This is a genomic window from Bacillus sp. DE0042 (assembly GCF_007680225.1).
Lineage (GTDB): Bacteria > Bacillota > Bacilli > Bacillales > Bacillaceae_G > Bacillus_A > Bacillus_A wiedmannii.
Genome location: NZ_VEJP01000001.1, coordinates 1,693,214 through 1,750,162, shown reverse-complemented (window position 1 = coordinate 1,750,162; position 56,949 = coordinate 1,693,214). Strand labels below are relative to the sequence as shown.

62 protein-coding genes, 7 pseudogenes and 1 riboswitch are annotated in these 56,949 nt (G+C 35.6%); of the genes and pseudogenes, 51 read left to right on the top strand and 18 right to left on the bottom strand.

Annotation, left to right across the window (positions count from 1 at the left end; genetic code table 11):
* Nucleotides 1–169: 169 nt before the first annotated feature.
* Nucleotides 170–421 (bottom strand): hypothetical protein, encoded by a 252-nt coding sequence (locus FS802_RS08825; protein ID WP_098653160.1) that lies wholly within the window; start codon nt 419–421, stop codon nt 170–172.
* A 221-nt stretch (nt 422–642) separates the two neighbouring features.
* Between FS802_RS08825 and FS802_RS31010 the strand changes: the two genes are divergently transcribed.
* From FS802_RS31010 to FS802_RS08815, 3 genes are all read left to right on the top strand, one after another.
* Entirely contained in the window at nt 643–783 is a 141-nt protein-coding gene (locus FS802_RS31010) for a hypothetical protein (RefSeq protein ID WP_001004564.1), read from the top strand.
* A gap of 36 nt (nt 784–819) precedes the next feature.
* Nucleotides 820–1,350, top strand: coding sequence for a general stress protein (locus tag FS802_RS08820; RefSeq protein ID WP_001100080.1), 531 nt, complete (start codon nt 820–822; stop codon nt 1,348–1,350).
* Between the two features lie 165 nt (nt 1,351–1,515).
* The gene (locus tag FS802_RS08815; protein WP_002186515.1) at nt 1,516–1,716 is read left to right on the top strand and encodes a DUF4028 family protein; all 201 of its coding nucleotides are present in this window, start codon (nt 1,516–1,518) and stop codon (nt 1,714–1,716) included.
* Between the two features lie 26 nt (nt 1,717–1,742).
* On the opposite strand, the pseudogene FS802_RS08810 reads toward FS802_RS08815, so the two are convergent.
* A pseudogene (locus FS802_RS08810) lies at nt 1,743–1,982 on the bottom strand (helix-turn-helix domain-containing protein); the annotation flags it as partial.
* A gap of 3 nt (nt 1,983–1,985) precedes the next feature.
* A pseudogene (tnpA, locus tag FS802_RS08805) lies at nt 1,986–2,360 on the bottom strand (IS200/IS605 family transposase); the annotation flags it as partial.
* 223 nt (nt 2,361–2,583) lie between these two features.
* On the opposite strand from tnpA, the gene FS802_RS08800 reads away from it, so the two are divergent.
* On the top strand, nt 2,584–2,895 hold the full coding sequence (locus FS802_RS08800; protein ID WP_000637510.1) for a YbjQ family protein: 312 nt from the start codon (nt 2,584–2,586) through the stop codon (nt 2,893–2,895).
* Between the two features lie 791 nt (nt 2,896–3,686).
* Here FS802_RS08800 and FS802_RS08795 read toward each other — a convergent pair.
* The 4 genes and pseudogenes from FS802_RS08795 to FS802_RS31855 form a co-directional block, all read right to left on the bottom strand.
* Nucleotides 3,687–3,992 (bottom strand): hypothetical protein, encoded by a 306-nt coding sequence (locus FS802_RS08795; protein WP_098653161.1) that lies wholly within the window; start codon nt 3,990–3,992, stop codon nt 3,687–3,689.
* 56 nt (nt 3,993–4,048) lie between these two features.
* Nucleotides 4,049–5,239, bottom strand: a complete 1,191-nt coding sequence (locus FS802_RS08790) for an MFS transporter (RefSeq protein ID WP_098653162.1) — start codon at nt 5,237–5,239, stop codon at nt 4,049–4,051.
* Between the two features lie 70 nt (nt 5,240–5,309).
* The gene (locus FS802_RS08785; protein WP_088121492.1) at nt 5,310–5,990 is read right to left on the bottom strand and encodes a FadR/GntR family transcriptional regulator; all 681 of its coding nucleotides are present in this window, start codon (nt 5,988–5,990) and stop codon (nt 5,310–5,312) included.
* A gap of 334 nt (nt 5,991–6,324) precedes the next feature.
* A pseudogene (locus FS802_RS31855) lies at nt 6,325–6,507 on the bottom strand (hypothetical protein).
* Nucleotides 6,508–6,643: 136 nt separating this feature from the next.
* On the opposite strand from FS802_RS31855, the gene FS802_RS08780 reads away from it, so the two are divergent.
* The 4 genes from FS802_RS08780 (at nt 6,644) to FS802_RS08765 (ending at nt 9,592) form a co-directional block, all read left to right on the top strand.
* The gene (locus tag FS802_RS08780; protein ID WP_098116119.1) at nt 6,644–7,861 is read left to right on the top strand and encodes a sensor histidine kinase; all 1,218 of its coding nucleotides are present in this window, start codon (nt 6,644–6,646) and stop codon (nt 7,859–7,861) included.
* Nucleotides 7,851–8,495 (top strand): response regulator, encoded by a 645-nt coding sequence (locus FS802_RS08775; RefSeq protein ID WP_000876837.1) that lies wholly within the window; start codon nt 7,851–7,853, stop codon nt 8,493–8,495. Before FS802_RS08780 ends, FS802_RS08775 begins: the two co-directional genes overlap by 11 nt.
* 159 nt (nt 8,496–8,654) lie before the next feature.
* On the top strand, nt 8,655–9,089 hold the full coding sequence (locus FS802_RS08770) for a hypothetical protein (RefSeq protein ID WP_078182894.1): 435 nt from the start codon (nt 8,655–8,657) through the stop codon (nt 9,087–9,089).
* A gap of 104 nt (nt 9,090–9,193) precedes the next feature.
* The gene (locus FS802_RS08765; protein ID WP_000479663.1) at nt 9,194–9,592 is read left to right on the top strand and encodes a hypothetical protein; all 399 of its coding nucleotides are present in this window, start codon (nt 9,194–9,196) and stop codon (nt 9,590–9,592) included.
* 52 nt (nt 9,593–9,644) lie between these two features.
* On the opposite strand, the gene FS802_RS08760 is transcribed toward FS802_RS08765, so the two are convergent.
* Nucleotides 9,645–9,785 carry a YflJ family protein gene (locus FS802_RS08760; RefSeq protein WP_000273536.1) on the bottom strand — a complete coding sequence of 47 codons (141 nt, stop codon included), beginning with the start codon at nt 9,783–9,785 and terminating at the stop codon, nt 9,645–9,647.
* A 154-nt stretch (nt 9,786–9,939) separates the two neighbouring features.
* Here FS802_RS08760 and FS802_RS08755 point away from each other — a divergent pair, with 154 nt between their 5' ends.
* Nucleotides 9,940–10,302, top strand: a complete 363-nt coding sequence (locus tag FS802_RS08755) for a hypothetical protein (RefSeq protein WP_000582796.1) — start codon at nt 9,940–9,942, stop codon at nt 10,300–10,302.
* Between the two features lie 25 nt (nt 10,303–10,327).
* On the opposite strand, the gene FS802_RS08750 is transcribed toward FS802_RS08755, so the two are convergent.
* Nucleotides 10,328–10,513 (bottom strand): YhzD family protein, encoded by a 186-nt coding sequence (locus tag FS802_RS08750; protein ID WP_000539550.1) that lies wholly within the window; start codon nt 10,511–10,513, stop codon nt 10,328–10,330.
* Between the two features lie 208 nt (nt 10,514–10,721).
* Between FS802_RS08750 and FS802_RS08745 the strand changes: the two genes are divergently transcribed.
* The 6 genes and pseudogenes from FS802_RS08745 (at nt 10,722) to FS802_RS08710 (ending at nt 17,492) form a co-directional block, all read left to right on the top strand.
* Nucleotides 10,722–11,963, top strand: coding sequence for a metallophosphoesterase family protein (locus FS802_RS08745; RefSeq protein ID WP_098653163.1), 1,242 nt, complete (start codon nt 10,722–10,724; stop codon nt 11,961–11,963).
* Complete coding sequence (locus tag FS802_RS08740) at nt 11,960–14,884, top strand: ATP-binding protein (protein WP_098653164.1); 2,925 nt, start codon at nt 11,960–11,962, stop codon at nt 14,882–14,884. Before FS802_RS08745 ends, FS802_RS08740 begins: the two co-directional genes overlap by 4 nt.
* A gap of 41 nt (nt 14,885–14,925) precedes the next feature.
* Complete coding sequence (yhaM, locus tag FS802_RS08735; RefSeq protein WP_000726648.1) at nt 14,926–15,870, top strand: 3'-5' exoribonuclease YhaM; 945 nt, start codon at nt 14,926–14,928, stop codon at nt 15,868–15,870.
* A 199-nt stretch (nt 15,871–16,069) separates the two neighbouring features.
* Entirely contained in the window at nt 16,070–16,402 is a 333-nt protein-coding gene (locus FS802_RS08725) for a DUF2185 domain-containing protein (protein ID WP_001072112.1), read from the top strand.
* A 410-nt stretch (nt 16,403–16,812) separates the two neighbouring features.
* On the top strand, nt 16,813–17,196 hold the full coding sequence (locus FS802_RS08715) for a hypothetical protein (RefSeq protein WP_000876519.1): 384 nt from the start codon (nt 16,813–16,815) through the stop codon (nt 17,194–17,196).
* Between the two features lie 55 nt (nt 17,197–17,251).
* Nucleotides 17,252–17,492: pseudogene (locus FS802_RS08710) on the top strand (hypothetical protein).
* Between the two features lie 44 nt (nt 17,493–17,536).
* Here FS802_RS08710 and FS802_RS08705 read toward each other — a convergent pair.
* Nucleotides 17,537–17,653: pseudogene (locus FS802_RS08705) on the bottom strand (N-acetylmuramoyl-L-alanine amidase C-terminal domain-containing protein); the annotation flags it as partial.
* A 580-nt stretch (nt 17,654–18,233) separates the two neighbouring features.
* Here FS802_RS08705 and FS802_RS08700 point away from each other — a divergent pair.
* From FS802_RS08700 to FS802_RS08620, 17 genes are all read left to right on the top strand, one after another.
* Nucleotides 18,234–19,178, top strand: a complete 945-nt coding sequence (locus FS802_RS08700; protein ID WP_098720257.1) for a ring-cleaving dioxygenase — start codon at nt 18,234–18,236, stop codon at nt 19,176–19,178.
* 44 nt (nt 19,179–19,222) lie between these two features.
* Nucleotides 19,223–20,200, top strand: coding sequence for a ring-cleaving dioxygenase (locus FS802_RS08695; RefSeq protein WP_001072539.1), 978 nt, complete (start codon nt 19,223–19,225; stop codon nt 20,198–20,200).
* Nucleotides 20,201–20,455: 255 nt separating this feature from the next.
* The gene (locus tag FS802_RS08690) at nt 20,456–21,550 is read left to right on the top strand and encodes a response regulator aspartate phosphatase (RefSeq protein WP_098653167.1); all 1,095 of its coding nucleotides are present in this window, start codon (nt 20,456–20,458) and stop codon (nt 21,548–21,550) included.
* On the top strand, nt 21,550–21,783 hold the full coding sequence (locus FS802_RS08685) for a Phr family secreted Rap phosphatase inhibitor (RefSeq protein WP_098653168.1): 234 nt from the start codon (nt 21,550–21,552) through the stop codon (nt 21,781–21,783). Before FS802_RS08690 ends, FS802_RS08685 begins: the two co-directional genes overlap by 1 nt.
* Nucleotides 21,784–22,020: 237 nt before the next feature.
* Nucleotides 22,021–22,893 carry an alpha/beta fold hydrolase gene (locus FS802_RS08680; protein WP_033657829.1) on the top strand — a complete coding sequence of 291 codons (873 nt, stop codon included), beginning with the start codon at nt 22,021–22,023 and terminating at the stop codon, nt 22,891–22,893.
* Between the two features lie 78 nt (nt 22,894–22,971).
* Nucleotides 22,972–23,172, top strand: a complete 201-nt coding sequence (locus FS802_RS08675; RefSeq protein WP_000449229.1) for a sporulation YhaL family protein — start codon at nt 22,972–22,974, stop codon at nt 23,170–23,172.
* Nucleotides 23,173–23,345: 173 nt separating this feature from the next.
* Nucleotides 23,346–24,197 (top strand): DUF2935 domain-containing protein, encoded by an 852-nt coding sequence (locus tag FS802_RS08670; RefSeq protein WP_000554485.1) that lies wholly within the window; start codon nt 23,346–23,348, stop codon nt 24,195–24,197.
* A gap of 291 nt (nt 24,198–24,488) precedes the next feature.
* Nucleotides 24,489–25,154 (top strand): DUF7018 domain-containing (lipo)protein, encoded by a 666-nt coding sequence (locus FS802_RS08665; RefSeq protein WP_000644839.1) that lies wholly within the window; start codon nt 24,489–24,491, stop codon nt 25,152–25,154.
* Between the two features lie 28 nt (nt 25,155–25,182).
* Nucleotides 25,183–26,256 (top strand): DUF3994 domain-containing protein, encoded by a 1,074-nt coding sequence (locus tag FS802_RS08660; RefSeq protein WP_098653169.1) that lies wholly within the window; start codon nt 25,183–25,185, stop codon nt 26,254–26,256.
* Between the two features lie 444 nt (nt 26,257–26,700).
* On the top strand, nt 26,701–27,150 hold the full coding sequence (locus FS802_RS08655; protein WP_098653170.1) for a helix-turn-helix domain-containing protein: 450 nt from the start codon (nt 26,701–26,703) through the stop codon (nt 27,148–27,150).
* 88 nt (nt 27,151–27,238) lie between these two features.
* The gene (glpP, locus tag FS802_RS08650) at nt 27,239–27,799 is read left to right on the top strand and encodes a glycerol uptake operon antiterminator GlpP (RefSeq protein WP_000394296.1); all 561 of its coding nucleotides are present in this window, start codon (nt 27,239–27,241) and stop codon (nt 27,797–27,799) included.
* Between the two features lie 223 nt (nt 27,800–28,022).
* A complete protein-coding gene (gene glpF / locus FS802_RS08645; protein ID WP_048545386.1) occupies nt 28,023–28,844 on the top strand; it encodes a glycerol uptake facilitator protein GlpF in 822 nt (273 codons plus the stop codon).
* 12 nt (nt 28,845–28,856) lie between these two features.
* Nucleotides 28,857–30,347 carry a glycerol kinase GlpK gene (glpK, locus tag FS802_RS08640; RefSeq protein WP_000759997.1) on the top strand — a complete coding sequence of 497 codons (1,491 nt, stop codon included), beginning with the start codon at nt 28,857–28,859 and terminating at the stop codon, nt 30,345–30,347.
* Between the two features lie 133 nt (nt 30,348–30,480).
* The gene (gene glpD, locus FS802_RS08635; RefSeq protein ID WP_000672824.1) at nt 30,481–32,163 is read left to right on the top strand and encodes an aerobic glycerol-3-phosphate dehydrogenase; all 1,683 of its coding nucleotides are present in this window, start codon (nt 30,481–30,483) and stop codon (nt 32,161–32,163) included.
* Between the two features lie 221 nt (nt 32,164–32,384).
* Nucleotides 32,385–32,918, top strand: coding sequence for a sigma-70 family RNA polymerase sigma factor (locus FS802_RS08630; RefSeq protein ID WP_064056316.1), 534 nt, complete (start codon nt 32,385–32,387; stop codon nt 32,916–32,918).
* Between the two features lie 4 nt (nt 32,919–32,922).
* Nucleotides 32,923–33,330: a PadR family transcriptional regulator gene (locus tag FS802_RS08625; RefSeq protein ID WP_073517651.1), complete on the top strand. Its 408-nt coding sequence runs from the start codon at nt 32,923–32,925 to the stop codon at nt 33,328–33,330.
* A gap of 7 nt (nt 33,331–33,337) precedes the next feature.
* Nucleotides 33,338–34,609 carry an FtsW/RodA/SpoVE family cell cycle protein gene (locus tag FS802_RS08620; RefSeq protein ID WP_064056315.1) on the top strand — a complete coding sequence of 424 codons (1,272 nt, stop codon included), beginning with the start codon at nt 33,338–33,340 and terminating at the stop codon, nt 34,607–34,609.
* Between the two features lie 6 nt (nt 34,610–34,615).
* On the opposite strand, the gene helD is transcribed toward FS802_RS08620, so the two are convergent.
* Nucleotides 34,616–36,952 carry an RNA polymerase recycling motor HelD gene (gene helD / locus FS802_RS08615; RefSeq protein WP_098653172.1) on the bottom strand — a complete coding sequence of 779 codons (2,337 nt, stop codon included), beginning with the start codon at nt 36,950–36,952 and terminating at the stop codon, nt 34,616–34,618.
* Nucleotides 36,953–37,229: 277 nt separating this feature from the next.
* Between helD and FS802_RS08610 the strand changes: the two genes are divergently transcribed.
* On the top strand, nt 37,230–37,475 hold the full coding sequence (locus tag FS802_RS08610) for a cytoplasmic protein (RefSeq protein ID WP_098653173.1): 246 nt from the start codon (nt 37,230–37,232) through the stop codon (nt 37,473–37,475).
* Between the two features lie 218 nt (nt 37,476–37,693).
* Here FS802_RS08610 and prsA read toward each other — a convergent pair whose 3' ends face one another.
* The gene (gene prsA, locus FS802_RS08605; protein ID WP_098653174.1) at nt 37,694–38,560 is read right to left on the bottom strand and encodes a peptidylprolyl isomerase PrsA; all 867 of its coding nucleotides are present in this window, start codon (nt 38,558–38,560) and stop codon (nt 37,694–37,696) included.
* A 279-nt stretch (nt 38,561–38,839) separates the two neighbouring features.
* Here prsA and FS802_RS31850 point away from each other — a divergent pair, with 279 nt between their 5' ends.
* Entirely contained in the window at nt 38,840–38,953 is a 114-nt protein-coding gene (locus FS802_RS31850; RefSeq protein WP_002007073.1) for a hypothetical protein, read from the top strand.
* 30 nt (nt 38,954–38,983) lie between these two features.
* On the opposite strand, the gene FS802_RS08600 is transcribed toward FS802_RS31850, so the two are convergent.
* A complete protein-coding gene (locus FS802_RS08600; RefSeq protein WP_000172690.1) occupies nt 38,984–39,178 on the bottom strand; it encodes a hypothetical protein in 195 nt (64 codons plus the stop codon).
* A 118-nt stretch (nt 39,179–39,296) separates the two neighbouring features.
* On the opposite strand from FS802_RS08600, the gene FS802_RS08595 reads away from it, so the two are divergent.
* The gene (locus FS802_RS08595) at nt 39,297–39,632 is read left to right on the top strand and encodes a DUF1878 family protein (protein WP_048561777.1); all 336 of its coding nucleotides are present in this window, start codon (nt 39,297–39,299) and stop codon (nt 39,630–39,632) included.
* A 5-nt stretch (nt 39,633–39,637) separates the two neighbouring features.
* Here the strand turns inward: FS802_RS08595 and FS802_RS08590 are convergent, their stop codons facing one another.
* The 3 genes from FS802_RS08590 to FS802_RS08580 all read right to left on the bottom strand — a co-directional run bounded on the left by FS802_RS08590 (nt 39,638) and on the right by FS802_RS08580 (nt 41,476).
* Complete coding sequence (locus FS802_RS08590; protein ID WP_000834920.1) at nt 39,638–40,195, bottom strand: HTH-type transcriptional regulator Hpr; 558 nt, start codon at nt 40,193–40,195, stop codon at nt 39,638–39,640.
* A gap of 298 nt (nt 40,196–40,493) precedes the next feature.
* On the bottom strand, nt 40,494–40,856 hold the full coding sequence (locus FS802_RS08585; protein WP_000030297.1) for a YtxH domain-containing protein: 363 nt from the start codon (nt 40,854–40,856) through the stop codon (nt 40,494–40,496).
* Nucleotides 40,857–41,041: 185 nt separating this feature from the next.
* Nucleotides 41,042–41,476, bottom strand: a complete 435-nt coding sequence (locus FS802_RS08580; protein WP_001016840.1) for an HIT family protein — start codon at nt 41,474–41,476, stop codon at nt 41,042–41,044.
* Between the two features lie 559 nt (nt 41,477–42,035).
* On the opposite strand from FS802_RS08580, the gene ecsA reads away from it, so the two are divergent.
* The 6 genes from ecsA to FS802_RS08550 all read left to right on the top strand — a co-directional run bounded on the left by ecsA (nt 42,036) and on the right by FS802_RS08550 (nt 47,686).
* On the top strand, nt 42,036–42,779 hold the full coding sequence (gene ecsA, locus FS802_RS08575) for an ABC transporter ATP-binding protein EcsA (protein WP_071711167.1): 744 nt from the start codon (nt 42,036–42,038) through the stop codon (nt 42,777–42,779).
* Complete coding sequence (ecsB, locus tag FS802_RS08570; RefSeq protein WP_098653175.1) at nt 42,772–43,983, top strand: ABC transporter permease EcsB; 1,212 nt, start codon at nt 42,772–42,774, stop codon at nt 43,981–43,983. Before ecsA ends, ecsB begins: the two co-directional genes overlap by 8 nt.
* Before the next feature lie 13 nt (nt 43,984–43,996).
* Complete coding sequence (gene ecsC / locus FS802_RS08565; protein ID WP_098200925.1) at nt 43,997–44,704, top strand: ecs operon protein EcsC; 708 nt, start codon at nt 43,997–43,999, stop codon at nt 44,702–44,704.
* Between the two features lie 128 nt (nt 44,705–44,832).
* A complete protein-coding gene (locus tag FS802_RS08560; RefSeq protein WP_144524968.1) occupies nt 44,833–45,558 on the top strand; it encodes a (Fe-S)-binding protein in 726 nt (241 codons plus the stop codon).
* Nucleotides 45,559–45,573: 15 nt separating this feature from the next.
* The gene (locus FS802_RS08555) at nt 45,574–47,004 is read left to right on the top strand and encodes a LutB/LldF family L-lactate oxidation iron-sulfur protein (RefSeq protein WP_098653176.1); all 1,431 of its coding nucleotides are present in this window, start codon (nt 45,574–45,576) and stop codon (nt 47,002–47,004) included.
* Nucleotides 46,985–47,686 (top strand): LutC/YkgG family protein, encoded by a 702-nt coding sequence (locus FS802_RS08550; RefSeq protein ID WP_098653177.1) that lies wholly within the window; start codon nt 46,985–46,987, stop codon nt 47,684–47,686. Before FS802_RS08555 ends, FS802_RS08550 begins: the two co-directional genes overlap by 20 nt.
* 84 nt (nt 47,687–47,770) lie before the next feature.
* On the opposite strand, the gene FS802_RS08545 is transcribed toward FS802_RS08550, so the two are convergent.
* On the bottom strand, nt 47,771–47,923 hold the full coding sequence (locus FS802_RS08545; RefSeq protein ID WP_141545991.1) for a sporulation protein YjcZ: 153 nt from the start codon (nt 47,921–47,923) through the stop codon (nt 47,771–47,773).
* A gap of 156 nt (nt 47,924–48,079) precedes the next feature.
* Here FS802_RS08545 and FS802_RS08540 point away from each other — a divergent pair, with 156 nt between their 5' ends.
* The 7 genes from FS802_RS08540 (at nt 48,080) to FS802_RS08515 (ending at nt 52,549) form a co-directional block, all read left to right on the top strand.
* Nucleotides 48,080–48,661, top strand: a complete 582-nt coding sequence (locus FS802_RS08540) for a TetR/AcrR family transcriptional regulator (protein ID WP_098653179.1) — start codon at nt 48,080–48,082, stop codon at nt 48,659–48,661.
* Nucleotides 48,662–48,663: 2 nt separating this feature from the next.
* Nucleotides 48,664–48,831: a hypothetical protein gene (locus FS802_RS31005; protein WP_176545818.1), complete on the top strand. Its 168-nt coding sequence runs from the start codon at nt 48,664–48,666 to the stop codon at nt 48,829–48,831.
* A 79-nt stretch (nt 48,832–48,910) separates the two neighbouring features.
* A complete protein-coding gene (locus FS802_RS08535) occupies nt 48,911–49,387 on the top strand; it encodes a PH domain-containing protein (protein WP_098653181.1) in 477 nt (158 codons plus the stop codon).
* A complete protein-coding gene (locus tag FS802_RS08530) occupies nt 49,380–50,819 on the top strand; it encodes a PH domain-containing protein (protein WP_144524966.1) in 1,440 nt (479 codons plus the stop codon). Before FS802_RS08535 ends, FS802_RS08530 begins: the two co-directional genes overlap by 8 nt.
* 190 nt (nt 50,820–51,009) lie before the next feature.
* A complete protein-coding gene (locus FS802_RS08525) occupies nt 51,010–51,663 on the top strand; it encodes a DUF975 family protein (RefSeq protein WP_098653183.1) in 654 nt (217 codons plus the stop codon).
* Between the two features lie 188 nt (nt 51,664–51,851).
* On the top strand, nt 51,852–52,289 hold the full coding sequence (locus tag FS802_RS08520) for a hypothetical protein (protein WP_117616440.1): 438 nt from the start codon (nt 51,852–51,854) through the stop codon (nt 52,287–52,289).
* Nucleotides 52,286–52,549, top strand: a complete 264-nt coding sequence (locus FS802_RS08515) for a CPCC family cysteine-rich protein (RefSeq protein WP_098653184.1) — start codon at nt 52,286–52,288, stop codon at nt 52,547–52,549. The genes FS802_RS08520 and FS802_RS08515 overlap by 4 nt, the downstream gene beginning before the upstream one ends.
* A gap of 65 nt (nt 52,550–52,614) precedes the next feature.
* On the opposite strand, the pseudogene FS802_RS08510 reads toward FS802_RS08515, so the two are convergent.
* Nucleotides 52,615–52,997, bottom strand: a pseudogene (locus tag FS802_RS08510) (hypothetical protein).
* A gap of 331 nt (nt 52,998–53,328) precedes the next feature.
* On the opposite strand from FS802_RS08510, the gene FS802_RS08505 reads away from it, so the two are divergent.
* From FS802_RS08505 to FS802_RS32035, 3 genes and pseudogenes are all read left to right on the top strand, one after another.
* The gene (locus FS802_RS08505; protein WP_098653185.1) at nt 53,329–53,865 is read left to right on the top strand and encodes a TetR/AcrR family transcriptional regulator; all 537 of its coding nucleotides are present in this window, start codon (nt 53,329–53,331) and stop codon (nt 53,863–53,865) included.
* Nucleotides 53,866–54,036: 171 nt separating this feature from the next.
* A riboswitch (cyclic di-GMP riboswitch) is annotated at nt 54,037–54,129 on the top strand.
* Between the two features lie 61 nt (nt 54,130–54,190).
* Nucleotides 54,191–56,722, top strand: a pseudogene (locus FS802_RS08500) (SpaA isopeptide-forming pilin-related protein); the annotation flags it as partial.
* Between the two features lie 46 nt (nt 56,723–56,768).
* On the top strand, nt 56,769–56,949 hold a 181-nt coding region (locus FS802_RS32035; RefSeq protein WP_483296237.1), incomplete at its 3' end, for a hypothetical protein.

The following is a 56,949-nucleotide window of genomic DNA, read 5'->3' as shown; positions in this document are numbered from 1 at the left end:
AATTGTAAAGAATGAAAAACGTAATATATATTATATCAGTTTTCATAAGGCCAAACTAGAAATCCCCCTATTGTATTAGGGGGTTCTTTTTTAATAGAGGAAATCATTTTGAAATATAAAAACATATATGAAAAGTAACGATCGAGGGAATAGGGGGATAATAAAACTTTTAAGAAGGAAAGAGTGTGTTTAAAGCTTTTTTTGCATCTATTCCTTCAAAGATAAATAATACAAGCTCTCTCTTTTTTACAGTAAGGAAAAAGGATATTAATGTGCTTAAGCTTTTAATAGAAGTAAGTGTTCCATGTTTACTTATAAATAAATTAGTTTGAAATGTTGTCATTAAAGCATAAAAATGATGAATCTGCGTTATTGTAGGTGTTTCATTATAAAGAATAGTAGTAGATTGGATTGCATTCATCGAAATATTCCTTTCCTATAGTAAGTATAACAATATAAACATACCCGTTTTAAAAAATGTTAAACATATAAATAAGAAAAAATATAATTATAGTATTTTAGGTTTAGAAAGGGTTACGAAGGGTATACATATACTACAAAGAGATTGACTGAAGATGAATTATAAGATTTCTAGTCTATAAAAATATACTTTTACTTTAAATAAAAAGGAGTCTGGTATACATGAATGAAATGATGATTGATATTACATTTGATTTAATTTACTTGTTAAGTAGTTCGCTTGTAATCCTTTTATTATTCGCTTTTTTCGTAAATGGTTATGTTAATAAGAAGATTAGTGTATACAGAAATGAAGAAAGATAAAGATACACTATATAAAATTTTAGGAGGTTAATAGTTATGAATGTAGATAGAAAAATAGTAGGTGTTTTTAGAACAATTGATGATGCGGCATGTGTTATTAATGAATTAAATGATAAAGGATACTCGGCGGATAATATTTCAGCTATTGCGAAGGATCAAAAGGAAATTGAACATCTGGAAGAAAAATCGGGTGAAAAAGTGAATCATGAAACTGCACATAAAGCGGATATCTTTTCAGCGACAGGGCTTGTGGCAGGAGGAGTAGCAGGCGGACTCGGTGGTTTATTAACAGGTCTTGGTATACTTGCCGTTTCTGGAATGGGTCCAATCGTAGCAGCGGGACCTATCGCAGCAGCTATTGGAGGAGCCGGTATTGGCGGAGGAGCTGGAAGTTTAATAGGAGCATTTATCGGATTAGGAATTCCCGAAGAACATGCTAAGAAATATGAAGAATACATTTACGATGGAAATATATTAATTTTAGTAGATGCAAAATTAGATGATAAGTTAGAAATCTATAAAATATTTGATAAGCATAATGCTTATAACTCCGATTTCTTTAAATAATATTTACTTCACATATCAATGATGAAAAATGTAAACATAGTGAATATCGTTTTTGATCTTACAACTTTGGCGCGGCCGAGGAGTCGTATGACTATAAGAGAGGAAGGGCTTATAGTAAAAGATCAAGTTCTATTATGATATTAAAAAGGGAAGAGGTGTCTTTTCGTGATTGTAAAAATATTAAAGGATAGTAGTAATAGTTTCCTTTGTACAGTTCAAAATCAAAATGGGGAGAAGTATGTAAAGAAATGGTTTCATAAACAGAAAAACAAGGAAGAGTTAGGGCGACCAACTTTTAAAGAAGTAGAAAAGGATTGGAAAGAAAATAGAGAATCATTTATGTATCCTAATGTTAAAGCGCTTTAGTGAACTACTCACAACTTAACGTCCTTCATTTGAGCATTCGCCAACGCAAGACTATCGACTTCCTTTAGGAATGGAAATTCAGCCTTATATTGTGCAGGCGTAGGATATTTAACAGATTTATCAAGTTTATCCTGTGATTCTTGATAAGATTTGATTCTATCTGCAAGCATCTTGTTGTATACAAATCGAACACATCCAAATGTTTTTGAGAAAAACATTTGTTGTTCTTTATTTGGATAGATACGATATTTGTATGATTTTAACATTTCCTACACCTCACTTTTTCCTTGATTTTCAATATATTTCTTTACTACATCTATCGGTGAACCACCCGTAGTAATCAAGCAAAAGCTTTTTGACCAAAACATTTCTTTCCAAAGTTTCTTTCTCACATGTGGAAAGTCTCTCTTGATTAGTCGAGAACTTGCACTTTTATAAGCATTAATGAACTTTGTCATTTCTGTATTCGGATGTGCCTTGAATAAGATATGTACATGGTCTACATCATGATTCCATTCAACTAATGTGATGTTATAGTTTTCAGATAGTCGGACAAAAATGTCTTTTGCATAGTCCGACATATCATCATCAAATACATTTCTTCTGTATTTCACGACCAATACAAGGTGACAATAAAAGGCAAAGCCTTTTGGCTACGCCAAACCGAAATTCATCTCCCACCTATCGTTGGGCTACGCCCTTCACACACTTGAGGAAGGAGAATTCGTTAAATAGAATAGGCGCTTTATTATTACAAAATTGTCACACTCCTGTAAGGTAATTCAATAGATTAGTTGCTTGTTCCATGTCATAATAAAGACATAAGAAAGCTAATCAAAAATTATAAGTTATAGGAGAGTGTCAGTCATGATTGTAACAACAACGTCTGGAATTCAAGGTAAAGAAATTATTGAGTATATTGATATTGTAAATGGTGAAGCTATTATGGGTGCAAATATTGTCCGCGACTTATTCGCTTCCGTTCGTGATGTTGTCGGTGGTCGTGCTGGTTCTTACGAAAGCAAGCTAAAAGAAGCTCGTGATATCGCAATGGATGAAATGAAAGAACTTGCAAAACAAAAAGGTGCGAACGCTATCGTTGGTATTGATGTAGATTACGAGGTTGTTCGTGATGGAATGTTAATGGTTGCTGTAAGTGGTACAGCTGTACGTATATAAGTAAATAAAAAACAGGCTCCCCCTTGAAGTTCATGCTTTGAGGGGATTTTTTTGTTTCATGATTAAAGTTAAAATGAAGAAGAGAGGATGGATTTTTATAAGTGGAAAAAATAAGATGAGGGCGAATGTACTAGCTTACTCAAATGATATAACCGTTTAAGTGATAAAGTTGAAAAGAAACTATAATTTACATATGTTTAAAGTGGCCAAAACTTTTTCGTCAAACGTTATTGTAAAAAATGCTAGGATTGCTCCTAGCATTTCGTGAGGGGATATTGCACGGGAATTTAGATAATAAGCAGACGTACCCGCTTATTTCAAATGTAGTATATATTGTTTTCAAGGAGAAAAGTAAGAAATACAACAATCTTTATATATGTTTAACGAGAGTGTTAACTTTATGATAAATAATAAAATTGTTATTTGAGGTAAGGGGAGAAATAATGGTATGAATAACTTTAGAGGGTGTATAGTTTATAGAAATAAACGATTGAGCATGTAAGGCGTTGTATTACATAAAATTTATAAAGCATTGGAGGCAGTCACATTATGTTTTGGTTAGGATGTTTTTTAGGATATATTGTAGGTTCAGTTATTACATGTGCTCTACTTTACTATGGGTATAGATCCAATGAAAATAAAAAAGTGGATATACAAAAGAGGGAGGAGAGGAAAATCAATAAAAAAGGTGTATAGGATGTGAAAGGCAAGGTGATAGCATTGATGCAAAAATAAAGGACAGTACATATTGTATATGACTACTATGTACTGTCCTGATTATTCTTTTTGGATTATGAAAAATTATCTCCTGTCTTACTATAAATTTCATAGGCGAAATAACCAAATAAATAGCCTATTCCAGACCCTAAACTAATGGAAAGAAGTGAGAAATCCGGGAAAAACATACCGGAAATTAAACCGATCATACAGCCGACAAGCATTCCCATAGGTATTAAACTATCTAATAACAGTTGAGCTTTTTGAGATTGTTTCTTACCTAATTTTCCGTTCTTATATTTATGTTCCAATCTTTTAATTACAAATACTACAATTCCACCAACTATTACAACAGGCGCGATTGCCGAAATGAACCACATGTTAGAAGCTCCTTTAGCTTTTTAATTAAATTATACCATATATTAACATTTTGAATTTAAGCGGAGACAAGATCTTCTGCATTTCTTTTCCTTTTATTCATGATTAAAGTTAATAGGAATAAAAGGAAGCTTAAAAGTGCCATTATAATAAAAACTTGCGTATAACTATTAAAATAATCACGAGCGATTCCTGATAGGACAGGAATGAATCCGCCCATAATATATCCTCCTGATTGCATCATAGCAGTCCATGCACTCGCATCTTCTGAAGTTTTTGTTTCATATAGCGGTAGCATGAGAGCGAGTGGAAATACACCGCCAAGCCCGATACCTAGTAAAATAGAAGGGACCCATGGTGTATTTAATGGGTAAATCATAAGCGATAAACCTACGAGTACAAAGCATATACTTCCTAATAACCAAAGTGCTCTGTTTTTATAAATATCCGCTAATGTTGGAATTAAAAAGCTGCATATCATTTGAATCACTGTAAAAACAGTTATAAGAGTCCCCGCTTGTTCGCTACTCACACCCATACTTTGATTTGCCGGCGCAAGCCAAGTTGTAATAGAGTAAAATATTCCTGATTGTAGTCCGAAAAAGATTGTAAACAACCATGCTTTTTTATTTCTTAAAGGCAAGCTATTATTCTTTTTATTTTGTGTACTCGTATTCTTTTTTCGTTTCATAACGGGATACCAAAATATAATAGCGATAATAGTAAGCACACCCCAAAAAGCGAGTGCCATATTCCAATCGTCTTTTAATACATGTTGTAAAGGAATCGTTAATCCTGCACTTAAAGAAGCACCAGTTCCCATACCTACTGAATATATGCCAATCATTAAGCCGATTTTCGTAGGGGATTTTTCTTTAATAAAACCTGATAGTAACGGACCTGCAAGTGCAATTCCAATACCGATAAATAAAGAGCTCGCGAATAATGTGGAAATGGAAAAGGTAAAAGCTCTCATACATGTTGCAAAGCCGATTAAAATAAGACAAGCCATAATTGATTTTTCTGCCCCGTATTTCCTAATTACCTTCCCAGTCAGTAAGGCGAAGGTCCCCATACAAAAAACAGGAATAGCTGTTAAAAAGCTAACGGAAAAATTGCTTATATTTAAGTCTTGTCGGATTGTTTCTAATACAGGTGAAACAGATGTAATTCCGATACGTAAATTAATAGAAACAAAAAATAGTGCTAGTATATACAAATAAGTTCGTTCTTGATGTTTCAATTTCATTTTCTCCTCTCTTAAACATCAGATGTTATTCAGTATATCATCTGATGTTTGTATGTAATAGATAAGGAGCTTATTTCAGCTCCAAATTTTGAACGGCGTATGTTCGTGCCTCTTCGGCATTTTGTTTAAAAATAGCTTGGAATAACTTTTCATGGATGTCAGAGTTATCTTCATAGTCCACTGTATTTAATATGAATTGGCTTAAAATGTGGCGAAGGGCAGGTACGAAAGATTGATACAAATCAAGTAGAACTTCGTTTTTGCTCGCCTTGGCAATTGCTAGATGGAACTGAATGTCTGCATCTATGTATGCTACATAATTTCCTTCTTGAAGGGCATGTTTTCTTTTATTCAAATGTCCTTTTAAGTATAAAAGATCCTCGTCGCTTCGGCGCTGTGCCGCTAACATTGCTACTTCTTTATCTAACATATTTCTTGCTTCATATACATGGTTTATATTAGCTGCTTGTAGTCGTTTTTCGAATGAATCTTGCGTTGTATTGAGTGAGACAATACGAGTACCTTGTCCTTGTCGAACTTCTAATATGCCAGCATGTACTAATATCTTTATGCTTTCTCGCAATGTTGAACGACCTACCCCTAACTCTTCCATTAATTGCGGCTCTGTAGGGAGGCGATCACCAACTTCATACTCGCCAGAAAAGATTTTTTCTTGTAGACGTTCTAGCACTTCATCGACTAATTTCCGCCGAGAAACTTTTGAAAAAGATTTCTTTTCGTTCATATTCATCTGCTCATCTCCTGTTATATTCGCTTTTATAATAACCAATTTAAGTTCGGTTGACAATGTTATTTTTTTAGGTAGTTGAAGCCGGGATACTACAATAGGGTTTATAAGACATAAAAAAATCTATTTTGAAAAAATCGATTTCTCCTGAATACATAGTAATATAAGAAAAAGACGCCCTTGTGAGCGTCTTTTTCCAACTGTATCATTATTGTTCTGCTAGGTGACATAGTTCTCGTATAAAGTTTTCTCACACAAATGATCTGTTTATCAATTTGTTTTTGATATACAGATCATTTGTATGATAATTCTTATAAATAATTGCTGAATGATAACCTTACATGAATGCTTTTAAAAGCTCTTGAACTAATGGAATTACTCCACCTACAAAGTTTAAAACTGCCATTGCGATTTCCATATGATTGCCTCCTTTAGTAGTAAGATGTAATAAATCTTTATAAATTCATTATAGTAAGCGCTTACAAAAAACATCAATGCATTTCGATATGCAATAATTCATATTTGTATTTGGTAATGAGGATGAAGAGGAATAAGTGACTTATCCCGCTATTTGTGGGAGTCGGGCTGTATGTAAAAGCCTTCACTTTATCAAAATGTAAGCTGTATCTTGTATAATATAATGGTGGAGGTCGAATATGAAAAAAATAAATTCAAATATAGATTTGGATAAAAATGTATTGGAAGCGGTATTTATTCCAAGAAGGTTTATTGTTTTATGGATTACACTCGTATATATAGCTTCAATGCTTTTAGAATTTCGTAATAGTATTCTCTCAATGGATAGTTTCTTCTTTACAATAGTCATTGTTATTCATACTGTTTTTCATTGGTATGCTAGTTCATTAAGGAATAGGCAATTGTTATACTTCTTTTTTGTACAACTTTTCATTGTGTTTTTGGCTGCATTTATTGTACCAAATGCTTCGATAGCAATTTTTGTTGGATTAACACCTATTTTAATTGCCCAAAGTCTATATGTTTATCACAATATATTTAAAGTAATAGCAGTTTTTACTCTTATGTACGCCATATTTTGTACTGCAATTAGTATAAATTATGGTGTGAATAAATTAGCTATTCTTATTTCTATGTTTCTTTTAGTGTTAGCAATTATTATTCCTTTTTCTTATATTAATAAGCAGCAATTTGATGCACGTAATCGTATACAGAGTTATATTCAAGAGTTAGAGTCTGCATATATGAGAGTGGAAGAATTGACATTAGCTAATGAAAGACAGCGAATGGCAAGAGATTTACATGATACGTTAGCGCAAGGTGTAGCGAGCTTAATTATGCAATTGGAAGCAATAGATGCCCATATGCAAAAAGGGAATACATTGCGATCTCAAGAGATTATGAAACAAACTATGATAAGAGCGAGACAAACTTTACATGATGCAAGGCTGGTTATTGATGATTTGCGTCATACTACCAATTCATTTAATAAAGCAGTAGAGGAAGAAGTTCAACGTTTTTCTGAGGCTACGTCTATACACGTGAGATTTACTATTCAAAGCCCTCCGCATATTTCAAGCTTAGTAAAGGAACATTGTTTATATGTAATTAGTGAATGTTTAACGAATATCGCAAAACATTCGCAGGCAACAGAGGTAAATTTAAAAGTTGAATATATCGATGACCTTGAAAAACTTACTATTGAAGTTGAAGATAATGGAATTGGTTTTGACACTGGAGATATCGGTAAGAATCCTGGACATTACGGCTTAATTGGCTTAAATGAGCGTGTTCGATTGATGAATGGAGAAATACATATATTGAGTGAAAAGATGAAGGGTACGAAAGTGTATATTCAAGTACCTATCAATAATGAAGGAGATAGCCATGAAGTATAACGTATTAATTGTGGATGATCATTTCGTTGTAAGAGAAGGTCTGAAATTAATAATAGAAACGAGTGATTCATTTCAAATTATAGGTGAGGCTGCAAACGGAGAAGAAGCCCTTTCTTTCATAGAAAAAAAGGAACCTGATGTTATTTTAATGGATTTAAATATGCCTAAAATGAGTGGTTTAGAAACAATTGAAGCTTTAAATAAAAAACAAAATCATACGCCGATTATTATATTAACTACTTATAACGAAGATGAATTAATGTTAAAGGGAATTGAGCTAGGAGCAAAAGGATATTTGCTAAAAGATACGGATCGTGAGAATTTGTTTCGAACATTGGAAGCGGCTATTCGAGGTGAGATATTACTACAACCCAATATTATGGAAAAGATAGTAAATTATAAAAGGAAAGAAATACATGCTAATATGGTTGAAGAAAATAACTTAACAGAAAAAGAATTGTTTGTGTTGAAAGCTATTGCGCGTGGAAATAAGAATAAAGAAATTGCATTCGATATGGGAATAGCTGAGCGAACGGTAAAAGCGTATTTAACAAATATATACAATAAATTAGGTGTTAATTCAAGGTCAGAAGCAGTAGCTGTATCTATTGAAAGGAAATTAATTCATTTTTAAAACATTATATATGCCCAATCGTACATTATAGGCTTGCCCTTTTGTACGATTTTTTTATTTCTTTCTCATGTTATGCTTTAGAAAGTATGAGAGATTTAAGAACGCTCTAATTGCATTACACAGACGTTTTTAATGTGGGAAAGGAAGAAGAATAATTAGATGGCAACTTTGTTTTTAATTTCTGTAGTAATTTTCTTTATTTGGCTGCAAAGCAAACAAACAAAATTAAACTGGATACATATTATTACTTTTCTCATGATGATAGGGATTATTACTTATACGGCGCCGCAACCAATGACTAGAGATTTACAAGCAGAGTTATTGGCAGTTATGCTTTTTTCTTTCGCTATTGGTGTTTGGCAAGGTGGGGGAATTACAGTCTGTTATGAGGATGGAATTTTATATATTACAAATGGAAAACAGTATTTCATTTCATGGATTCTTTTAATAATCGGCAACATAATTATTACTAACACATTTGAAGGTGGATTTACATTTAATGGATCGTGGATTATTTTGTGTAGCGTTGTCATTGTATCTGGGGTGAAAAACAGTATTCTATGTATTCAATACAAATTAACAGTGCGAAATTGAATGGAAAAGCAAAGCTGTTTTCTTTTATTACAACCTTGAACGTATTGTTATAAGTTCATAAAAATGAGAAGAACGTAATGGAAGAATGGGGGGAGTTAACTTAGATGTTTTTACCTATTACTATATTTGATAGGTTTAATTGGCTGGGGAATGTTGCTTTCTCTTCAGAAAAGGTTAGCAAGAATCAAGCACTTTTGAGGGCTGAAGAGCAAGATGATAATTTGCGTAACAAGAAATATATAGATTCGGTTACTAAAATTCATAAGGGAATAAATATAGATTTTGTAAAATGTGGTGCTAATTATGTATCGGGCTGTGCGGAACCTCATTCAATAATTGTCATAACAAGTGACGATACGTTTGTTGGAAGTGGACGGGTTAATAAGTATGGAGAATTTAAAATATATACGAATGATTATCTGGAAGAGTATTTGGTAATAGAGATGCAGTTGATAATGGGTGGTTTTTATCAAGAGAGTATAACGGTAAAGGTAGAATGTTAAGATAGGATCCACTATATAAAAAGGAAGCAACCGCAGTCGCTTCCTACATCTATTAAGCCGAAGCTTTCTTCATTCTCTCAAGTAAACTAGATAACACATGCGTACGATATGATTCTAGTTTTTTACCTTCGTAAGTACGAATACCTAATTTTTTAAGTTCTTTTACATACCAACCTTTACTTCCGAAATACATGTGATCGCTCCCCTTCAACTTTGTTTTTAGTTGTTCTGATTGTACTTGGAGGTACAGGTAATATAATGAAGGAAATGAATTTCGCGCGAAAATGGTTAACTTTGTTGCAAAAGACATATATACTAAGGATAGTATATAACGAGGTGGGCAAGACGTGATTATAGAGAAGCACGAAATTCAAATTGACCAAATTACGAGCGGTAAAGTGAATATCTTTACTTTCTATAGGAATAGAAAGCAAGTTGATGATCATTTTTTACGATTACAAGAACCATCGCTTACAGCAAACTACTTCTTCCATTTTCATTTTGATGCAGAGAGCTTGCATCTACTGCAGGAAGAGTTTCCGAGCGTATATCCGTACGCCGGTAGTGAAACGATTCACGACTGGACGGAAAAGATGAAAGCAGAATTGCAACATCAGATCCAAACAGGAAAATGGAATAAGCGCGTACGTATTGGTAATCGCATTCTAGATGTGGTGTTTACGTGGTGTGACGAAGATATAGTAGAGTAAAAAGAAGCGGATGACGCTTCTTTTTTTAGCGCTGGAATAAAACGAGCTTACCTGCAGAAGATGTACAGCGATGTGTTTTTTCGTGCAATCCTTTTTCTTGTAAAATAGATTCACCTTTTGCTTTCGCTTCTTTTTCAGTTGCCGCCTCGAACGATTCATCTAATGCTTTTGAACCATCTTTTTCAAAGACTGTTAGAACGTATACTCCCATGAAAATTCCCTCCAATGATAAAAATCAGAATCTTATAACTATTTTGGCATAAATCACTAGAATATGCAAAGAAATATATGACATTGCGTGTTACAATAAGGTGAAACTTTAACTAGTGGGGAGTCTATTCATGCCTACTTATTAAAGTTTTCAGCAATTTTAATATTGATAAAATGAAACTTTTGAAAGATAGAAAGGATCGTTATTTGTGAAACAAGTGAAGTTTATACATGCGGCTGATTTGCATTTGGATAGTCCGTTTAAAGGGATGGAGATGAATGTTGCGCAGTCTGTTTGGGAGAGAATGAAGCAGAGTACGTTTGAATCATTTGAGCGTATTGTTGATAAAGCGATTCAAGAGCGCGTTGATTTCGTATTACTAGCCGGGGATTTGTATGATGCGGAGACGAGAAGTTTGAGAGCGCAAGTGTTTGTGCGCGAGCAAATGAAGAGACTGTCGCAGTATGATATCCCTGTTTTTATTATTCACGGTAACCACGATCATTTAGGGGGAAGCTGGGCAGCAATTGAGTTTCCGGAAAATGTTCATGTGTTTACGGAGCCTTATGTAGAAGAGAAATCATTTTATAAAAATGGTGAGTTATTCGCTTCTATTTACGGGTTTAGTTATTTGCAGCAAGCGGTAACGGATAATATGACAGCGCAGTATACGAAAATGAGTGATGCGCCTTTTCATATTGGCATGCTTCACGGAAGTGTGGAAGGAGATGCAGAGCATAATCGCTATGCACCGTTTCAAATTCGTGAGCTGAAAGAAAAGCAGTTTGATTATTGGGCTCTTGGTCATATACATAAACGTGAAATTTTATCTGAAGAGCCGTACATTATTTATCCAGGTAATATACAAGGGCGGCATCGTAAGGAAACGGGCGAAAAGGGTGCGTACGTGATTGAACTTACGAAACAAGGAACGCAATGTTCATTTTTCCATACGGCGGATGTTGTGTGGGATGAGATAGAAGTGAATATTGATGGAATTGAAACTGTTGATGAACTTATGACTGTTATATCAAGTGCGATGAATGAGTACCGAAGAGAAGAGGAAGGAACGCTTTTAACTGTCGTATTTACAGGGCAGGGACCACTTTCTCCTTATTTACGTGATGAAAAGCGTGTGGAAGAGATTTTTCATATTTTAGCAGCGGGAGAAGAACGAAAAGATTTTGTATATACGATGAAGTGGAAAAATGAGACGGTTTCTTTTGCGGAAATCGAGCGTTTGAAAGAGGAAAATCATTTCGTCGGTAGTGTGCTAAAAGAGTTAGAAGCTTTCACCAATATGGACGGCGTATTACGCACGATTTGGACATCTCCTGTAGCGCGTAATAGTATTGAATCTTTTACAGAAGAAGAGAAGAAAGAGATTCAAAAAGAAGCAGAAAATATTATTTTAGAGCAATTATTCCAGCAAGAGAGGGATAAGAAATGAGAATTGAAAAACTCCATATTTATGGGTACGGAAAATTAGAAAATGTGGAAATGGATCTGTCAATGCTGACAGTGTTATACGGTGAAAATGAAGCGGGGAAATCGACAATTCGCTCATTTATGAAAAGTATTTTATTCGGTTTTCCGACGAGAGGGCAGCGACGTTATGAGCCGAAGGAAGGCGGCAAGTATGGCGGTGCGATGACTGTGCAAACAGAGAAGTACGGTCGTTTGAAAATTGAACGATTGCCAAAGACGGCAGCTGGCGAGGTGACCGTTTATTTTGAAAACGGGAAAACGGGCAACGAGGAAATTTTACACGATATATTAAGCGGGATGAATGAAAGTTTATTTGAATCAGTCTTTTCATTTGATATGCACGGTCTTCAAAATATTCATCAGCTAGGCGAAGCAGATATCGGAAATTATTTATTTTCGGCAAGTGCAGTCGGAAGCGATGCGTTATTACAGCTAGATAAAAAGCTAGAGAAAGAAATGGATCAGCGTTTTAAGCCGAGTGGGCGTAAACCAGAAATTAACGTGTCACTGCAAGAGATGAAGAAGCTTGAAGAGAAGATGAAAGAGTGGCAAGGGAAAATTGGCACGTATGAAAAGCAAGTGGAGCAGTTAAAAGAAAGTGAAGAGAAACTTGCTTCTGTTCGCGTGGAAAAAGAGAGTGCAGAAAAGCGAAAGCAAGATTATGAAATATTAGCAGCGCTTGAGCCTCTCGTTATTGAAAAGCGTGTGCATGAGAAAGTGTTACAAAACGAGAGCGGGCAATTTCCTGTAAACGGGATGGCGCGTTATGAAGCGATTAAGGCGAAGATGGAGCCGCTCCAATTACAAGTTGATTCGCTCCATAGAAAAATAGAGAATGTGCAATCGGAAATTGAATCGATTCAAATAGATGAAGAGTTTTTACAAAAAGAAAGTTATGTAGAAGAACTTCGTATGCAGCATATGTCTTACGAAAATGCACGCCAAGAAATGCGTGATATAACAGGAACGATTACGAATATAAAAGAAGAACTGGCAGAATTAGAGCAACAAATCGGTGCTACTTTTGAAAAAGAAACAGTTCTTTCGTTTGATATGAGTTTGGCAACGAAAGAGTTAATTACGCAAACGGTGCAAAAGGCGCGCGAACTAGAAACGCAAAAAACACAGCTTGATGAGCGTTTTAAAGTAGCGCAGGAGCAATTAGAAGAACAAGAAGAAAACATAAGACAGATTAAGCAACAAATGTTAGCGGATGAAGAGCGAAATTCGTTAGCGGAGAAAGAGAAGTCGTTCCAAGATGCGGCGTTTATCGGTATGGGCGCAGAGCGAATGAAGCGCAAGTATGAGGAAAAAGCAGGAGCGGCAGTGCAAAAGAAAAAGCAGTGGCAAAGAGTTTGTCTTCTGTTACTTCTTATTAACACAGTTGTTTTATTCACGAGTTTATTTATAGATAACCGCCTGCTTTTATTTATTAGTGTCATTATTTTTGTAGGAATTGTTCTTGCCCTCGTTTTATATAAAGATCCGTCAAGTGGATTACAAGAAGAGCTTCTTACTCTTCAGCAAAGTGCTGGTGGGAGACAAAGTGAAGAAGCAATGTCAGTTCGTTATCAATTAGAAAAAGATGAAGAGATACGTAAATTATTTGAGCGTGAGTCGTATAAGTTACAGCAAATGGAACGAGCGTATGATAAAGTCGTTTCATCGTATGAGGAATGGGAGAGAGAAACGTTCCGCATTAGCGAACAAGTAAATGTGTATAAAGTGCGCTATATGTTCCCTGAATTTTATACGTATGCACACATATTGCCGGCGTTTGAGCGTATGGAAAAAATGCAGCAATTATATCGCGAGTTAGAGAAACAAGGCGCTCGGAAATCTTCATTATATGAAATGATTTCGCAATTTGAACATAAACTAGAAACTGTTATCGGTAGTGCGGAATATAGTAAGCTGCACGAGGCGCAAAGCCGTATGCAAAATGAGAAAGAAAAACGTCAAACTTGTAAGCAGTTAAAAGAGAAGCTTGCGGAATGGCAAGAAGAATATGAGTTCATGCAAGAGCAATTGAAACAACTGTTAGTAGAACGAGATAGTTTATGGCATATCGCACATTCTACTGATGAAGAGATGTTTTTAGAAGTAGGTAAACTATCGGAAAAACGTGAAGATGCTGAGAAGCAAGTAGGGCGTTTATTACCGCAAATCGATCTGTTAGAACAGCGTTTAACGAGTTTATCATTAGCTGAACATTATGAGGCTGACGGTTATGATGAAAAATTAAAGCAAGAACTGACAGCTGCGCAAAATTGTCTTATGAAAGAGAAAGAACTGACAGAGCGTATTGCGAAACATCGTATGGAAATCGCGAATTTAGAAGAAGGTAGTACGTACGGTGATTTACTGCACGAATGGGAAATGAAAAAAGCGCAAGTGCGTGAACAAGTGAAGAAGTGGGCTGCTTATGCGGCCGCAAAGACAGTATTAACGAAAACAAAGCAATATTATCATGAAGTACATCTTCCTCGTATTTTACAAAAATCAGAAGAGTATTTCGTCTATTTAACAGGCGGACGATATAGTAAAATTTTTTCACCGTCAGAGGCGGAACCGTTCATTGTGGAACGTAATGATGGTATGCATTTTTACAGTCATGAACTAAGCCAAGCGACAGCAGAGCAGTTATATTTATCATTACGATTTGCGTTAGCGAAAACGTTTGAGCATGATTATCCATTTATTATTGATGATAGTTTCGTGCATTTTGATGCGGTAAGGACGAATCGTACAATTGAACTAATAAAGGAAATTGCGAAAGATAGACAAGTCATCTTCTTTACATGTCATGCGCATTTATTAACGTATTTTACAGAAAAACAGATTATAAAATTAACGCATAAGCGTAAAGCAAATGAGTTGTAGTATGCTATACTAAAAGTAATTGATATGGTGGAGGAATTCGAATGAAAAAGAAAATTGCAGAATATGAAGTTGGTGAACAAGTCGATGTTTTCTTGTTAATTAAAACAGCGACAAAAGGTTTAGCAAGCAATGGGAAACCATTTTTAACAGTAATCTTACAAGATCCAAGTGGAGATATTGAAGCGAAGCTATGGGACGTATCGCCAGAAGTTGAGAAACAATATGTAGCAGAAACAATCGTTAAAGTAGCTGGTGATATTTTAAACTACAAAGGACGTATTCAATTACGTGTGAAACAAATCCGTGTTGCGAATGAAAATGAAGTAACGGATATCTCAGACTTCGTAGAAAAAGCACCAGTGAAAAAAGAAGATATGGTTGAAAAAATTACGCAGTACATATTTGAAATGAGAAACCCAAACATTCAGCGTCTAACAAGACATTTGTTAAATAAGCATCAAAACGAATTTTTAGAATATCCAGCAGCGACGAAAAATCATCACGAGTTCGTATCTGGACTAGCTTATCACGTCGTATCGATGCTTGATTTAGCGAAAGCTATCTCGGCTTTATACCCATCGTTAGATAAAGACTTACTATATGCGGGCGTTATTTTACACGACCTTGGTAAAGTAATTGAGCTATCTGGCCCAATCTCTACAACTTATACGTTAGAGGGGAATTTACTTGGCCACATTTCAATTATGGTGAACGAAATTGGTAAAGCAGCAGACGAGCTGCAAATCGATGCAGAAGAAGTATTAATTCTTCAACACATCGTCCTTTCTCACCACGGAAAAGCAGAATGGGGTAGCCCAAAACCACCGTTAGTAAAAGAAGCAGAAATTCTGCACTACATCGATAACTTAGATGCAAAAATGAACATGATGGACCGTGCATTAGGACGCACAAAACCAGGCGAATACACTGAGCGTGTCTTCGCACTTGATAATCGTTCGTTCTATAAACCGACGTTCCATAATTAAAATGATAAATAAAGTGGCCTCATTAAGTGTTAATAAACTTAGTGGGGCTGTTTTTTTATTAAATTAGAACAGTTTTATAATTTGTGGTTTTCTCAACCAAACTTAGACTTAACTTCTAAAGATAGTACAAGATTTTCAGCTATTGAATACGCTAGAAAATCCCCATATAGATCAAGTTTAATTGAAAGGATGGAAAAATATGAATCAAAAAGAGCCTATTGAATTTATTGAAAAAGCTGGGGCCTGTATTGTTTCAAAAAATATAATAAATGAAACAGGAAAATTGAAATGGATATTGAGGGAGCAATCAATAGATGCGGTAGATAATGGTTGGAGATTTTTTTCAGAGATTGATGATGATGATTATATTAATAATCCGGATAATTTAGTAGTATGTGATTTTAATACTGTAGCAAATATTGAACCGGCCATTCTGGGAATATACGAACTACCAATAGGTAGTGATTTACAATTAGTTTCTGAAAATGGAAAAATAAGATTTGTTGATAATTTAACTGGTAAAGAAGTTTGATGAGAATACGAAAATCTAAAGACAACAAGGTAAACTGGTTCGAGGAGATGTAAATTTACCAAGTGTGAGTTCATTAAATATCTTCGAAAAGAATATAAAATATTATAGTGAGCGAGGAACAGAGAGTAATCTTAAGACATTTAATTCTGAGACAGAAGCATGTGAATACTTCTATACTAGTTTAATTGAGATGTTAAAAGGAATGGGTGTAATTTAAACCTGAAATAAAAGGGTATTTCCGTTTGGGGATGCTCTTTTATTTTATTAACTTTATTTCACATACACATGGGTGCTATTTGCAATTAAGCAAATTTTATTTTACATACACATTATTATACTAATCTAAAGTTTCTGTATTTACATTTTTTCTTTTTATCTCATAATTTCAATTAGGAAAGGGAGGAAAAAACATGAAATATATGGCGTATGTAGAAAAAACCAATAAGTTAATCGAAGAGGAGGTTACAATAAATATTAACGGTGTAGTGTTTACGGGATTCTCCACTGTTTGTCCATATAAAATTGAAGAAGGAAAAAATTATCCTGTTATTCTCGACATTACAGTTTTTGATAGTATTGAAATAAATGAAGGAATAGATGGAGTGAAAAATTTAAAGAGAATTGATAATTCTTTCGAATATCGTATTAGTGGAATATTAAATCGTGGGTTTATTGATGCAGGGATTATTATTACAGACGAAGATGAAATATTCCCAGAACACAGTGAATACTTTAACAAGCATGTTGAAATTGAAGTTGATAGAATCAACATTGAATTTTTAAAAGAAGACTAGTCATTTTCAACAACTTCAAACATGAAATTCAATATAAATAAAGGGGCCCTTACTTATGGCAATATGTTTATTAATGACTAAAGAATTTGAGGATGAAGAGATAGTTGTTTATCAATACTATCCTTCTGAATCACCCGCTAAAATAGGTAAGATGCATTATAATAAAAAGGAACGAATGTTTTATGACATAGAGCAAGCTCCAGTGGATTCATTAAATATGAGAGAACATTATTTTAATTGTGCGATGTCTTAGAAAGAACGAAGAATTTCTAGATAGCATGGCATATGAAGCATAATTAAACGAACATAAAAAAAGCCGCACAAGAGGAAGGCTCTTATCTTACTTAACCTCATACCACCAACATCTACGATCAAGATATCTTTTCATTCCATTAAGTTGCCCATCAGGTGTTTCATAGGGTGAGCAAGCTCCTGATTTTATGATGTTTTGTTTTGTTGATGGCGTTGCAACTTTAATCTAGATGGACTGTTCTTTTCTCCACTAATGTTTTTTATATTTACTAAACCATTATTAAATGCATATTGGAGTAGCGCCACATCGCCATCAAGTTAAGAAAAGAAAATCCCCCAAAACGAGAATTTCTCGTGTTTTTAGTCCAAGAACGTTAGTTATTTGATCTTAAAAGAACAGCTTTTTCTAAATAAGGGATTGCATTAGTTGCAAATGAACTTAGCGTTGTAAATCCACATTTTTATGACGCTATCCCATATAGAAATTCATCATTCTCTAGTCCAAAATGTTATGCAATAAAAAAATGTCTCGAATTTGAGATATTTAGCTTGCTTTTTAATCACTTGAGTTGTAAAGTGATAGTAACGAAAGCGATTGAGTCATATGAAAAACATACACTCACTTGCTTTCGATTAAAAAACGAAGTAACTTATTCAGTAAAAACTAAGATGAATTTACAAAAACATAATAAGCATAAATTGAAAAATTAATAACCATATTATTTGTTGGAAATGTTATTTTTTAGTTATCACTTGACTGGTAAAATGAAGCGGAGGAATTATCAATGTATGAAATTAAAGGGCATCATCACATTTCAATGGTTACAAAAAACGCAAGTGAGAATAACCATTTTTATAAAAACGTGCTTGGGTTACGTCGTGTGAAAATGACGGTAAACCAAGATGATCCGTCTATGTATCACTTATTTTACGGAGATAAAACAGGAAGTCCAGGTACGGAATTATCATTTTTTGAAATGCCTTTAGTAGGGAAAACGTACCGTGGTACGAATGCAATTACGCGAATTGGATTACTCGTTCCGTCAGAGGAAAGCTTACATTACTGGAAAGAACGATTTGAGAAATTTGATGTGAAACATAGTGAAATGACAACATATGCAAATCGTTCTGCTTTACAATTTGAGGATGCTGAAGGTCTTCGTCTCGTACTACTCGTTTCAAACGGAGAAAAAGTAGAGCACTGGGAAACGTGGGAGAAATCCGAAGTTCCTGCACAGCATCAAATTCAAGGAATGGGTTCAGTGGAAATGACGGTGCGTAGACTTGATAAACTGGCGAGTACATTAACAGATATATTTGGTTATACAGAAGTTAGCCGAAGCGACGAAGAAGCGATTTTCCAGTCCATTAAAGGAGAAGCCTTCGGAGAAATCGTTGTGAAATATTTGGATGGTCCTACTGAAAAACCAGGCCGCGGTAGCATTCACCATTTAGCAATTCGCGTGAAAAACAGTGAAGAGCTTGCTTATTGGGAAGAACAGGTAATACAAAAAGGTTTCCATTCTTCTGGCATTATCGACCGTTTCTATTTTAAAAGCTTATACTTCCGCGAATCAAACGGAATCCTATTTGAAATTGCGACAGATGGACCAGGATTTACAGTTGATGGAGATGTAGAGCATTTAGGAGAAAAACTTGATTTACCGCCGTTCTTAGAAAATCAGCGAGCAGAAATTGAAGCGAAATTAGCACCTATTGAAGAGAAATAATAGAAGAGAAAATATAAATTTAAAAACCATTGGAGGAATATAAAATGAACCAATTAAAAGGAATTCACCACGTTACAGCAATTACAAGTAGTGCAGAAAAGAACTATGAATTTTTCACTCACGTTTTAGGAATGCGTTTAGTTAAAAAAACAGTAAACCAAGATGATATTCAAACGTATCATTTATTCTTTGCAGATGATAAAGGTAGTGCAGGAACAGATATGACATTCTTTGACTTCCCAGGTATTCCAAAAGGAGTACACGGTACAAATGAAATTTCAAAAACTTCATTCCGAGTGCCAACTGATGCAGCGTTAGCATATTGGGTAAAACGCTTTGACCGTCTTGAAGTAGAACATACAGGCATTAAAGAGCAATTTGGTAAGAAAACTCTTTCTTTCGTTGATTTCGATGATCAACACTATCAATTAATCTCTGATGAATTAGATAAAGGGATCGAATCAGGTACACCATGGCAAAACGGTCCAGTTCCATTAGAATATGCAATTACTGGCTTAGGACCTGTATTTATTCGTATCGCAAACTTTAGTTTCTTCAAAGAAGTGTTAGAAAAAGTTTTATTATTTAAAGAGATTGCTCAAGAAGGAGAGTTCTATTTATTTGAAGTAAACGAAGGCGGAAACGGTGCTTCTGTCATTGTAGAACATAATACGGTTCTTCCAGAAGCGCAACAAGGCTTTGGTACAGTGCACCATGCCGCATTCCGCGTAGAAGATCGTGCTGTACTAGAAGAATGGATTGAGAGAATCGGTAGCGTAGGGCTTCCTTCATCTGGCTATGTAAATCGTCACTTCTTCGAGTCATTATACGCAAGAGTTGCACCACAAATTTTATTTGAATTTGCAACAGACGGCCCAGGATTTATGGGGGATGAGCCATACGAAACACTTGGCGAAAAATTATCTTTACCTCCATTCCTAGAGCCAAAACGTGAAGAAATCGAAAAATTAGTTCGTCCGATTGATACAGTGAGAAGTACGAAGGAATTTATTAAAGAGTAAAATAGAGATAATAAGTAGGAGAGCAGGTAGTTCTAGCGAATCGCTGGAACTGCTTGCTTTTTTATTTGGGCTATAAAATTTTCTGAAAAATGTTTCTCAAGTTTTTTAAATAGAAATATTTGGTATAATTCATTTAAATTATAAATTTTCTGACAATTGTTTTTCAATACATAGAAAAGAGGTGGTGATATACAATTTGAATAATTGTATAAATATCCTAATTTTGTAAGTTTGGAGAAAAGGAGATGCGGGTGTATGGGAGCAGATGTAGTAACACGGGAGCAAATGAAACATTCTTTAGATGATTGGTATCGTGTAATGTTGCAGCAAAACATAGAGAAAGCCACAGAAATGAAAGAGGAGATTGATAGTAAGATTAGTGGGTTGGAAGTGGATCAGGAGTTATCTTTGTATTTTACCTTATTAGATTTTAGATATAAAATGCTGACGGATTGGTTAAATATAAAAGAAAATAGTTTTGATAGAATAGAATCTTTTGAAATTCCAACTAAAGGGTTTTTAGCGTATTATTATCATTTTTTTAAAGGAATATATTGTACTTCAATGTCTAAATATAGCGATGCAAAGGAAAGTTATGAAAAAGCAAATGAACTACTGAAATATGTTTCGCACTCTTTAGAAAATGCGGAGTTTGATTATCGTATGGGTAATTTTTACTATCAGACATATCAACAAGTTAATGCAATTGATTATTTGAGAAAAGCGAAAGAAGAGTTCAAAAACCATATAGGTTGCGAAATAAATATAGCGCTATGTGAAAATGCTTTTGGTCTGTGTTGTGTAGATTTGAAAAATTATGAACTCGCGGAAGAAAGCTTTAATGCTGCTATGGATATTTTCCAAAAGGTAAATTATGAAAAATATATTTTAATGGTGCGTCATAATTTAGCCTTTTTGTATGCTAGTCAAGATTTATCGGAACTTGCAGTTCGCCATGCATCCGAAGTTACAAAAAAACAGCCGAAATTTTTTAAAGCGCTATTTGTTGAAGCGCGTGAATGTTATAAATTAGGGCAATATCAATTGGCAGCAGATTTGGTTGAAAAAGGTTTGGATATTTGTAAAGAATTAAATAAGGAAGAGTTTCAATATCGTTTTATGATTTTGAAAAGCGTAAACGAAAAATCACCTACATTAAGCTTAGAGCAAGTAGTTTTAGAAGGTATTAATTATTTTGAAAAAGAAGAGCTATGGGAGTGTATACAGGAATACGCTGAAATGTTAGCTCTAAGGTTTTATAAAGAAGAGAATCACAATAAAGCAAGTCATTATTTTTACATGAGTCATAAAGCTCAAAGAAAATTATTAAAAAAAGGGGCGCTAAAATAATGAAAAAGATTCACTTTGGAATGTTGGGGATTGCGTTAGTAGGTGCGTTATCAATTGGAGTTAACAGTGCGTTTACAAATCAAGCATTAAATATAGGAGAGACAGGAGGAGCACCAGCAAGACCAGACTATGTTAGCTTTAATAAAGGAGATACTGGTGGAGCACCGGCCAACTTCAATAAAGGTGACGGTGGCGGTATTAGCAAGCAAGACTCACACGCTGACCATTTTTAAATTAAATAATAAAGTGAAGGGACCTCATAACGAGGTCCCTTTTCTTTTTGGTCATAAAAAGAATTGACTTACTTTAAATATGTAACTATAATAGTTACAAAGTAACCATCACTAGTGGCAATGAGTAATATTTTTTTAGTATAATTGTAACTATCATGGTTACAATTAAAATTAATCATAAAACAACCAAATAATGTAAAAACTTTAAATAGCAACAAGAGAAAGGAGACGGGAATGTTGAAACGGTTTAAATTTTATTTCATTAGCGGTATTGTGCTCGTTTTGTTAATCGTATGTAACTTCGTTGATAAGCCGATTGCGAAGGTTGGAGAAGTGAAAAATACTGTTATGATGAAGCTGAATACGAAAGAGAGTATGGCACAGATTGATGGGCAGACGATTTATTTTAAGCAAATTGGTGAGGGGAAGCCGCCTTTACTTATGCTTCACGGGTTTGGTGGTTCTTCAGATGGGTTTAGTGATATTTATCCGGAACTTGTAAAGGACCATACGATTATCGCGGTTGATATTTTAGGATTTGGACGTTCTTCGAAGCCGGTTGATTTTCAGTATTCGTTTCCTGCGCAAGTGAATTTATATTATAAGTTAATGAAGAGACTCGGGTACGATCAATTCGCAGTACTTGGTCATTCGATGGGCGGAGAGATGTCTCTAAATTTAGCGTATTTATATCCGGATGCAGTAACGCATCTCGTTTTAGCGGATTCTACAGGGATTGAGTCTTTCCAGCAAAAAGAAAGTTATGAAGTGCCGCCGCTATCAACGGACTTACAAACTGTAACAGAGATTACAGATTATAATAAAAATGCAGTAAAAAATAGTCGCGACGATAAAGAGCATTATGATCAGTTGACGAAAATGAGAGAGCGCCGCATCGCGATGGAAGCAGACAAAATTAAGGTGCCGACTTTAATTATATGGGGACGACACGATAAGAGCGTTTCTTGGAAAAATGGTGAACTGTATCATGAGCTATTTGCAAATAGTACGTTCCATATCATTGAAAAAGGATACCACGCACCGTTTCGTCAGGAACCAATAGAGTTTATGGAATATGTACAAGCGTTCTTCGCGAAGAATCCACAATAAAAATTTAAAGCATAAATCCACTTCTTTCCTCATACAGTGAAACTAATAAGGCTTGTCTAAGGAAAGGAATGAAGTACAGTGGAAACTTTACCATGGTGGGTGTATCTTGTAATCGTTGGGATCGTATTAAGTGGCTACATGGTTTTATATACTTCAAAAAAAGAGCAAGAAATGGATAATGAGTTTATTGAAAAAGAAGGCGAAGTGTATATGAAGCGTTTAGAAGAAGAGCGAGAGAAGCGCAATCAGGATAGTGATAAGGATTCGGTGCTGCTTTAATAGACATTTTGAAAGGCTACCAACTAGGAGAACTTTATATCTAGGTGATAGCCTTTTTTCTTTTTGGGGAGCATGTATACGAAATTTATCATGGACTTTTATAAGTGGTATTTATATATATTTCTACTCATAAGAATGGAACTAGCGCAGTATTTACTGGGGGGGGATTAACAATGCATAGGGATGAAACATCATTACATCCTGATACAGGTGTTACATCTGTAATGTTTGTTGAGCGTTCATTAAATGAAATTCGTTTTTGGTCTAGAATCATGAAGGAGCATTCTTTTTTTCTTCGCTTAGGGTTTAGATGTGAGGATACGCAACTAATCGAAGAGGCTAATCAATTTTATCGATTGTTTGAACATATCGAACAAATAGCGCATTCCTATACAAATGAAACAGATCCTGAGCAAATAAAAAGATTTAATTCAGAAGTACAACAAGCCGCAACTAATATTTGGGGATTTAAAAGAAAAATTTTAGGATTAATTCTCACATGTAAATTGCCAGGACAAAATAACTTTCCATTGTTAGTTGACCATACGAGTAGGGAAGCTGATTATTTTAGAAAACGTTTAATACAATTAAATGAAGGTAAATTAGATGCTCTTCCTGATGCTATTATTAAAGAAAATGTTTTCTTTTTAAGGATTATGGCAGACCATGCTAAATTTATTGGTCATCTTCTTGATCCATCGGAAAGAAAGCTTGTAGATACAGCGCGGAATTTTAGCAATGATTTTGATGAATTGATGTATCAAGCAATTGACTTAGAATCTATGAAACCACAATCCCAAACAGTCCCACTTTTAGATCAATTTTTAGATCAAAATCGTGTGTCGGTTACATCTCTTCGGGATTTTAAGAAAACAGCACGTGATTTAATTGAGCAATGTAAAATAAAGAGTATCATTCATCCATTATTAGCAGACCATGTTTTCCGTGAAGCTGATAGATTTCTTGAAATAATTGATATGTTTGATGTTCATCTTACAAATATTCAATCCCAACCTAGATATTAGAAGATAAGGAAAGATAATATTTTACTTTCGGCTGAGAAGTTAACAATTTATTGTTAGCTTCTTTTCTTTGTGATTAAAATTTCTTTTCGTTTAGTAAATTTCCCTGTGAAGACTACATAAATCCCTTTGACCAAATATGTAATTCTCTGTAAAATAATATATATGGAAAGATTATGAATATACAGGAAATCTATGGATAGTAGATTCTAATAAATTATTCGGGGGGATTTATTAGTTAAGTATATTAACTTGTTTGCACTGAATTTTACATATAAAGGGGTATTAGTAATCATGAAAGCAAAGAAATTAGTAAGTTTAGCGTTACCAGTTATGTTATTGAGTGGTTGTATTACAATTGAAACTGATGGTAAGAAAGCCGAACCAAAGAAAGAAGAAACGCAAAAGGTAGAGAAAGAGAGTAAGGCTGCTGAAAAAGAGAGTAAGTCAACTGATAGCAAGAAAGAGGATAGCTTATCTGTAGCGAAAGGTGAAGATACAAACAGTAGTTCCTCAAGTAGTCAACAAAGTTCTTCTTCAAATAATTCTACTTCTTCTAATTCTTCAACTGGTAAGGTAACTGGTTCAGATGTTGAAAGATACAAGGCAGATATTATAAACAGTGCCACTCAAATTGAAGATACAATGAAATTAATTGAAGGAATAGCAGATTCAGACGTAAAATCATACAAACAAAAGAAAAGTGAAGTACAACTGAGTTTAGGTGGAGCAAAGGCAACTGCAACGAAACTGAAGAATCTACAAGCGCCTCCTGAATTACAGGGAGAACAAGCGAAGATAAAGCAATCGATGGAACTGTATGCGGATTGTTTTCAACTTCTTTTTGATGCATTAGACCAAGAAGACGAGAGTAAAATGCATCAATCATTAAGTAAAGCACAAGAAGGCTCAAAACTGTTTGAAGAAGCAGCGAAGAGTATCGGTAGCAAAACTAACTAAGAATAAATTACTTAAAGGGGTATGAGGTATGAAAGTGAAAAAACTAATAGCTGCTGCAGTTCCAGTTGCCATATTATTAAGTGGTTGTGTTACAGTAAAAGATTCGGCAAATAAAGAAGAAAAGACAGAAGAAACAAGTAAATCTAAGGCTGCTGAAACGAAAGAAAAATTAACTAATTCGAAAGAAGAAAGTAAAGATGTTCAAAAGGTTCGAGTTTTAGATGAAGATTATGCACAATATTTATTAGATATTGAACAGGATATGTTAAGACGATTTGATTACTATGATGCTTCTGTAAGAGATTTGAGAAATGGAAGTAAATCAAAAGCTGAGGTATTAGATAGTATTAAAGACATCTATAAAGTATTTGATAAGATAGAGAAGATTTACGCACCGCAAAAACATAAAGAAGAACAAAAAGAGATTGAAAAAGCGACAGGTAAACTAAGAGAAACATTCGGTGAAATAGAGAAGTTATTCAACGATAAAGGCTTCAACTTAGAGACCGATAAGGAAATCTTAAATAAAGCAAATACAAAACTAGAGGAAGCAAAACGTATTTGGAAACCTACATTCGATAAGTTAAGATCCGAAACAAAAGGTGATACAGCCACAGAAAAATCTACTAGTACAACAAGTAGTTCTACATCGACAAGCCCAACTACTGATAGTCAGGCTCAAACAGATAAAAGCCAAGCTAAAACGGGGGTATTTGTAGGTACAGTTGGTACAAGTGAAGAGTTAGGAATTAGTTATGGAAACATGGAGAAGAACATCAAAGATGGGACTGAGATTATTGGTAACTGGGGTATTGATTACGGTAGTGGCATAAAAACTACGTTAGTACTAAAAGGTGATAAAACATTTGAGTCCTATGCGAACGGTTCTTATCCGAATAAAGATAACTATTTAACAGGAACATATGCGGTAGATGTTCCATCATTCCAGTTATCCTTAAAAGTAACAAAAGCAGTTAAAGACGGTCAAGAAGTAAAGCTAACAAATGATAGTATGATGTATAAATTACAAAACTATGATGGAAACACATTACAAATTTATCATATGGATGATAATGTTCGTATTCGTTATGCAAAACAATAAATAGTTGGCAAAAAACTCTGTAATAAAGTTTACAGGGTTTTTTGTTCGTTCTAATTGTATTTCTTCATTAATTTCCCTGGTGCTATCCATATTAGTATAAGTTGAGAAATTAACAAAACGATTTTCTTTTTGGAGAATGATAAGGATTCGGTTTTATTATAATTAGAGGATAGTGGATAACGTATTGTTATCCACTTTTTTATTTCCTAAAATATATTAACGATTCGACATAGGATATCGACTTACCGATACAAAGCGACAATGTTAAGAAGCACGATTATTGTTCGGGAAATTATTATAGGAGCATAGCATATGAAATATACACACTACATAGCGCCATTACAACCTGTAACGTAAAAGTTGCACAGCTAACGCAACGACAACTCGCTTTACTCTTCATCAGTTATTTGACCATACTAGACGTAGAGAGGTGATAAACACAGTATGATTTTTAGTGAACGTTTAAAACAAGAACGAGAAAAACGAAATTGGTCGCAAAATGATTTGGCTGAAAAAATTCATGTAAGTAGGCAGTCTGTTTCGAAATGGGAGACGGGAAAGAACTATCCGAGCATTGAAATTATTATTCATTTAAGTGATCTGTTCGGTATTACGATTGATGAACTGCTAAGGAGTGATGAAGAGTTGACGCAAAAAGTAATCGAAGATAGTAAGCAATTAGCGCATCCAAAATGGAAGGTGTTTTTCGATAGTTTATTTATGATGGGCGTATTTTTGTTTATTACAAAAATCGTTGTATGGATGTTAAATAAGTTTGCCGGAGCGAGCATTACACTTGTAGCAGATGCATCGTATGTAATGAATTTTTTACCCCTCATATTAATGGTTATAGGTGGCACGGCTTCTGATAAGTTGAAGAAAATATATAGATAGAGGAAATAATTCCACTGCACTAGCTGTTCTTTCTACTCAAATTGTGTACTATAAAGGATAGGATGACATAAAGAAGGGGACATTTAGAATGGAATTTCATGAACAGAAGATTTTGCCGGCAGTGAGGCAAATTAAAGATTTGGAAAAGCTATTACATAGTTCGTATGAGTATATTGTTATTTTAGATATTCATGTTGGTCAATTGAAGAGTGTTGTGTCACTTGCGAAGCAGCATAGTAAAAAGGTGTTTTTACATGTTGATTTGATTCATGGATTACAAAGTGATGGGCATGCGACGGAGTTTTTATGCCAAGAATATAAACCGTACGGGTTACTTTCGACAAAGGCGAGCGTGATTATGAAGGCGAAGCAAAAGGGTGTCGTCTCAATTCAGCGCATCTTTTTAATTGATTCTAGCGCGATGGAAAAGAGCTGTAATTTGCTAGAAAAGACGAAGCCGGATTATATAGAGGTGCTTCCTGGTGCGCTAACCGATGTGATTGCTGAAGTGAAAGAGCGTACTGGTGTCCCGATTTTAGCGGGTGGTTTCATTCGTACTGTGCAAGATGTTGAAAGAGCTTTAAGTGCTGGTGCGACAGCAATTACGACATCAAAAAAAGAACTATGGAAACATTACCAAAAAAAGTGACGAAAATGTGAAAAAATTCTGTTGACACCGCTTTCATGAAAGGTTAACATTATAGACAAGTTAATAAACGTGACGGAGAAAAGAAGAGATCCACATTTTATTGTTTCTATATATTATATAGAAGCATGTAAGCTGTGGATCTTTTTCTTTTGAAAAAACGAATGGCCATTCATTTTACCTCTATCACATTTGAACGCATTTAAATTGATTGTGGAGGGATTTTATGTCAGCATTTTTAGGGGAATTAATAGGGACAGCGTTGTTAATCGTACTTGGTGGCGGCGTTTGTGCTGGTGTAAGTTTAAAGAAATCGTTTGCGAAAGATTCTGGATGGATTGTAATTACAATGGGCTGGGGCTTAGCGGTAGCGGTTGCAGCGTACGCGGTTGGATCAATTAGTGGGGCACATTTAAATCCGGCTTTAACGATAGGACTAGCATTTAAGGGAGCGTTCCCATGGAGTGACGTACCAGGTTATATCGCAGCACAAATGATTGGGGCAATTATCGGGGCAGTTATCGTATATTTACATTACTTACCACACTGGAAAGAAACAGAAGATCCAGGAACAAAGTTAGGCGTATTTGCAACAGGTCCAGCAATTCCGAACACATTTGCAAACCTTTTAAGTGAAATGATTGGAACATTCGTTTTAGTATTTGGTATATTAGCAATTGGAGCAAATAAATTTGCAGATGGTTTAAATCCATTTATCGTAGGTTTCTTAATTGTAAGTATTGGTTTATCATTAGGTGGAACGACAGGATACGCGATTAACCCAGCTCGTGATTTAGGTCCGCGTATCGCACACTTCTTCCTTCCGATTGCAGGAAAAGGCGGTTCAAACTGGAAGTATGCATGGATTCCAGTAGTTGGTCCAATTCTAGGTGGATCACTTGCAGGATTATTCCATCAAGTTGTATTTGAAGGAAAACAAAATGCAGCACTTATTTATGTGATTATTGCAACTGTGATTGTACTAGCAATCTCTTATATGACAAGTAAAAAAAGTGAAAGCAATACAAATAGTAGAAAAGTAGCATAGGGGGAAACCGATATGAAAAAATATATTCTTTCTTTAGACCAAGGAACAACTAGCTCACGCGCAATTCTGTTCAATAAAAAAGGTGAAATTGTTCATTCAGCTCAAAAAGAGTTTACACAACATTTTCCAAAGCCAGGTTGGGTAGAGCATAATGCACAAGAAATTTGGGGATCTATTTTAGCAGTTATCGCAACTTGCTTAAGCGAAGCAGATGTAAAACCAGAACAAATCGCTGGTATCGGTATTACGAACCAACGTGAAACAGCGGTTGTTTGGGATAAAACGACTGGAAAACCAATTTACAACGCAATCGTATGGCAATCTCGTCAAACAGTTGAAATTTGTGATGAGTTAAAAGAAAAAGGGTATAGCGAAATGGTTCGCGAAAAAACAGGTCTTTTAATTGACGCATACTTCTCTGGTACGAAAGTAAAATGGATTTTAGATAACGTTGAAGGTGCAAGAGAAAAAGCAGAAAACGGCGATCTATTATTCGGAACGATTGATACGTGGCTTGTATGGAAATTGTCTGGCGGTAAAGCGCACGTAACGGATTACTCAAATGCATCACGTACATTAATGTTTAACATTCACGACTTACAGTGGGATGATGAGCTTCTAGACATGTTAACGGTGCCAAAGAGCATGCTTCCAGAAGTACGTCCATCATCTGAAATATATGGAGAAACAATTGATTATCACTTCTTCGGTCAAAATATACCGATTGCAGGTGTAGCTGGTGACCAGCAAGCAGCATTATTTGGACAAGCTTGTTTCGGTGAAGGTATGGCGAAGAACACGTACGGAACTGGTTGTTTCATGTTAATGAACACAGGTGAAAAAGCAGTAGCTTCTGAGCATGGTCTATTAACAACAATTGCATGGGGAATAGATGGTAAAGTGAACTATGCATTAGAAGGAAGTATTTTCGTAGCAGGTTCTGCAATTCAGTGGTTACGTGACGGAATGCGCATGTTTAAAGATGCAAGCGAAAGTGAAGTGTACGCATCACGCGTTGCATCAACTGAAGGTGTATACGTTGTACCAGCATTCGTAGGTTTAGGTACACCGTACTGGGATAGTGAAGTACGCGGCGCTATGTTTGGTGTAACGCGCGGTACGACGAAAGAGCATTTCATTCGTGCAACACTAGAATCTTTAGCGTACCAAACGAAAGATGTATTATGCGCAATGGAAGCAGATTCAGGTATTGAACTAAAAACATTACGCGTTGATGGTGGAGCAGTTAAAAATAACTTCTTAATGAAGTTCCAAAGTGATATTTTAGCTGTTCCTGTAGAGCGTCCAGTGATCAACGAAACGACAGCTTTAGGTGCAGCGTACTTAGCTGGTCTTGCGGTTGGATATTGGAAAAACCAAGATGAAATTAAAGAACAGTGGCATATGGACAAACGCTTTGAACCAACGATGGAAGCGGAAACAAGCGAAGAGCTATATGCTGGATGGAAAAAAGCAATTGAAGCAACAAAAGCTTTCAAATAATCATAAACAGTGTTATAATGGTGACAAGTTAATAATTCGGTAGGAGATTTGGAGAGACCACAACACGCTATAGAGGCGAAATCTATAGCGGAGTTCGTGGTCTCTTTTTTCGTTATCAAAGGGAGGAATTACCATGAAATTTTCAAGTAAACAACGTAAAGACGTATTAAACGGAGTAAATAAACAAGAGTTAGATGTGATCGTAATTGGTGGAGGTATTACTGGTTCTGGTATTGCATTAGATGGAGCAACACGCGGGTTATCAACAATTGTGTTTGAAATGCAGGACTTTGCAGCAGGTACATCAAGTCGTTCAACGAAGCTTGTACACGGTGGTCTACGTTATTTAAAACAACTTGAAGTGAAAATGGTAGCAGAGGTGGGGAAAGAGCGTGCGATCGTATATGAGAACGGTCCCCATGTAACAACACCAGAGTGGATGTTACTTCCGTTCCATACAGGCGGTACGTTCGGATCATTCAGTACATCAATTGGTCTTCGTGTATACGACTTCTTAGCAGGCGTAAAACGAAGCGAGCGCAGAAAAATGTTTAACCGTGAAGAAACATTAAACAAAGAGCCACTTGTAAAAAAAGAAGGATTAAAAGGCGGCGGTTACTACGTAGAATATCGTACAGACGATGCGCGTCTTACAATTGAAGTAATGAAAGAAGCAATTGAACACGGTGCGAAAGCTGTTAACTACGCAAAAGTAGACAGTTTCTTATATAAAGATGGAAAAGTATGTGGTGTACGTGTAATCGATTTACTAGATGGAGAAGTGTATGAAGTGTACGGTAAGAAAATTGTAAATGCAGCTGGCCCTTGGGTAGATACACTTCGTGAAAAAGATAACTCGAAAAAAGGGAAAGTACTTCAGTTATCAAAAGGTGTGCATTTAGTAATTGACCAAAAACGGTTCCCATTAGGGCAAGCTATTTACTTCGATACACCAGATAAACGTATGGTGTTCGCGATTCCTCGCGGCGGAAAAACATACGTAGGTACAACAGATACGTTCTATGATAAAGACGCAGCTGTACCGCACATGACAACAGAAGATCGCACATATATCATTAATGCGATTAACTACATGTTCCCAAGTGTGAAAATTACAGAAAAAGATGTGGAGTCAAGCTGGGCTGGTGTACGTCCGTTAATTTACGAAGAAGGTAAGAATGCATCTGAAATTTCTCGTAAAGATGAAATTTGGACTTCTGAATCTGGTTTAATTACAATCGCAGGTGGTAAATTAACAGGATACCGTAAAATGGCTGAAATGGTAGTAGACTACGTAACAAACCTATTACAAAAAGAAGGTCATAGTGCATATCCGAAGAGCGACACGAAACATATGCCAATCTCTGGTGGACATGTAAGTGGTTCACACGGATTCCCAGCATTCGTTGCGAAAAAAGCAGACGAAGGCACGAAATCTGGTTTAACGAAAGCACAAGCAGAAGAATTCGCGAAATTCTACGGCTCTAACGTAGACGTACTGTTCGACTTAGCGAAAAAACATAAAGACGAAGCGAAAGAATACAACATGCCGCTAGACGTTCTAATCCCACTTGTATACGCAATGGATTACGAAATGACAGCAAAACCAGTTGACTTCTTCGTACGCCGTAGAGGCGCTGTATTCTTCAACATCCACTGGGTATATGAGTGGAAAGAAGCAGTAATCAACTACATGGCTGCGAAACTAGGCTGGAGCAAAGAAGAGCAAATGAAATACACAGCTGAACTAGAAAAAGCATTAACAGACGCTGTAATTCCTGTAGATCAACAAGAGCAGGCAGCTGCATTAGCGTAAAATAGAGAACCACCTGAAGGGGAGCCTTTAGGTGGTTTTTTGTTTTATTATGAATGTGCTAAAGTCTCGATTAAAGTGTTGTATCACAATAAAAGGTTTACTCTTAGTGAAGAAAAATTAAAGTTAAAAAACGATACGGACACTATCATCCGTATTTTTTATAAATTAATAAAACTTTTCCATACGGTGCGTCGTCTAATATATGGGGAGGAGGAAATGGTGTGGATGAATTAACGGTAGAAGCGTTTGAAATAGAAGATAAGGAACTCCTTATCGATGAAATCATGAATAAGTATGGACAAGAAGTCTTACAGCTTGTGTATTCATATGTGAATAATAAAGAGGTTGCTGAGGATGTAACGCAAGATATATTTGTGAAATGTTATAAATCTCTTCATACATACAAAGGGAAGTCGAATGTGAAAACGTGGTTATGGAGAATTGCGATTAATCAATGTAAGGACTATATAAAAAGTTGGTATAACAAAAAGGTGATCGTGACAGAAGATGAATCAGCTTATATTGGGGTTCAAAATGATAGTGTCGAACAAACTGTGATTCAAAATGCGGAGGACCGTGAGCTCGCTTCTGCAGTAATGAATTTACCGATAAAATATCGAGAAGTCATTTATCTATTTTATTATGAAGAATTACCAATTAAAGATATTGCCATTGTAATAGACGTGAAAGAAAACACGATAAAAACGAGACTGAAAAAAGCGAAGGAGCTTTTGAAGAAAGGATTGGAGGAGTAATCAAATGGAAGATCGATTAAAAGGCCTGCGAAAATCAATGGAGAATACAACGTTTAAACATTTGAGTTTTTCCGATCAACATCGAAAGCAGGTGCGCGAAAAAATCAATGCTTCAAACGAAAAGGAAGAGGACATCTCTTTAGCAATTTTACAACTCCTCAGTAATGAAAAAACAGGATACGAATTGTCACAGTTACTACGAGGGAGAGGGATTCGAAAATTCGAAGGAAATGAAGGTTTTTTATATACCGTATTACATCGTCTAGAACAGAATCGTTTTATTCAATCAAGTTGGGATCATGAAGGAGCGAAATATTATCAATTAAATGATAAAGGAAGAAAGATGCTGCGAAAGGCAGAGAAAAATGCTACGAAGGTACAATTTATATTAAAAGGCTTAGTACAGGAGTGAGGCGAAATTGAATAAAAAAGGGGAGCGTTTTGTAAGCGAAGTTACGAACCATATTAAATCAAAAGAAGCAAAGAGCTTTGTAGCAACTGAACTAGATTTTCACTTAAAACAGGCGAAGAACACGTGGGTAGAGAAAGGGTTAAGTGAGGAAGTTGCTGAAGATAAGGCTGTTGAGCAAATGGGAAGTCCAATTAAATTAGGGCAGGAACTTAATAAACTTCATAAGCCAAAGGTGGATTGGTTCTTGCTTATTTTGTTAGTGGCTGCTATGGGGTTAGGGTTTTTGCCGGTTCTCGCTTTTGGATATATGAATGACTTACTAATGAATAAGGTGATATCTGTTATTCTCGGTATTGCAACAGTTGTAGTGATGATGCTGACTGATTATCGGAAATTAGAGAGATTAGGGTGGCTGTTTTATACAATTGGTGTACTTATCTTGTTAATATTAGATTATTTTCCGAACGCTTTGGTGGCTGGAGAACCGTTAATAAAAATTGGTCCCGTTGCAATTAGTCGTTTAATGGCAGTGCCGTTCTTTTTTCTAGGTTGGGCTTCTTTTTTCAATAATAGTAGGTTGAAAGTTAGGTATCTTGTGGCTTTGTATTTATTTTCTCTGTATTTATTCTTGATTGGATCCGCTTTTTCAACAATGTTTATTTATATCGCAATGGTCTTTGTTATGCTTTGGTGGAGTAAATTAGGAAAGAAAACGGCAGTGATTATTACGGTTGTACCCATTTGTTTATTTATTATTAAGGTATCCTTTTCCGTGGCCTCAGCAAAAAGATACTACTTGGAGAGATTTTTAGGGTATATAAATCCAGAGCGTGATGCACGTGGCGCAGGATTTATGTATATACGTTTAAAAGAGGTAATGTCGTCGGCTGGTTGGTTTGGTACATCTGGAGATACAAAGTTCATCCCTGCTGCGGATACTGATTTTGTGTTTGCAAGTTTGACTTACTATTATGGGTATTGGCTTGCGCTCATTCTTGTCTTCGTTCTTTCTCTTTTTGCAGCAAGATTAGTAATCATATCTTATAAAATAAATGACCGATATGGTAAATTGCTTCTCATTGGAGGAATGACTCTTTTCGTAGTCCAGTTTATTTATAACGTGGGCATGATTTTAGGTTTATTACCGATTGCTTCTATATCGTTGCCTTTTATTAGTTATGGATTAACACCAACTGTATTCCATGCGCTTTTAATAGGGATCGTGTTAAGTGTATATCGACGTAAAGATATGTCGTTTAGCATGAGAAAAACACCTTGATAATTATCAAGGTGTTTTCGTTGTAAGCTCAAAACTCTCCGAATCAGCCCCAAGTATAAAAGGACTAACCTCGCCAACGCTATAAAGTTGTAGCTCATGCATTGCGCGCGTGCAAGCTGTGTAGAACAATCTACGAACGCTCTCATCGCTGTACACATCTTTAGAAGCATCGTAAATAATGACAGCATCAAATTCGATACCTTTCGCTAAGTAAGCAGGGATCACGACAATTCCTTGCTCATACTCGGCTGAGTTACTCTTCACGAGTTTAATATTCTCGATATGACTAAGTGCTTCGTGGGCAGCGGCGCTTTCAGTTGCAGATTTACATATAATTGCGATCGTATTGTGCTGTTGTTTTTGTAGTTCAGCAACTTTTGCAGTAATATGCTGGTGCAGTTCGTTGGCATTCGATACTTTCGTCACTGTAGGTTTCTCGCCGTCACGTTCAAAGGCGTGAATGTTCTCTCCTTCCGGTACGAGAGCACGTGTAAATTCAATGATTGGTTTTGTTGAGCGATAGCTACGAGTTAAGTTGATACCGTTCGTTTCATCTGGTCCGTATAAGCTAGTAAGTGTATTGAAATTCACTGCTTCACTCGCATGGGCAAATATCGCTTGGTTAAAGTCTCCGAGTACAGTCATTCTTGCAGCAGGGAAGAGACGTTTTAAAAACTCAAATTGAAACGGTGAATAATCTTGTGCTTCGTCTACGAGTACATGTTTAATCGATCTATTCGTTTGGAAGCCTTCAATTAATTCTTTTAAAAGTAAAAATGGAGTCGCATCCTCATAATATAGCTTTCCTTCATCGAGCATGTTTACTGTTAATGAACAAATGTCATCCCACTCTTTCGGTTTTTCTCCAGTCACCCATGATGCATCTGTGAAGAGCTGTTTATATATGCCTGTGAAATTGATGAAACGCAATGTTTGAACGCCTTTACGAAGTGGTTTCAATTTTTTACGGACAATCATACGTCCAAGTACTTTCGTTTCTTTCTCATAATCATTAAAGGAGTTGTCGTCAAACTCGCCTTTTTTCTGTAAATATTTATAAGCCTTTTGGTATTCATCTTTACTCAGTAATTCAATTTCTTCTTCTACCCAAGGCTTTTTCAGTTCTGCTTTTTCAATTGCATCTATTTGTTTATTTAGCCAATCTGTTAACTTTTCAATTCGATTATGGAAGCGGAGGGAGGAGTCAGTGTTGTAAAATTGTTCTGTAATTTCTTTAGCAGAAGCAATTAACTTTCCTCTAAATTTCATTCCTCTAAATAGCATGCCTGAAGATTCAAGAGATTGTCTGTACGCTCTAATCATCTCGAAAAATTGAGTGGATGCTTTAAATCGAATACTCGCATTTCTCGTTTTATAGGTAGGGCTATTCGTTTCAGTTAACATATATTCTAATTGCTCATAAGGGTCTTCAACGTCAAATGCCTTACTGAGTCTATGGTTTAAATATTCTTGGAATGTCACTTGCTGCATATTTTCTTCACCGAGTTCAGGTAGTACGTTAGAAACGTAGCTATTGAACATAGAGTTAGGGGAGAAGAGAATAATTTGATCCGCTTTTAACCATTCACGATATTTATATAGTAAGTAGGCGATTCGTTGCAGGGCAGCTGATGTTTTCCCGCTACCAGCAGCTCCTTGCACGATAAGTAGTCGGCCTTCATCGTGACGGATAATTTCATTTTGCTCGCGCTGAATCGTAGCAACGATGCTTTGCATATGTTTGTTCGTACCTTTTCCAAGCGCTTGTTGCAAGATTTCATCGCCAATTGTAAGGCTCGTATCGAACATAGAATCAATCTCGCCATTTTGAATAATGTATTGTAATTTTTTCTCTACATTACCGTGAATTACGCCGCCTGGAGTACTGTATTCAGCCGGTCCTGGCGGATAATCGTAGTACACACTCGAAATAGGTGCGCGCCAGTCATATATAAGAAAGTTTTCTCCGCTTGCATCAGTAAGTGTAGCTACGCCGATATAAATTTTCTCCGCAGCAGATTCTCCTTCTTCTTTGAAATCAATTCGTCCGAAATAAGGTGCTTTATGCATACGTCTTAATGCGGCAAGTCGATTAAAGGTGTGCTTATGGGTAATTTGTGTGACAGCTAGTGACTGAGCTTGTTGTCTTAAGTTGATAACTGTTTCAAGATAATCATCAAAAGTATCAGTATTCACTTTCACGTCATCCCAAAAGTGTTTACGAATATGGATTACTTCCGCCCGGCGTCTGCCAGTTTCATTTTCCAGTTTATCAATTTGCGCCGTAATCGTTTCTATTACGGTATCCAATCGTTTTTGCTCTAAATCAAGTTTTTTGTTCATACGGTAAGCACTCCTTTAAAAGTGAAAAATAGAGGTTGACTGAAGATGTGTTTTGGTGTACAATTAAGATACGGATAAATACGTTCTGAATATTTTCCGAAACGTGTTTCTGTACTAATTTAACATAGTTTCTTAATTTAATCAATGATAATAAGATAAACCTTGGTTCCGTGTGTGATGGAATCAAGGTTTTTGGTTTTTCTTTAAGAAAGAATTGAAATTTTGTCGAGGAGAACCTAAGTAAAGCATAAAAGAAAATGAGGAATAGGGGATACTGATGGAAAAACATTTTGAGGAAGCGCATCGCTTTTGTTCTCGTAATAGAAAACATTTAGAAAAAGATGTTGTATGTGGTTGTTTTTATTGTTTGGAAATTTTCAATCCAGACAAAATTACAGAGTGGTGGGATGATGATAACACAGCAGTTTGTCCGCATTGTGGGATTGACGCTATTATCGGAGAAAGCTCTGGATTTAAAATCACAGAAATGTTTTTAAGTGAAATGCATAAAAGATGGTTTTAGTTAAATGAATGACAAAATCAACTTCTGTTAACGAAGATTATGTAAATATATAAGTAACTAAGATTTTACACGATCCATAAAACGAAAAAGATGTTAACCTTTCTGTAGAATCGGGGAAGTAATCATATAATTTCATTTATCCAATCTACACGTAATGTATCACGAGAAGAGAGCGTACAAAAAAAGCTTGGGCCGAAGCCCAAGCTTTTTTCACTTCATTATTTCTTTTCGTCTTTCTTATCGTCAGCTTTTTGCTCTTTGAAAAGATCTTTCAAATCTTTATCGTCAACTTTTACGTCAGCTTTTTTGATTTCTTTCATCATAAGATCGTTCATGAATTCGCCGTCTTGTGCTTTCTTCGCAACTAACTCTTTTTTCAGGTCAGCTTTTGATTGCTCGAATGATTTTTCTGGCTCTTTAATGTCTGTAACTTTAATGATGTGGTAACCGAATTGTGTTTTTACAGGTTCGCTTACTTCATCTTTTTTCAGTTTATAAGCAGCATCTTCGAATTCTTTAACCATTTTACCATGTTCGAAGAATCCTAAGTCGCCACCTTTTTCTTTTGAACCAGTATCTTCAGAGTATTGTTTCGCTAACTCTTCGAAAGATTTACCTTGTCCAAGTTCTTCTTTAACCTTTTTAGCAGTCGCTTCATCTTTTACAAGAATGTGGCTTGCCTTAACTTGAGGCTTGTAGTTATCTTTTAATTCTTTATCAGTGATTGTTTTCTCGATTGCTTTTTCTTGAGCTAGAGAGGCACGGATAGTATTTTTAAATGTTTCTTCTTTCATGCCTTGTTGTTTTAATAGTGTATCGAATTGATCACCAACTTGTTTTTTTGTTTCGTCGAACTTCTTGTCTACTTCTTTGTCTTCAACTTTGTAGTTTTTAATAAGTACTTTTTCCATAACCATGTTGTTTAGTACTTGTTTACCAGCTTGTGTCTTCATTTGATTGTAGAACTCGTCTTTTGTAATGTCACCAGCTTTAGATGTAACGATTTTGTCTGATGATGATCCTGTTCCACATGCTGATAATGCGATTACACTTGTTGCGGCTAAGGCAAGCATAGCTTTCTTCATTCGATAAACACTCCTACTATTATGTATTTTTAATTTATCCTACACCAATGAATTTTGGTTCATAAGAGCCCGATTAAGTCTCACTGATACTTTTGCTTTTTTCGTTGGTAAAGCGCGCTTAACAGGGCTTACCGAGGCTGAGGATAAAGTTAAGATGCGTGTCATTTATTTCATAGTATAAGCAATATGTACAAAATTTAATATATCATATTTCGACTCGATTTCATATTGATAAAGAAAATTTAACCAGTACGTGTCAGATTTTGAAGGTGTAGCCTATTGGGCGCATGCCGCATATATAGAAAAGAGGAGGGGATGGGGATGAATTCTCAACTTATTTTATTACTTGTACTGTTTATTTTATTGGTTATAGTAGGTATAATTTGCTTATAGAGGAAAAAGTGAGGAAGGGGCTTTCCTTCCTCACTTTCCATGAAATATAATTTCTATATAACTAGAAATTAATAAAATTGTTATACATACATTAATAACCCGAAAGACACCGGGTTGGCGGCTCGCAGCTATTTGTTTTCGTTCACACAGTGTATGTGTCATGAAATTCGTGTAAAATATAACAAGAAGTGCGAATGCGACAAAAACAACTGTTATAAGTGTCATGAGGCGAGACCTCCTTTTGGCTAAAATACATATACTTTATATATTGTATCATACGATATTTTGTTCGTGTTATAAAATTCAGAAATAGAAGACTTTGTGTTAGAAAGAGAGGGAGAAAATGGACGTTGTTAGAAGATTAGAACAAGCTGAATACTACGTAGACCTACTATTTAAAATGATTGATGAAGAAAAGTGTCCATTTTATTCTTTAATCATAAAGAAAAAAGCTCGTAAAAAAGATATTGAACGTATACTAAATCTTTGTGAAATATTGAACGAGCAATATGTAGTGGAGAAAGCAGAAGGGCTTCTTTTGTTCGATGCGCTGTTAGATCAATTTGAAAAAGCGCTTCCACATCAGCTCGAAGTACACGAAACTGCGGAAGCGCTAGCAAAACAAGGTTTATTTAACCCGCTTATGAATGAATTCTTAAGCATGATTGCGAAAAAATAAATAGATTACTTCTTAACTAACTTCTGATCGGATTCCGTAAAGTTCTCCTCAATATTCTCTAATGATTTCTCAAAAATATCGATGAAGTCTTGTCCGTAAATGTTGCGCAAGATAGCGATAAGTTCGATATTTTCTGGGAACTTACCATAGAAATTACGAAGTGCAAGAGCCCCATTAAATACAGAGTTATTTTCAGGATCATACTCCTCCATTAAGCGAAGTAGTAATTCTTCCCCTTTGTCTGTAATCTCAATGTACGTATTTCGTTTATCATCTTCTTTTTTCGAGAACACAAGATAGCCGCGTTCTTCCAGCTTTTTCGAGAAGTTAAACGCCGTTGATACGTGCATAACTCCAAACTTAGCAATCTCAGAAATAGAAGCCCCTTTTAAATGATAAGCGATTGACAAAATATGATGCTCATTAATGTTTAAATCGTAAGGCTTAATCCACTGTTGCCAATCTTTCTCTACGCATTTCCATAACGCTTTCGATAATTGAGCAATGCGTTGGCTGAAAATCATCGCTTCTTTTACCGAGTAATCTTTTTCTCCACTTTTCATTTACTCACCCACTTTAACATTCTTTTTCATTACTATCTATTATGCCAGTAAAGTAAAAATTAATAAAGTCTTTTTGTGAGAATTGTGAAAATTTTTCGGAAAAATGACATTCTATACAAATCATGCATAAGCATGGAAGCGTTTTATGAGTCGTGAATACATGTGTTGTCCTTACATGTTAAGTGATAACATATATTGTAAATGCATAAAAACACGGCATATCTGTGTGATATGCCGTGTTAAGGTCAATTTATATAAAAAATATTTGTTATATGCAAAAAACTAAGCAGGAATTTGTTTACGCTTTTTCCGGAACAGCTTCTTGTAGTTTCTCAATTGATTTTTGAATGTCCAAAATTTCTTGCTCAATATGTCGTTTGTTTTGAGAAATATCTTGCTTCCAGTTAGAAAGCGTGTCTTGCATATCTTCTTTTAATTCTTGAAACACTTCTTTACCTTCCGAAGCAGTTTCAACGATTTGACGTTTTAATAATTTTGTATCAGCTGTAATATCAGCTAAAGTCTTTTTAATATCAGTTCCTTTTTCTTTCAGCTTACCGCGCATAGCTTTACCAGAAGAAGGAGTAGAGAAAAGAACGGCTAATCCAGCAACTGCTCCGCCGCAAATGACACCTGTAATAAAGGATTTAGCTTTTGACATAAAAGGAAACCTCCTTATTTTTTGTTCGTATTCATGATGTGAAAAAATATGCATATCTTTAAGACGAGGGAAAGAAAAGTGTGCAATGCACATTCCCTGGCATCTTGAATGGAGAAACAAGCCGTGCAATATGTAATCACTTTAGGAAAGTGGCTTGTTATGTATTACTTCTTATTATAGTGTCATTATTTCACACTATTTGCAATTGTACTTGCGATGTTTTGTAAATTTTCCATTGTGTATTCATTTTGATGTGATTTCCAAACAGCACCGAAACCATCGTTTTCACCGTAGCGTGGAATTAAATGAAGGTGGAAGTGGAACACAGTTTGTCCAGCTTTTTCACCGTTATTGTTAAGTAGGTTGAAGCCAACTGGATTAAACTCTGCTTTAATCGCATTTGCGATTTTCGGAACGACAGAAAAAATGTGTGATGCGATTTCTGGCGTTAACGCAAAAATGTCTTGTTTGTGAACTTTTGGAATAACAAGAGTATGTCCTTTTGTTACTTGACTAATATCTAAAAATGCAAGCACATGTTCATCTTCGTATACTTTTGAGCAAGGGATTTGCCCGTCAATAATTTTACAAAAAATACAATTGTCCGCTGTATGGTTCATTGATCTCATCCTTTCAAGTAGCCTTAGCCGTATTTTACCATAATTATATAAGAGAACAAACACGAAAAACAGGAAGCTGACTCAGCTTCCTGTTTTCTGAAGAGGGATTGAAAAAGCATTATCGTAATTTACGTTTCGCAGACACCTCATTTATTTAAGAAATGCACGGTAAATCGGCTAAAGTTTCTGCCGTAGACACCCCATTTTCAAGTGAAATGAATTGCAATCTTTATAAAAGGAAATTGTTTATTTTTTAAAACAGTATATGCTCTTTCGGAGACACCCCGTTTCTAAAATGAAACAAATGATCTGGTTATGTGTAAATTTCTTTGTCCAACATGGACACCCCATTTCATGATGACTTCACTATGTTGTTGTACTCATCAATTGGTGGTCGCTTTTTCAATGTGTTCCTTCTTCACTAATTATGATGTCCGCTTTCGGAAAAATATATGCGAACAAATTTAAATTTTTTTTGAGGGCATCGATACTATGTAGTACAGCGCTATTTTTGGTAAGATGAATATAGAATGAATACTAATGAAGAAAGTGGTGTCGTATGAGCGAGTTATTGCGTGTAGAAAATGTTACAGGAGGATATACGAAGCGACCTGTACTAAAAGATGTTTCGTTCTCTGTGAATAAAGGCGAACTTGTCGGCTTAATCGGTTTAAATGGAGCGGGTAAAAGTACGACGATTAAACATATTATCGGTTTAATGGAACCGAAAAAAGGAACTGTCACAATTAATGGGAAAACAATTCGTGATGATATGACAGCGTACCGTTCTAGTTTTTCGTTCATCCCAGAAACACCGGTATTATATGACGAGCTAACGCTAGAAGAACATTTGAAGTTAACAGCGATGGCGTACGGTGTCGATGAAAAACAATATGAAGAACGTGTAGGGCAACTATTACAAGAATTTCGCATGAAAAATCGTTTAAAATGGTTTCCATCTCATTTCTCAAAAGGGATGAAACAAAAAGTAATGATTATGAGTGCGTTTTTAGTGGAACCATCTCTTTATATTGTGGACGAACCTTTCGTTGGGCTTGATCCGTTAGCGATTCAATCACTTCTTCAAATGATGGATCAAATGAAAAAGAGCGGTGCAGGAATCTTAATGAGTACACATATTTTAGCGACGGCAGAGCGTTATTGTGATTCGTTTATTATTCTGCATCAAGGCGAAGTAAGAGCGAAGGGAACATTATCTGAACTGCAATCCGATTTTAATATGCCAGGTGCAACGCTAGATGATATTTATATTGCATTAACGAAGGAAGAAGATTATGAATAGCACAGCATTATGGAAAGAACGATTTCGTCACTTTCTAAAAGAAGTTCGTACATATAGTAAATACGTATTTAATGATCATTTGAAATTTATTTTCGTATTCATCATCGGCGCAGGAGCGTATTATTACCAGCAATGGTTACAAACGTTAACACCGTCGTTTCCGACAGCGCTCGTTATGGCAGTGTTGCTTGGACTCGTATTAACGGCCGGATCGATACAAACGTTATTAAAAGAAGCGGATCTCGTTTACTTGCTGCCAGTTGAACAAAAGTTAAAACCTTACTTTACAAAGGCATTTCTCTTTACGTTTATGATTCAGTTATACATAATCGCAATCGTAGCGGCTGCGCTTGCCCCGTTATACTTCCAGCAAATGAAGCAAACAGGAGCGGCTTACATATGGATTGTGCTCGCGTTTGTCATTGTAAAAGCGTGGAACTTATTCGTCGCGTGGGAAAAATCATTTTTAACAGATCAAAATATACAAAGAGCGGATTGGTTCATTCGTTTTATTTTAAACGGTTTATTTGTGTACTTCCTTGTAGAGCGTACTTCCGTTATTTTTGTTGGCGGAATCATCCTTCTCATGGTGTTATACCTTGTAGTACTGCATCAAATGGTGAAGGGAAAGCCGCTAAACTGGGAGTACTTAATTTCTGAAGAAGGTAAGAAGATGATGCTGTTGTACCGCATCGCGAACATGTTCATTGATGTACCAGCATTAAAAGAAAGAGTAGTACGTAGAAAATGGCTTGATTTCATTCTTTCGATGATTGGTGAGAAGCGTACATATTTATACTTATATACGAGAACGTTTTTACGATCTGGTAACTATTTTGGCTTATATGTGCGTTTGCTCGCTCTTGGAGGAGTTATTCTTTACTTCATTCCGTTTTTATATGGACGATTTATCGTAAGCCTTATTTTCCTATACTTAATCGGTTATCAGCTATTAACTTTATGGAAACATCACCGCATGAAGATTTGGCTTGATTTGTATCCGGTAGGGGGAGAAGAGAAGAAGAAAGATTTTCTTGTCTTATTAAATGCGATCCTTATTATCGGCAGCGTTGTATTTACAGTTATATTCGCCCTTGCGACGAAAGATTTCATGATGACGGGAATTTTACTAGTCGTAAGCATAGTATTTAGTATCGGTTTCGTTTATCAATACGGGGCGAAACGTATTGAGCGTTTAAATTGAGGGGAATGAACCTATGATTACATACGAAGAGAAGGTTATAAAAGAATTGGAGCAGTGGAAAGCTACATTCATGAAAGATTCTTCTATGATGACACGGTTGTCTAAGAAAGTGCAGACGAAAGTACAACAGCTTATTCCGGCGAAAGTGCAAAAAGTATTAACGGAAACGATTCGGATGATGGTGCAAACAATTAGTGCCGGATCAAACTTTATAAAGCCGAAATTAAAAGAGACGAACTGGTCATTGCAAAGAAGAGACGACGAAGTACGTAAAAAAATGGATGAGTACAAAAAAATAGCAGCGGCAGAAGGAGCAGGGACGGGAGCTGGCGGTATTCTCCTTGGCCTTGCTGATTTTCCGCTTTTACTCGGCATTAAAATTAAATTTTTATTCGATGCCGCAACATTGTACGGATTTGATACGAGTAACAAAGAGGAGCGCCTTTTTATCCTTCACGTTTTTCAACTTGCCTTTTCAAGTGACGATCACCGAAAAGAAATATGGAAAGCAATCGAAACGTGGGATACAGAAGAAGAAAATCATATGGACTGGGAAAAGTTCCAAACAGAGTACCGAGACTATATCGATTTAGCAAAAATGCTTCAGCTCGTACCAATAATCGGTGCCCCGGTTGGCGCATATGCGAACTATCAATTACTGCAAAGACTCGGAGAAGTGACGATGAATTGTTATCGTATGCGACTACTTAATAGAAATTAAAAAGAAAGCATCCTAAATGTGTAATTTAGGATGCTTTTTGTTATTTTTATTCATATTTTTCATCTTTTTACCAATAATATACAAATAGAGTTACTTGAGATTACTTTACTGTATTTAGGGGTGCAAATATGAAGGTATTAATATTTATCACTTGTGTGGCAGATGTTTTTTATCCAGAAGTTGGAAGTGATGTCGTCGAAATTCTTGAAGATTTAGGGTGTGAAGTTGACTTTCCTAAAAGCCAAACTTGCTGCGGACAGCCTGCCTATAATAGCGGGTACGTGAAAGAAACAAAAACAGCGGCAAAACATATGATTGAAACCTTTGCTCATTCAGAATATGTTGTGGCACCATCGGGTTCGTGCGCGATGATGGTTCACGAGTTTTCTACCTTATTTTCTGACAGTGAAATGGAGTGGAAGAAAAAAGCGAATGAACTTGCGAAGAAAACGTATGAATTTACACAATTTCTCGTTGAAGTATTAGGGAAAGAAGACTTAGGTGCGGTGCTTCATAAAAAAGCAACAGTTCATACATCTTGTCATATGAGCCGATTAATGGGAATTAAAGAACCACCGCAAAAATTATTAAAATGTGTCAAGGGACTGGAAGTAGTTTCGCTGCCGCATAATTATGATTGTTGCGGATTTGGAGGGACATTTTCAGTAAAGATGCCAGAAATCTCTGAACAAATGGTTGAGGAGAAAGTAAAGCATATTATGGAAACCGGTGCGGACTTATTAATTGGGATGGATTGTAGCTGCTTAATGAATATAAAAGGACGCTTAACACGCAATGGCTATCCAATTGATGTAAAACATATTGCTCAAGTATTAAATGAGGACCGAAAATAAGAGGGGGATATACAGATGGGAATGAGAATTGGGAACGATCCCTTTCATAAGCGTACTGCAACCGGTATTGGCGATCAATTTATGCGACAGGCGGTTAGGAAAGCGCAAGATGGTCTTAGGGGCAAGAAATTAAAAGCGACTGAGAGTCTTGGGAATTGGGAAGAATGGCGAGCTTTAGGAGAAGAAATTCGAAAGCATACATTAGAAAACCTTGATTATTATTTATATGAACTAAGTGAAAATATTGAGAAAAACGGTGGTTTTGTTTATTTTGCAAAGACGGCAGAAGACGCAAGGGAATACGTAAAAGAAATTGTAAAAAAGAAAAACGCGAAAAAAATTGTGAAATCAAAATCGATGGTAACGGAAGAAATTAGTTTGAATGAGGCGATTGAAGAAGCTGGAGCGGAAGTGCTAGAAACAGATCTTGCTGAATTTATTCTACAAGTGAACGACCACGATCCGCCGTCACATATTGTTGTTCCATGCCTTCACAAAGATAAAGAACATATTTGTGAAATATTTAAAACAAAGTTACATTACACTGGAACATCTGACCCTACGGAAATGGCGAGGTTTGTAAGAAGCTATTTACGTGATGATTTCTTTGCGGCGGATATAGGAGTGACTGGATGTAACTTTGCGGTTGCAGAGTCCGGGTCCATTTCTATCGTAGCAAACGAAGGAAATGCAAGGCTTACTACGACACTTCCGAAAACGCTAATTACAGTTATGGGGATGGAGCGTATTGTTCCGACATGGGAAGAGCTTGATGTTTTAGTAACACTTCTATGCCGAAGTTCTGTAGGACAAAAGTTAACAAGTTATATTACAGGATTAACGGAGCCTGGTGGGACAGATGGGCCTGAGGAATTTCATTTAGTCATCGTGGATAATGGTCGTTCCGATATTGTAGGAACAGAATTCCAAAGTGTTCTGCAGTGTATTCGCTGCGCAGCATGCATTAATGTTTGTCCTGTATATAGGCATATTGGCGGACATGCATATGGTTCTATTTATCCAGGACCGATTGGAGCTGTATTAACACCACTTTTAGGGGGATATGATGAATATAAGGATTTACCTTATGCATCTAGCCTTTGTGGTGCTTGTACAGAAGCGTGTCCAGTGAAAATCCCGTTACACGACTTATTAATTAAACATCGCAGCCGCATAGTAGAAGAAAAACGATCACCGGTAGCTTGGAACGCGGCGATGAAAGGTTTCGAAAAAGTAGTGAAGAGTCCTAGCTTATTTTCTTTTGCTGCGAAGAGCGCTCCGTATGCATTAAAACCTCTTGCGAAAGGTGATAAAATCGAGCGTGGCATTGGGCCGTTAAAAGCGTGGACGGATGCGAGAGATTTCCCGATTCCGAAAAAACAACCGTTTCGAAAGTGGTTTGAAAAACACGTAAAGGAGAAAGATGATGGCCATCCAAAATCGTGAGGAATTTTTACTCCAATTATCAGAAAAGCTTGGTAGAAAACGTCCTGAAGCAGTGGAAAAGCCGAAATGGTCTTTTGCCCCGCAGTGGACTGTTTTTGATGGACTCGCGCAAGATGAACTTGTATTACAATTAATAGAGCACTGCGAAGTCATTCATACAGAAGTAAAGCGAACAACGAAAGAAAATCTTGTTGGAACATTGGGGTCTTTACTACAAGAATGGAATATTAGATCCGCTATGTATGCGAACGATGAGCGTTTTCATGAATACGGTCTTACTCCACTTTTCAAAAGTGAAGGTGCAACACATTTTCGTATGTGGGGATCGGATCATAAAGAAGAGGACATAGCATTTGCGAAAGCTGCTGACCTTGGCATTACGTTCAGTGATATGACTCTGGCAGAATCAGGAACCGTTGTGCTATTTAATGACGGCTTAAAGGGGAGACATGTTAGTCTTCTTCCGGAGTCGTACATTGCAATCGTTCCTAAAAGTACGATCGTACCAAGATTAACCCAAGCTACAAAACTAATCCATGATCAAAATAAAGCAGGAGAAAAACTACCCGCTTGTGTAAATTTCGTTTCTGGTCCATCAAATAGCGCGGATATTGAAATGAACCTTGTAGTAGGTGTACATGGGCCGATCCGAACAGCGTATATTATAGTGGATGATCAATAATGAAACACACATGATGTTATAAGAATGCTGAAAATAGAAAGCACTGGCCGTTTATATAGCCAGTGCTTTTCTTACTGATGAAAGCTAAAGACCGAGTCCACTATAGCCGACTCCAGCTACGATTAATATGATAAATAGCACAATGAGTACGATATAACCGCTACTAATACCCTTACCATCTTGTCCAGCTTCACCGCCACCAGTGCCACCACTACCGCCTTTACCGCCAAGTCCCATAGGAATATCCTCCTTATTGTTATATGTTGCTTTTACTTTATACTTTTCTGCATTTACCAATAAATTCCTCCTGAAGCGCTAACTAACTTGCAAATCATTTCGTTTCATTTTATAATCTACTTACCGACCGGTAAGTAAAAATAAGTGAGGTACAGTATGACAAAGAATTTACAAACATCGCAAAACATTGTCGAGGCATCATTTAAACTCATGGCAGAGCACGGTATTGAGAAGATGAGCCTTTCCATGATTGCGAAAGAGGTAGGTATTTCAAAACCGGCTATTTATTATCATTTTTCTTCTAAAGAAGCGTTAGTTGATTTTTTATTTGAAGAGATTTTTTCTGGTTATCATTTCGCTAGTTATTTCGATAAAGAACAATATACGAAAGAAAACTTTGCAGAAAAGTTAATTGCCGATGGTTTACATATGCTCTCTGAGTATGAAGGTCAAGAAGGAATATTACGTGTTATAAATGAATTTATCGTAACTGCATCGCGAAATGAAAAGTATCAGAAACGCTTATTTGAAATACAAGAAGATTTCTTAAATGGTTTCCACGATTTATTGAAGAAAGGTGTAGAACTTGACGTTGTTTCACAACATGCAACGGAAGAAAATGCTCATACGTTAGCGCTTGTGATCGATAATATGAGTAATTACATGCTGATGGGATTCCAGTTAAAGTATAAAGAAATTTGGATTCAAAATGTGAAAAACGTAATGAAGGAGGAATAAAAGTGAAAATGCAAAAAAACTGGTGGCTCGGTTTTCTTGGGTTCATTGGAGTGTATAAAATTCCAGGCATGATAGAAGCTTTTCAAGCGGATGGAAGTTGGCTGAAGCTAATCGGTTTCATTTGGCTACTTTGGTTCGGATATTTTATTCCTGAGAAGAAAGAAGATTAAATTTCAATTTTATGTAAAGTTATGTAAAATATAGATTGAGAGTATTCGTATATTAGATTACTAGATTTGGAGTGGTTACATGGATCCATTGAAAAATGAAATTCACCCTGACATGGTCAAGGTGTGGAAAGTTCGTGCTGTAATTGAAGAAGGAATCGGAATTCTTGTCATTTTAGCTTACCTTTTCCTCATGATAAAGTTCGATTGGTGGGCGTGGATTTTGTACGTGTTAATCGGGTTAACGGTTGCACTAGCGCCATTTGAGTACTTCGTATTCCCAAAACTTCGTCAGCGTTATTATAGTTATCAATTAAATGAAGAAGAACTTGAAATTCAGCACGGTCTGTTCGTCGTAAAGCGCGTATTAGTACCGATGATTCGTGTGCAGCACGTTACGATTGAACAAGGGCCGATTATGAGAAAGTATGGATTAGCACAATTACACATTTCAACAGCGGCAACTTCTCACAGCATCCCAGGCTTAACGATGTATGAAGCAGAAATGTTGAAAACGAAAATCGCAGAATTAGCGAAAGTGAGTGATGAGGATGTATAAGAGGCAGCATCCAATCACGATGTTATTAGAATTAAAAATAACAGACTTTATACCACTCATTATTTTCATGTTTAGCTTAAACGGAAAATTCCCGTTTTGGTATTTAATTCCCGCTGCATTCGGTTTACTTACCGTTTTTTCAGCGTTTGAAAAATGGTATTACACAATATATTGGATTGAAAATAACGTATTGCATGTGAAACAAGGGCTCTTTGTGAAGAAGGAGAGCTATTTAAATAAAGAACGTGTTCAAACGATTAACACAAGTTCTAACGTGTTATATCAAATGCTTGGCTTAAAGAAAATTCAGATTGAAACAGCTGGCGGAGGCGATGATGCAGAAGTTAGCTTAGCTGGTATTACAGTAGAAGAGGCAACAGAGCTTATTGCAATGCTAAATGAGCCAACTCCAGAAGTGAAAGCAGAAGATACATCAGAAAAAGTAGTCGAAAAAGAAATCGTTACAGAAGAAAAACAAGCGACAGAATACAAATTAACTTGGAAAGAAATTTTATTAGCATCTGTTACATCTGGTCAGTTTGGACTATTATTCTCATTAATCTTTTTCGTGTATCATCAAGTAGATGAGTACATTCCAAAATGGATAGAGAATGGCGTAAAGTCGTATGTAATGGAACATGATATATATGGCTGGATTTTCATGATAGTCATTTTGATCGTCCTTTCGTGGATCATATCGACAATTGGTTACGCGTTAAAACATGGAGATTTCACAGTGAATCGAAGAAATGATGAAGTCCGCATTTCGCAAGGATTACTTGAGAAAAAAGAACTCGCCCTAAAGTTACATCGTATTCAAGGTATTACGATAAAAGAAAGTATTTTACGTCAGCCATTCGGTTATTGTGCTGTGCAAGTAGAAGTCATTCAAAGTAAAGGACTGGGTGACGAGAAAGAAAAAGTTACACTGCATCCTATCATTCGAAAAGATCGCGTACAACAGTTACTTGCACATTTACAATTACCATACGAACTGAATACAAACATTATTTCATTACCAAAAGCAGCATTACGTCGTTACTTAATTGATAGTTTTATATTCTTCGCAATGCTAGCAATCCCGCTTACTGGAATAAGTATATACTTTGAAAAGTATTACATCATGTGGGCGTTGATTCCACTCGCGATCCTTATCTTTACACTTGGATACGGAACGTTTAAAACAAATGGTTACAGTGTAAACGGGGAGCAAATTACGCTTGTATATCGCAGCGTCGGAAAATATACAGGTCTTGTTAGAAGAAGACATGTCCAATCAATGGAAAAAACACAATCATATTTCCAGCGCCGAGCGGATTTATGTACGTATAAGTTCTCTAACGCATCATCGAATTATAAACTAGAGCATACGAGAGTAGCAGATGCGGAGAGAATGCAGGATTGGTATAAGAAGGAATTAAGTGAAGATTAACTTGAAAAAGCTTGCCTATTATGAAAGGCAGGCTTTTTTTATTATAGGAAAATGAGGGGCTTAATCCATATATTAGTACAGCTACAGCGCACATATATCGAAAAAGTAGTATACTTCTATTTCAGGGAAATCTGTGGAATTTTTGATATAAATGGTATACTAATATAGAAAAAGTATTAGGAGGCTATATATGATAAGTCAGTTAAAAAGAGCAGCACTTGATGCATTAAAAGGAAAATGGGGGTTAGCGGTAGGGGCAACCTTATTAGTCGGAATCCTTATTGGAGCTGTTGAAATGCTAACCACAGGTATTTTCTCGATGTTTTGGGGTTGGGAAGCAGCAAATGAGTCACTTACAGTAACTATTATTGCAATGTTTATTATCGGTCCGTTAACAGTGGGTGCTTCTTATTTTGTTTTAAATGTAATTCGTGGGACTAATGCTCGTATCGGTCATATATTTAGATGGTTTAACGATGGAAGTAAGTTTATGAAATCGTTTTTAACATATTTACTAATGAATGTGTACTTGATTCTATGGACATTACTTCTTATTATTCCAGGTATTATTAAATCATTTTCTTATTCTATGACATATTTTATTTTGAATGATCATCCAGAATATACAGCGAATCAAGCGATTACTGAAAGTCGTCGTATGATGAATGGACATAAAATGGATTACTTTTTACTATGCTTAAGCTTCTTAGGTTGGTTCATTTTAAGTATTCTTACTTTAGGAATCGGTTTCTTATGGTTAGTACCTTATTTCTACACGACATCAGCTGCATTTTATGAAGAGATTTCAAAAGAATATTATAAAAAAGAAGACACTACTTTTTAATAACCACCTATCCCCTAAAGAATATAAGGCACAGATAGTTTAGATGTTCTGTTTATGGGGAGCACTTCAGGATAAGGTATAGGTTATTATATAAAAATTCTGCCCTCTATGTTTTAGCATAGAGGGCTATTTTTTCATGTGAAAATAATGAATAATATATGTGAAACAAAAAAGCGAGGTGAATGAGAGTGAGCAAATTTTTAATACCATATTCATTTTCTATATTAAGTTTCTTTATTTCAGCAACGGCACTTGATTTATATGATAGGATGGGAAACAATAGTGAGCTGGTTTCGCCGAACTTACTTGGTAAAATAATTCAATCTACTGCGCAAATGGGAGTCCTTACATTGTATTTTGGAGTACCTATCATTTTAGGTGGCTGTCTACTTGGTGAACTATTGTTTAGAGGTATCATTTTACGATTTAAACTAAGCTATATTATATCTTTATTATTATATTTACTTTTAGCTTGTAGTATTGTTTCTGTAACGGTAGGAATGCCAGCTACATATGAAGATTCTAATGTTTTTGTCATGGGAATAACTATGATTTGCGCTGTTACATTCTTTGTGGGGCGGAATATATGGGAGAAAAAACAAGTTAATAATGGAGTGACAAAATGAAATACACATGTCCATGCTGCGGGTATAGAACAATAGAAGAAGAACCACCAGATACATATGAAATTTGTAATATATGTTATTGGGAAGATGATGAGGTTCAGTTTAACGATCCTGATTTTGAAGGCGGGGCGAATGTAGTTTCGTTAAGACAAGCACAGAAAAATTTCATTGCATTTCGTGCTTGCGAGGAATACTTTGTGAAATCAGTTAGAAAGCCGACTAGTGAAGATGTGAAGGATGCTAGTTGGAAGCAAATTTAGTAAGGAAAATGTTATTACTCAATTTATCAGGAGTAATAACATTTTTTTATGCAATGATGAAAGAATTAACACCGTCTTATAAGATAAAACATTAAAGATGATACAGTAATAGGAATGCCAGTATTCAGAAAGGTTTCTAAAGTAAAGGATAGAAAATCTCTGTCGTTAAACCACATAAAGAATAAATGACTGTAGGAAATACCTAACAATATAAATAAAGGAATACCGATTTTTAATTCGTGACTTCCTTTTATTTTTCTATAACAAAATTCACCTAATAAACAACCGATAAGAACAGGAATGCTTCCAAGAATTGAAAACATAATAATAGATACCCAAATCGGCCCCAGGAGTCAGCATAATTTGGAACTAGTGTATACTGTAAAACGTTCACAATGATAGAAAAAACCAGTAAGCATATTAAATAACTAATAGAAAATTTTTTCAATGGAATCATCCTTATAAAATTCCACTTTATTTTTATGAAAATATAAACCTCTTTAAATTACAGATTAGATATATAAGGATAATTAATTTTATACATTTCGTGTTTATGGATATATTTTCAATGAATATAAAAGTATAGATGTATAGTCAACTTTGAGTGTTTAATGTTATCATATTGAATGATATGGAAATTTTTAATAGAAGAAGCAACGAAAAATTCAAAGGTAATGGAGCCTTTGTTGTATAAAGAAAATATTTATTGTTACTCAGCAATATTAAAAATAAGATACGCATTTATATAAATTTAGTAGAAATGGGGGTTTTAAAAAGGAATGAGTATAAGTATAACAAGGCAAAAGATTTTAGCAGCCGCTTCTCAAATTGTGCAATGTAAAGGGGTTGCTAAGTTAACTTTAGAAGCGGTAGCAAAAGAGGCGGGGATAAGTAAAGGTGGATTGTTGTATCACTTTTCAACTAAAGAAGCTTTAATAGAGGGCATGATACTCAAAGGGACGGAGGAGTATCAAGACGCTATTCACAATAAAGTTGCGGAAGACTTAGAGAAGAAAGGAAGGTGGGTACGTTCTTTTGTAGAGGAAAGATTAAGTAATGAGAGAAGAGTAGAAGAGCTGGGGAGTAGTATGATGGCAGTATTAATGCTAAAACCTGAATTACTTGAACCGTTACAACAGTCATTTCAGCAACTGCAAAATAAAATAGAAAATGATGAGATAGATTCAGTTTGTGCCACAATTATTAGATTAGCGGCAGATGGATTATGGTATTCGGAATATTTAGGGGTTGGAAGACTAAGCCCTGAATTAAGAGAAAAAGTGATTCAAGCTCTTATTTGTAATTCATATAAATAGAATATGCGAACTATATAATGTAAAATAATTCACCATTGCTTATTTAATGCACTGGTGAATTATTTTTTTTATTAGAAAAATAGAAAAATTTTACAGAGTATTGAATCATAACCGTCCAGACGGTATAGTAATATTTGGTTTAAGAGGAAAATGAAACAAAAAAAGAATAAAAAATATTTTTAGCACACTATTCGAAAGGATAGGCCGCAAAGCTTAGAGTCTACGGTAATACATATTGGTTACTAAGATCGTCTGGTTGCACATTTTTGATGCAACCGGACGGTCTTTTTTTTTGTTATATAAATATAAAAAATAGGAGGGAATTATGCAAATGAAAAGTACTAAAAGGCATATTTCGGTGGTTTCATTAGTTTTTCTAGTATTATTTTCAGTGCTAAATGTATGGGCTCCAGTTATTCAAGCCGCTGTGATAAAAAATCCAGTGGACGAGATTAATATCTCCCGTACTGATGGTACAACGTCTGAACCATATCAAGCCTCAGATGGCATGAAAGTAGAAGTGAAGTGGTCAGCTAAAGAAAAAATAAAAAGTGGAGATCAATTCACAATTGATATGCCAAAAGAATTCAGAAAAGATCTTATGAATATGAGTTTTCCTTTAAAAGATGCTGAAGGAAAAACAGTTGGTACATGTGAGATGAAAAAGGGTCTATTGACATGTACTATGGGTGATTACGTAGAAGGAAAGAATAACATTAAAGGTTCTTTATTCGTAGAATTTTATTTTGGTCTAGAAGCATATGATGGTATTAAAAAAATCCCATTAGAATTTAACGTTGATGGTCAAATCGTAAATAAAGAAGTAAGTGTAAATAATACGACAGAGAGACCGAAGCCACAGCCCAATACAGATAATCTATTGAAATGGGGTTCTTATAATCAGGAAGATCCTTCAATTGCAGACTGGACGGTATATGTAAATGCAACTGGAACAGAAATGCAAGATCTTAAATTAACAGACACATTGGGACCTGGGCATGAATTAATTACAGATAGCTTAATATTAGAAGAGGCTGTATTTGAAGATGGATATGCAGCAACAAATGTTAAGCCAGCAGATTTATCTAAAATTAAAATTAATGCAATGAAAACTGGATTTACAATTGAATTTCCAGACAGCTCAAAAGGTTATATTTTAAGATATAAAACAAAGATTACTAATCCTGCTGCAAAGCCTCATAAAAATACAGTGAAATTAGAAGGTAAAAATATTGTAACTGAAGAAAAAGTGGGAGAAGTATTCGTAAGTGGTGGGGGAGGAACCGGTTCAGGTGACGATAATCCACCTAGCATTGAAAAAAATATAGTAGATGAGAATGGTAAGATTGTAGAGAATCAGCAGTTAACACAAATGGATCAAGCTATTCAATACCAAGTTGGTACACATATACCGAAAAATTCACCTAATTATACGTCAATGGTAATTAGTGATGATTTAGAAGATGTTTTAGAAGTATTAGAGGCAAAAGTATATGATCAAAATGGTCAAGATATTACTTCTAAAGGAACGTTAAATATAGATAAACAAAGAAGTGAAGTAACATTTGCGTTTGGTGAGAATTTTGACTATAAGTCATATGAAGACCAGGTAATTAACCTCAGCATTAAGGCGAAAATTAAAGCTAATGCAGATTTATCTTCTTACGTAGATAAGAAGATTCCTAATAAAGCGGAATTACATTTTGATGATAAAACATTAACATCGAAAGAAGTAACTGTTACGCCGCCTGAAGCTCCAAAAGAAGGTACAGTATCGATTCATAAAATAGATGCTGAGAATCCGAACAAAGGGTTGAAAGGTGCTGAATTTGAAGTTCGAAATAGTGCAAATGAAGTTGTTGCAAAACTGATAACGGACGAAAACGGCTTTTCAATACCTCAAACTTTAGCTCCTGGGACGTATAAAATTTATGAAACAGTAGCGCCAGAAGGATATCAAAAATTAACAATTCCAGTAGAGGTTACACTTCAAGCTGGTGAAACAAAAGCCATTGAAGTCAAAAATACTTTGCAAAAGGGTCAAATCGAATTAAAGAAAATTGATTCGGAAAATGGTGAAAAACCATTAGCAAATGCAGAGTTTGATATAGTAAAAGACAGTGTAGTAGTTGAGCATATTGTTACAGATAAAGATGGTAAGGCAATCTCTAAACCGTTAGCGCCAGGGAAATATATTTTAAAAGAAACGAAAGCGCCTGAAGGATACCAATTAAAAGAAACAGAGTTCGAAGTAAATGTAACAGGGGACGGCATATTCCCAATAACAGTAAAAAATGCAATGACAGACAAAGGTAATGTAGAAGTTACAAAAGTGGATAAAGACAGTGGAACAGTGTTAGCGGGCGTAACTTTCGAAGTGCAAGATGAAAAAGGCAAAGTAGTAACGAAAGTAACAACAGATAAAGAAGGAAAAGCAAACATTTCAGACCTATCTGTAGGGAGTTACAAATTAGTAGAAGTAGAAAATTTACCAGGCTACAAAAAACTAACAGAGCCAGTATCATTCGAAATCAAAAAAGGTATGACAGAAGTTTTATCACTAAAAGTAGAGAATGAACAGTTAGATAAAGGTTCAGTAGAAATTACAAAAATGGCTGCTGAAAGTAAGAATGTATTATCAGGGGCAGTGTTTGAAGTTCATGACGAAAAAGGCAAAGTAGTAACGAAAGTAGCAACAGATAAAGAAGGAAAAGCGAAAGTCTCAGACTTATCTGTAGGTCACTACACACTTGTAGAAGTAGAAGCACCAAAAGGTTATGAAAAATTAACTCATCCAATTCCATTTGAAATTACAAAAGGAATGATAAGTCCAGTTCAATTAGAAGTATTGAATAAATTGACTTCTTTAGCACCACCAGGTCCAGAAGAACCAGAAACAACGGATCCAGAAGAACCAGAAACAACGGATCCAGAAAAACCAGAAACAACGGATCCAGAGAAACCAGAAACGACGGATCCAGAGAAACCAGAAACGACGGATCCAGAGAAACCAGAAACGACGGATCCAGAGAAACCAGAAACGACGGATCCAGAGAAACCAGAAACAACGGATCCAGAGAAACC

What these genes read in the sequence shown, in the direction of transcription:
- ecsA (WP_071711167.1), top strand. Translation starts at nt 42,036, where the DNA reads ATGAGCGAGTTATTGCGTGTAGAAAATGTTACAGGAGGATATACGAAG.
- FS802_RS08595 (WP_048561777.1), top strand. Translation starts at nt 39,297, where the DNA reads ATGGACGTTGTTAGAAGATTAGAACAAGCTGAATACTACGTAGACCTA.
- FS802_RS08760 (WP_000273536.1), bottom strand. Translation starts at nt 9,785, where the DNA reads ATGTATTTCGGAAGTAAAGGTTGGTATGTAAAAGAACTTAAAAAATTA.
- yhaM (WP_000726648.1), top strand. Translation starts at nt 14,926, where the DNA reads ATGAAAAAGAAAATTGCAGAATATGAAGTTGGTGAACAAGTCGATGTT.
- FS802_RS08625 (WP_073517651.1), top strand. Translation starts at nt 32,923, where the DNA reads ATGGAAGATCGATTAAAAGGCCTGCGAAAATCAATGGAGAATACAACG.
- FS802_RS08655 (WP_098653170.1), top strand. Translation starts at nt 26,701, where the DNA reads ATGATTTTTAGTGAACGTTTAAAACAAGAACGAGAAAAACGAAATTGG.
- FS802_RS08550 (WP_098653177.1), top strand. Translation starts at nt 46,985, where the DNA reads ATGGCCATCCAAAATCGTGAGGAATTTTTACTCCAATTATCAGAAAAG.
- FS802_RS08785 (WP_088121492.1), bottom strand. Translation starts at nt 5,990, where the DNA reads ATGAATATGAACGAAAAGAAATCTTTTTCAAAAGTTTCTCGGCGGAAA.
- glpP (WP_000394296.1), top strand. Translation starts at nt 27,239, where the DNA reads ATGGAATTTCATGAACAGAAGATTTTGCCGGCAGTGAGGCAAATTAAA.
- FS802_RS08580 (WP_001016840.1), bottom strand. Translation starts at nt 41,476, where the DNA reads ATGAACCATACAGCGGACAATTGTATTTTTTGTAAAATTATTGACGGG.
- FS802_RS08750 (WP_000539550.1), bottom strand. Translation starts at nt 10,513, where the DNA reads ATGGGAGTATACGTTCTAACAGTCTTTGAAAAAGATGGTTCAAAAGCA.
- FS802_RS08585 (WP_000030297.1), bottom strand. Translation starts at nt 40,856, where the DNA reads ATGTCAAAAGCTAAATCCTTTATTACAGGTGTCATTTGCGGCGGAGCA.
- FS802_RS08665 (WP_000644839.1), top strand. Translation starts at nt 24,489, where the DNA reads ATGAAAGCAAAGAAATTAGTAAGTTTAGCGTTACCAGTTATGTTATTG.
- FS802_RS08740 (WP_098653164.1), top strand. Translation starts at nt 11,960, where the DNA reads ATGAGAATTGAAAAACTCCATATTTATGGGTACGGAAAATTAGAAAAT.
- FS802_RS08795 (WP_098653161.1), bottom strand. Translation starts at nt 3,992, where the DNA reads ATGTGGTTCATTTCGGCAATCGCGCCTGTTGTAATAGTTGGTGGAATT.
- FS802_RS08530 (WP_144524966.1), top strand. Translation starts at nt 49,380, where the DNA reads ATGTATAAGAGGCAGCATCCAATCACGATGTTATTAGAATTAAAAATA.
- FS802_RS08670 (WP_000554485.1), top strand. Translation starts at nt 23,346, where the DNA reads ATGCATAGGGATGAAACATCATTACATCCTGATACAGGTGTTACATCT.
- ecsC (WP_098200925.1), top strand. Translation starts at nt 43,997, where the DNA reads ATGATTACATACGAAGAGAAGGTTATAAAAGAATTGGAGCAGTGGAAA.
- FS802_RS08700 (WP_098720257.1), top strand. Translation starts at nt 18,234, where the DNA reads ATGTATGAAATTAAAGGGCATCATCACATTTCAATGGTTACAAAAAAC.
- FS802_RS08610 (WP_098653173.1), top strand. Translation starts at nt 37,230, where the DNA reads ATGGAAAAACATTTTGAGGAAGCGCATCGCTTTTGTTCTCGTAATAGA.
- glpD (WP_000672824.1), top strand. Translation starts at nt 30,481, where the DNA reads ATGAAATTTTCAAGTAAACAACGTAAAGACGTATTAAACGGAGTAAAT.
- FS802_RS08790 (WP_098653162.1), bottom strand. Translation starts at nt 5,239, where the DNA reads ATGAAATTGAAACATCAAGAACGAACTTATTTGTATATACTAGCACTA.
- FS802_RS31010 (WP_001004564.1), top strand. Translation starts at nt 643, where the DNA reads ATGAATGAAATGATGATTGATATTACATTTGATTTAATTTACTTGTTA.
- FS802_RS08525 (WP_098653183.1), top strand. Translation starts at nt 51,010, where the DNA reads ATGATAAGTCAGTTAAAAAGAGCAGCACTTGATGCATTAAAAGGAAAA.
- FS802_RS08590 (WP_000834920.1), bottom strand. Translation starts at nt 40,195, where the DNA reads ATGAAAAGTGGAGAAAAAGATTACTCGGTAAAAGAAGCGATGATTTTC.
- FS802_RS08535 (WP_098653181.1), top strand. Translation starts at nt 48,911, where the DNA reads ATGGATCCATTGAAAAATGAAATTCACCCTGACATGGTCAAGGTGTGG.
- glpK (WP_000759997.1), top strand. Translation starts at nt 28,857, where the DNA reads ATGAAAAAATATATTCTTTCTTTAGACCAAGGAACAACTAGCTCACGC.
- prsA (WP_098653174.1), bottom strand. Translation starts at nt 38,560, where the DNA reads ATGAAGAAAGCTATGCTTGCCTTAGCCGCAACAAGTGTAATCGCATTA.
- FS802_RS08770 (WP_078182894.1), top strand. Translation starts at nt 8,655, where the DNA reads ATGGCAACTTTGTTTTTAATTTCTGTAGTAATTTTCTTTATTTGGCTG.
- FS802_RS08715 (WP_000876519.1), top strand. Translation starts at nt 16,813, where the DNA reads ATGAAATATATGGCGTATGTAGAAAAAACCAATAAGTTAATCGAAGAG.
- FS802_RS08560 (WP_144524968.1), top strand. Translation starts at nt 44,833, where the DNA reads ATGAAGGTATTAATATTTATCACTTGTGTGGCAGATGTTTTTTATCCA.
- helD (WP_098653172.1), bottom strand. Translation starts at nt 36,952, where the DNA reads ATGAACAAAAAACTTGATTTAGAGCAAAAACGATTGGATACCGTAATA.
- FS802_RS08505 (WP_098653185.1), top strand. Translation starts at nt 53,329, where the DNA reads ATGAGTATAAGTATAACAAGGCAAAAGATTTTAGCAGCCGCTTCTCAA.
- FS802_RS08685 (WP_098653168.1), top strand. Translation starts at nt 21,550, where the DNA reads ATGAAAAAGATTCACTTTGGAATGTTGGGGATTGCGTTAGTAGGTGCG.
- FS802_RS08600 (WP_000172690.1), bottom strand. Translation starts at nt 39,178, where the DNA reads ATGACACTTATAACAGTTGTTTTTGTCGCATTCGCACTTCTTGTTATA.
- FS802_RS08825 (WP_098653160.1), bottom strand. Translation starts at nt 421, where the DNA reads ATGAATGCAATCCAATCTACTACTATTCTTTATAATGAAACACCTACA.
- FS802_RS08555 (WP_098653176.1), top strand. Translation starts at nt 45,574, where the DNA reads ATGGGAATGAGAATTGGGAACGATCCCTTTCATAAGCGTACTGCAACC.
- FS802_RS08690 (WP_098653167.1), top strand. Translation starts at nt 20,456, where the DNA reads ATGGGAGCAGATGTAGTAACACGGGAGCAAATGAAACATTCTTTAGAT.
- FS802_RS08780 (WP_098116119.1), top strand. Translation starts at nt 6,644, where the DNA reads ATGAAAAAAATAAATTCAAATATAGATTTGGATAAAAATGTATTGGAA.
- FS802_RS08725 (WP_001072112.1), top strand. Translation starts at nt 16,070, where the DNA reads ATGAATCAAAAAGAGCCTATTGAATTTATTGAAAAAGCTGGGGCCTGT.
- ecsB (WP_098653175.1), top strand. Translation starts at nt 42,772, where the DNA reads ATGAATAGCACAGCATTATGGAAAGAACGATTTCGTCACTTTCTAAAA.
- FS802_RS08775 (WP_000876837.1), top strand. Translation starts at nt 7,851, where the DNA reads ATGAAGTATAACGTATTAATTGTGGATGATCATTTCGTTGTAAGAGAA.
- FS802_RS08765 (WP_000479663.1), top strand. Translation starts at nt 9,194, where the DNA reads ATGTTTTTACCTATTACTATATTTGATAGGTTTAATTGGCTGGGGAAT.
- FS802_RS08515 (WP_098653184.1), top strand. Translation starts at nt 52,286, where the DNA reads ATGAAATACACATGTCCATGCTGCGGGTATAGAACAATAGAAGAAGAA.
- FS802_RS08820 (WP_001100080.1), top strand. Translation starts at nt 820, where the DNA reads ATGAATGTAGATAGAAAAATAGTAGGTGTTTTTAGAACAATTGATGAT.
- FS802_RS08540 (WP_098653179.1), top strand. Translation starts at nt 48,080, where the DNA reads ATGACAAAGAATTTACAAACATCGCAAAACATTGTCGAGGCATCATTT.
- FS802_RS08545 (WP_141545991.1), bottom strand. Translation starts at nt 47,923, where the DNA reads ATGGGACTTGGCGGTAAAGGCGGTAGTGGTGGCACTGGTGGCGGTGAA.
- glpF (WP_048545386.1), top strand. Translation starts at nt 28,023, where the DNA reads ATGTCAGCATTTTTAGGGGAATTAATAGGGACAGCGTTGTTAATCGTA.
- FS802_RS08800 (WP_000637510.1), top strand. Translation starts at nt 2,584, where the DNA reads ATGATTGTAACAACAACGTCTGGAATTCAAGGTAAAGAAATTATTGAG.
- FS802_RS08695 (WP_001072539.1), top strand. Translation starts at nt 19,223, where the DNA reads ATGAACCAATTAAAAGGAATTCACCACGTTACAGCAATTACAAGTAGT.
- FS802_RS08660 (WP_098653169.1), top strand. Translation starts at nt 25,183, where the DNA reads ATGAAAGTGAAAAAACTAATAGCTGCTGCAGTTCCAGTTGCCATATTA.